55 protein-coding genes, 1 tRNA gene, 1 other RNA gene and 2 pseudogenes (1 of these 59 running past the window's edge) are annotated in these 56,477 nt (G+C 68.0%); 27 read left to right on the forward strand and 32 right to left on the reverse strand.

Annotated elements, in window-relative coordinates:
• Positions 1–106, forward strand: a 106-nt coding sequence (locus ACH34W_RS51845) for an integrase core domain-containing protein (RefSeq protein ID WP_395968555.1), incomplete at its 5' end; no start/stop codon positions are given.
• Positions 107–128: 22 nt separating this feature from the next.
• Here ACH34W_RS51845 and ACH34W_RS51850 read toward each other — a convergent pair.
• Positions 129–968 (reverse strand): helix-turn-helix domain-containing protein, encoded by an 840-nt coding sequence (locus ACH34W_RS51850; RefSeq protein ID WP_395968685.1) that lies wholly within the window; start codon positions 966–968, stop codon positions 129–131.
• A 65-nt stretch (positions 969–1,033) separates the two neighbouring features.
• On the opposite strand from ACH34W_RS51850, the gene ACH34W_RS51855 reads away from it, so the two are divergent.
• From ACH34W_RS51855 to ACH34W_RS51875, 5 genes are all read left to right on the forward strand, one after another.
• Complete coding sequence (locus ACH34W_RS51855; protein ID WP_395968686.1) at positions 1,034–1,792, forward strand: phytanoyl-CoA dioxygenase family protein; 759 nt, start codon at positions 1,034–1,036, stop codon at positions 1,790–1,792.
• 179 nt (positions 1,793–1,971) lie between these two features.
• Positions 1,972–3,096, forward strand: coding sequence for an extracellular solute-binding protein (locus ACH34W_RS51860; RefSeq protein WP_395968687.1), 1,125 nt, complete (start codon positions 1,972–1,974; stop codon positions 3,094–3,096).
• 109 nt (positions 3,097–3,205) lie between these two features.
• Complete coding sequence (locus ACH34W_RS51865; RefSeq protein ID WP_395968688.1) at positions 3,206–4,168, forward strand: carbohydrate ABC transporter permease; 963 nt, start codon at positions 3,206–3,208, stop codon at positions 4,166–4,168.
• Between the two features lies 1 nt (position 4,169).
• Entirely contained in the window at positions 4,170–4,985 is an 816-nt protein-coding gene (locus ACH34W_RS51870; RefSeq protein ID WP_395968689.1) for a carbohydrate ABC transporter permease, read from the forward strand.
• Between the two features lie 11 nt (positions 4,986–4,996).
• Complete coding sequence (locus ACH34W_RS51875) at positions 4,997–6,205, forward strand: mandelate racemase/muconate lactonizing enzyme family protein (protein ID WP_395968690.1); 1,209 nt, start codon at positions 4,997–4,999, stop codon at positions 6,203–6,205.
• A 45-nt stretch (positions 6,206–6,250) separates the two neighbouring features.
• On the opposite strand, the pseudogene ACH34W_RS51880 reads toward ACH34W_RS51875, so the two are convergent.
• The 3 genes and pseudogenes from ACH34W_RS51880 to ACH34W_RS51890 all read right to left on the reverse strand — a co-directional run.
• Positions 6,251–6,697: pseudogene (locus ACH34W_RS51880) on the reverse strand (hypothetical protein); the annotation flags it as partial.
• A gap of 199 nt (positions 6,698–6,896) precedes the next feature.
• Entirely contained in the window at positions 6,897–7,436 is a 540-nt protein-coding gene (locus ACH34W_RS51885; protein WP_395968691.1) for a hypothetical protein, read from the reverse strand.
• Positions 7,437–7,856: 420 nt separating this feature from the next.
• Positions 7,857–8,093, reverse strand: coding sequence for a hypothetical protein (locus ACH34W_RS51890; RefSeq protein WP_395968692.1), 237 nt, complete (start codon positions 8,091–8,093; stop codon positions 7,857–7,859).
• 171 nt (positions 8,094–8,264) lie between these two features.
• On the opposite strand from ACH34W_RS51890, the gene ACH34W_RS51895 reads away from it, so the two are divergent.
• A complete protein-coding gene (locus ACH34W_RS51895) occupies positions 8,265–8,831 on the forward strand; it encodes a flavoprotein (RefSeq protein WP_395968693.1) in 567 nt (188 codons plus the stop codon).
• Between the two features lie 52 nt (positions 8,832–8,883).
• On the opposite strand, the gene ACH34W_RS51900 is transcribed toward ACH34W_RS51895, so the two are convergent.
• Positions 8,884–9,063 (reverse strand): hypothetical protein, encoded by a 180-nt coding sequence (locus ACH34W_RS51900; RefSeq protein ID WP_395968694.1) that lies wholly within the window; start codon positions 9,061–9,063, stop codon positions 8,884–8,886.
• 59 nt (positions 9,064–9,122) lie between these two features.
• Here ACH34W_RS51900 and ACH34W_RS51905 point away from each other — a divergent pair, with 59 nt between their 5' ends.
• Together ACH34W_RS51905 and ACH34W_RS51910 are read left to right on the forward strand one after the other, a co-directional pair.
• Positions 9,123–9,899 (forward strand): hypothetical protein, encoded by a 777-nt coding sequence (locus ACH34W_RS51905; protein ID WP_395968695.1) that lies wholly within the window; start codon positions 9,123–9,125, stop codon positions 9,897–9,899.
• Positions 9,896–10,261, forward strand: coding sequence for a GntR family transcriptional regulator (locus ACH34W_RS51910; RefSeq protein ID WP_395968696.1), 366 nt, complete (start codon positions 9,896–9,898; stop codon positions 10,259–10,261). Before ACH34W_RS51905 ends, ACH34W_RS51910 begins: the two co-directional genes overlap by 4 nt.
• A gap of 7 nt (positions 10,262–10,268) precedes the next feature.
• Here ACH34W_RS51910 and ACH34W_RS51915 read toward each other — a convergent pair whose 3' ends face one another.
• The 8 genes from ACH34W_RS51915 to ACH34W_RS51950 form a co-directional block, all read right to left on the reverse strand.
• Positions 10,269–10,721, reverse strand: coding sequence for a S26 family signal peptidase (locus tag ACH34W_RS51915; protein ID WP_395968697.1), 453 nt, complete (start codon positions 10,719–10,721; stop codon positions 10,269–10,271).
• A complete protein-coding gene (locus ACH34W_RS51920; protein WP_395968698.1) occupies positions 10,718–12,535 on the reverse strand; it encodes an ABC transporter ATP-binding protein in 1,818 nt (605 codons plus the stop codon). The genes ACH34W_RS51915 and ACH34W_RS51920 overlap by 4 nt, the downstream gene beginning before the upstream one ends.
• 1 nt (position 12,536) lies before the next feature.
• Entirely contained in the window at positions 12,537–12,932 is a 396-nt protein-coding gene (locus ACH34W_RS51925; protein WP_395968699.1) for a TlpA disulfide reductase family protein, read from the reverse strand.
• A gap of 10 nt (positions 12,933–12,942) precedes the next feature.
• Positions 12,943–13,662, reverse strand: a complete 720-nt coding sequence (locus ACH34W_RS51930) for a MauE/DoxX family redox-associated membrane protein (protein ID WP_395968700.1) — start codon at positions 13,660–13,662, stop codon at positions 12,943–12,945.
• Between the two features lie 104 nt (positions 13,663–13,766).
• Complete coding sequence (locus ACH34W_RS51935; RefSeq protein ID WP_395968701.1) at positions 13,767–13,970, reverse strand: hypothetical protein; 204 nt, start codon at positions 13,968–13,970, stop codon at positions 13,767–13,769.
• 282 nt (positions 13,971–14,252) lie between these two features.
• Complete coding sequence (locus ACH34W_RS51940; protein ID WP_395968702.1) at positions 14,253–15,635, reverse strand: hypothetical protein; 1,383 nt, start codon at positions 15,633–15,635, stop codon at positions 14,253–14,255.
• 151 nt (positions 15,636–15,786) lie between these two features.
• On the reverse strand, positions 15,787–17,097 hold the full coding sequence (locus ACH34W_RS51945) for a hypothetical protein (protein WP_395968703.1): 1,311 nt from the start codon (positions 17,095–17,097) through the stop codon (positions 15,787–15,789).
• 599 nt (positions 17,098–17,696) lie between these two features.
• Positions 17,697–19,007, reverse strand: a complete 1,311-nt coding sequence (locus ACH34W_RS51950) for a DNA-3-methyladenine glycosylase 2 family protein (protein ID WP_395968704.1) — start codon at positions 19,005–19,007, stop codon at positions 17,697–17,699.
• A gap of 190 nt (positions 19,008–19,197) precedes the next feature.
• Between ACH34W_RS51950 and ACH34W_RS51955 the strand changes: the two genes are divergently transcribed.
• From ACH34W_RS51955 to ACH34W_RS51965, 3 genes are all read left to right on the forward strand, one after another.
• Entirely contained in the window at positions 19,198–20,448 is a 1,251-nt protein-coding gene (locus tag ACH34W_RS51955) for an MFS transporter (RefSeq protein ID WP_395968705.1), read from the forward strand.
• Between the two features lie 72 nt (positions 20,449–20,520).
• Complete coding sequence (locus tag ACH34W_RS51960; protein ID WP_395968706.1) at positions 20,521–21,780, forward strand: amidohydrolase family protein; 1,260 nt, start codon at positions 20,521–20,523, stop codon at positions 21,778–21,780.
• Between the two features lie 181 nt (positions 21,781–21,961).
• Positions 21,962–22,774 (forward strand): SAM-dependent methyltransferase, encoded by an 813-nt coding sequence (locus tag ACH34W_RS51965; protein WP_395968707.1) that lies wholly within the window; start codon positions 21,962–21,964, stop codon positions 22,772–22,774.
• A gap of 86 nt (positions 22,775–22,860) precedes the next feature.
• On the opposite strand, the pseudogene ACH34W_RS51970 reads toward ACH34W_RS51965, so the two are convergent.
• Positions 22,861–24,189, reverse strand: a pseudogene (locus tag ACH34W_RS51970) (DUF2079 domain-containing protein); the annotation flags it as partial.
• A gap of 115 nt (positions 24,190–24,304) precedes the next feature.
• Between ACH34W_RS51970 and ACH34W_RS51975 the strand changes: the two are divergent.
• Together ACH34W_RS51975 and ACH34W_RS51980 are read left to right on the forward strand one after the other, a co-directional pair.
• Positions 24,305–24,982: a response regulator transcription factor gene (locus tag ACH34W_RS51975; RefSeq protein ID WP_395968708.1), complete on the forward strand. Its 678-nt coding sequence runs from the start codon at positions 24,305–24,307 to the stop codon at positions 24,980–24,982.
• Entirely contained in the window at positions 24,975–26,510 is a 1,536-nt protein-coding gene (locus ACH34W_RS51980) for a sensor histidine kinase (RefSeq protein ID WP_395968709.1), read from the forward strand. Before ACH34W_RS51975 ends, ACH34W_RS51980 begins: the two co-directional genes overlap by 8 nt.
• On the opposite strand, the gene ACH34W_RS51985 is transcribed toward ACH34W_RS51980, so the two are convergent.
• Both ACH34W_RS51985 and ACH34W_RS51990 read right to left on the reverse strand, forming a co-directional pair.
• On the reverse strand, positions 26,464–27,831 hold the full coding sequence (locus tag ACH34W_RS51985; protein ID WP_395968710.1) for a serine hydrolase domain-containing protein: 1,368 nt from the start codon (positions 27,829–27,831) through the stop codon (positions 26,464–26,466). The two genes, ACH34W_RS51980 and ACH34W_RS51985, sit on opposite strands and share 47 nt — an antisense overlap.
• A 116-nt stretch (positions 27,832–27,947) precedes the next feature.
• Positions 27,948–29,081, reverse strand: a complete 1,134-nt coding sequence (locus ACH34W_RS51990) for a diaminopropionate ammonia-lyase (RefSeq protein ID WP_395968711.1) — start codon at positions 29,079–29,081, stop codon at positions 27,948–27,950.
• A 90-nt stretch (positions 29,082–29,171) separates the two neighbouring features.
• Here ACH34W_RS51990 and ACH34W_RS51995 point away from each other — a divergent pair, with 90 nt between their 5' ends.
• The 3 genes from ACH34W_RS51995 (at position 29,172) to ACH34W_RS52005 (ending at position 30,831) form a co-directional block, all read left to right on the forward strand.
• Positions 29,172–30,119, forward strand: coding sequence for a LysR substrate-binding domain-containing protein (locus tag ACH34W_RS51995; protein WP_395968712.1), 948 nt, complete (start codon positions 29,172–29,174; stop codon positions 30,117–30,119).
• 171 nt (positions 30,120–30,290) lie between these two features.
• On the forward strand, positions 30,291–30,563 hold the full coding sequence (locus tag ACH34W_RS52000) for a hypothetical protein (RefSeq protein ID WP_395968714.1): 273 nt from the start codon (positions 30,291–30,293) through the stop codon (positions 30,561–30,563).
• Between the two features lie 100 nt (positions 30,564–30,663).
• Positions 30,664–30,831, forward strand: a complete 168-nt coding sequence (locus tag ACH34W_RS52005; RefSeq protein WP_395968715.1) for a hypothetical protein — start codon at positions 30,664–30,666, stop codon at positions 30,829–30,831.
• A 52-nt stretch (positions 30,832–30,883) separates the two neighbouring features.
• Here ACH34W_RS52005 and ACH34W_RS52010 read toward each other — a convergent pair whose 3' ends face one another.
• Positions 30,884–31,087 carry a hypothetical protein gene (locus tag ACH34W_RS52010; protein ID WP_151569289.1) on the reverse strand — a complete coding sequence of 68 codons (204 nt, stop codon included), beginning with the start codon at positions 31,085–31,087 and terminating at the stop codon, positions 30,884–30,886.
• A gap of 148 nt (positions 31,088–31,235) precedes the next feature.
• On the opposite strand from ACH34W_RS52010, the gene ACH34W_RS52015 reads away from it, so the two are divergent.
• The 3 genes from ACH34W_RS52015 to ACH34W_RS52025 all read left to right on the forward strand — a co-directional run bounded on the left by ACH34W_RS52015 (position 31,236) and on the right by ACH34W_RS52025 (position 35,017).
• Positions 31,236–32,045, forward strand: a complete 810-nt coding sequence (locus ACH34W_RS52015; protein WP_395968716.1) for a MerR family transcriptional regulator — start codon at positions 31,236–31,238, stop codon at positions 32,043–32,045.
• 107 nt (positions 32,046–32,152) lie between these two features.
• Positions 32,153–33,109, forward strand: a complete 957-nt coding sequence (locus ACH34W_RS52020; protein WP_395968717.1) for a serine hydrolase — start codon at positions 32,153–32,155, stop codon at positions 33,107–33,109.
• A 141-nt stretch (positions 33,110–33,250) separates the two neighbouring features.
• Positions 33,251–35,017, forward strand: a complete 1,767-nt coding sequence (locus tag ACH34W_RS52025; RefSeq protein WP_395968718.1) for a prolyl oligopeptidase family serine peptidase — start codon at positions 33,251–33,253, stop codon at positions 35,015–35,017.
• A gap of 105 nt (positions 35,018–35,122) precedes the next feature.
• Here ACH34W_RS52025 and ACH34W_RS52030 read toward each other — a convergent pair whose 3' ends face one another.
• The 3 genes from ACH34W_RS52030 to ACH34W_RS52040 form a co-directional block, all read right to left on the reverse strand.
• Positions 35,123–35,791: a TetR/AcrR family transcriptional regulator gene (locus ACH34W_RS52030; protein ID WP_395968719.1), complete on the reverse strand. Its 669-nt coding sequence runs from the start codon at positions 35,789–35,791 to the stop codon at positions 35,123–35,125.
• A gap of 85 nt (positions 35,792–35,876) precedes the next feature.
• Entirely contained in the window at positions 35,877–36,953 is a 1,077-nt protein-coding gene (locus ACH34W_RS52035) for an aspartate-semialdehyde dehydrogenase (protein WP_395968720.1), read from the reverse strand.
• A 406-nt stretch (positions 36,954–37,359) separates the two neighbouring features.
• Complete coding sequence (locus ACH34W_RS52040) at positions 37,360–38,634, reverse strand: aspartate kinase (protein ID WP_395968721.1); 1,275 nt, start codon at positions 38,632–38,634, stop codon at positions 37,360–37,362.
• Positions 38,635–39,284: 650 nt separating this feature from the next.
• Here ACH34W_RS52040 and ACH34W_RS52045 point away from each other — a divergent pair.
• Positions 39,285–40,274 carry a hypothetical protein gene (locus ACH34W_RS52045; protein WP_395968722.1) on the forward strand — a complete coding sequence of 330 codons (990 nt, stop codon included), beginning with the start codon at positions 39,285–39,287 and terminating at the stop codon, positions 40,272–40,274.
• A 174-nt stretch (positions 40,275–40,448) separates the two neighbouring features.
• Here the strand turns inward: ACH34W_RS52045 and ACH34W_RS52050 are convergent, their stop codons facing one another.
• From ACH34W_RS52050 to ffs, 6 genes are all read right to left on the reverse strand, one after another.
• The gene (locus tag ACH34W_RS52050) at positions 40,449–40,973 is read right to left on the reverse strand and encodes a hypothetical protein (RefSeq protein WP_395968723.1); all 525 of its coding nucleotides are present in this window, start codon (positions 40,971–40,973) and stop codon (positions 40,449–40,451) included.
• A 421-nt stretch (positions 40,974–41,394) separates the two neighbouring features.
• Complete coding sequence (locus tag ACH34W_RS52055) at positions 41,395–41,943, reverse strand: DUF5063 domain-containing protein (RefSeq protein WP_395968724.1); 549 nt, start codon at positions 41,941–41,943, stop codon at positions 41,395–41,397.
• Entirely contained in the window at positions 41,936–42,535 is a 600-nt protein-coding gene (gene recR / locus ACH34W_RS52060) for a recombination mediator RecR (protein WP_151569274.1), read from the reverse strand. Before recR ends, ACH34W_RS52055 begins: the two co-directional genes overlap by 8 nt.
• 56 nt (positions 42,536–42,591) lie before the next feature.
• Positions 42,592–42,993, reverse strand: coding sequence for a YbaB/EbfC family nucleoid-associated protein (locus tag ACH34W_RS52065; protein WP_395968725.1), 402 nt, complete (start codon positions 42,991–42,993; stop codon positions 42,592–42,594).
• Positions 42,994–43,428: 435 nt separating this feature from the next.
• Positions 43,429–45,666 (reverse strand): DNA polymerase III subunit gamma and tau, encoded by a 2,238-nt coding sequence (locus ACH34W_RS52070; RefSeq protein WP_395968726.1) that lies wholly within the window; start codon positions 45,664–45,666, stop codon positions 43,429–43,431.
• A gap of 38 nt (positions 45,667–45,704) precedes the next feature.
• Positions 45,705–45,800, reverse strand: an RNA gene (ffs, locus tag ACH34W_RS52075) — signal recognition particle sRNA small type.
• Positions 45,801–45,860: 60 nt separating this feature from the next.
• On the opposite strand from ffs, the gene ACH34W_RS52080 reads away from it, so the two are divergent.
• The 4 genes from ACH34W_RS52080 (at position 45,861) to ACH34W_RS52095 (ending at position 48,431) form a co-directional block, all read left to right on the forward strand.
• On the forward strand, positions 45,861–46,217 hold the full coding sequence (locus tag ACH34W_RS52080) for a DUF952 domain-containing protein (protein WP_395968727.1): 357 nt from the start codon (positions 45,861–45,863) through the stop codon (positions 46,215–46,217).
• Positions 46,218–46,227: 10 nt separating this feature from the next.
• Positions 46,228–46,312: transfer RNA gene (locus ACH34W_RS52085), tRNA-Ser, on the forward strand.
• 820 nt (positions 46,313–47,132) lie between these two features.
• Positions 47,133–48,077, forward strand: coding sequence for a glycosyltransferase (locus tag ACH34W_RS52090; RefSeq protein ID WP_395968728.1), 945 nt, complete (start codon positions 47,133–47,135; stop codon positions 48,075–48,077).
• 78 nt (positions 48,078–48,155) lie between these two features.
• Entirely contained in the window at positions 48,156–48,431 is a 276-nt protein-coding gene (locus tag ACH34W_RS52095; protein ID WP_395968729.1) for a hypothetical protein, read from the forward strand.
• 429 nt (positions 48,432–48,860) lie between these two features.
• On the opposite strand, the gene ACH34W_RS52100 is transcribed toward ACH34W_RS52095, so the two are convergent.
• The gene (locus ACH34W_RS52100) at positions 48,861–49,172 is read right to left on the reverse strand and encodes an ArsR/SmtB family transcription factor (RefSeq protein WP_395968730.1); all 312 of its coding nucleotides are present in this window, start codon (positions 49,170–49,172) and stop codon (positions 48,861–48,863) included.
• Between the two features lie 106 nt (positions 49,173–49,278).
• Between ACH34W_RS52100 and ACH34W_RS52105 the strand changes: the two genes are divergently transcribed.
• On the forward strand, positions 49,279–50,274 hold the full coding sequence (locus tag ACH34W_RS52105; protein ID WP_395968731.1) for a zinc-dependent alcohol dehydrogenase family protein: 996 nt from the start codon (positions 49,279–49,281) through the stop codon (positions 50,272–50,274).
• Positions 50,275–50,276: 2 nt separating this feature from the next.
• Here the strand turns inward: ACH34W_RS52105 and ACH34W_RS52110 are convergent, their stop codons facing one another.
• Both ACH34W_RS52110 and ACH34W_RS52115 read right to left on the reverse strand, forming a co-directional pair.
• Positions 50,277–51,686: a DUF2079 domain-containing protein gene (locus tag ACH34W_RS52110; protein WP_395968732.1), complete on the reverse strand. Its 1,410-nt coding sequence runs from the start codon at positions 51,684–51,686 to the stop codon at positions 50,277–50,279.
• A gap of 498 nt (positions 51,687–52,184) precedes the next feature.
• Positions 52,185–52,697, reverse strand: coding sequence for a SigE family RNA polymerase sigma factor (locus ACH34W_RS52115; protein WP_395968733.1), 513 nt, complete (start codon positions 52,695–52,697; stop codon positions 52,185–52,187).
• 406 nt (positions 52,698–53,103) lie between these two features.
• On the opposite strand from ACH34W_RS52115, the gene ACH34W_RS52120 reads away from it, so the two are divergent.
• Positions 53,104–53,403 (forward strand): type II toxin-antitoxin system VapB family antitoxin, encoded by a 300-nt coding sequence (locus tag ACH34W_RS52120; protein ID WP_395968734.1) that lies wholly within the window; start codon positions 53,104–53,106, stop codon positions 53,401–53,403.
• Positions 53,404–53,710: 307 nt separating this feature from the next.
• Here the strand turns inward: ACH34W_RS52120 and ACH34W_RS52125 are convergent, their stop codons facing one another.
• From ACH34W_RS52125 to ACH34W_RS52135, 3 genes are all read right to left on the reverse strand, one after another.
• The gene (locus ACH34W_RS52125; RefSeq protein WP_395968735.1) at positions 53,711–55,036 is read right to left on the reverse strand and encodes a CynX/NimT family MFS transporter; all 1,326 of its coding nucleotides are present in this window, start codon (positions 55,034–55,036) and stop codon (positions 53,711–53,713) included.
• Positions 55,037–55,156: 120 nt separating this feature from the next.
• Complete coding sequence (locus tag ACH34W_RS52130) at positions 55,157–55,840, reverse strand: FadR/GntR family transcriptional regulator (protein WP_395968736.1); 684 nt, start codon at positions 55,838–55,840, stop codon at positions 55,157–55,159.
• A 399-nt stretch (positions 55,841–56,239) separates the two neighbouring features.
• Positions 56,240–56,477: the end of a helix-turn-helix domain-containing protein gene (locus tag ACH34W_RS52135; RefSeq protein WP_395968737.1), read on the reverse strand. 1,157 nt of this gene lie beyond the right edge of the window; 238 of the gene's 1,395 nt are visible here — the last part of the coding sequence; its start codon lies off the right edge, out of view — the gene reads right to left on this strand; the stop codon is at positions 56,240–56,242.

A 56,477-nucleotide genomic window follows, 5' to 3' on the forward strand; every position in this document is an offset into this window, starting at 1 on the left:
CAGCAACACCCAACGAGCAGACGCTCTTGCACCCTGGCTGGACTACTACAACAATCGACGCCGCCACAGCGCACTCGGTGGGCACCCCCCGGCCAGCCGACTGTGACCAACCTATTGGCCGGATACACCTAGGGCGACGCGTGCAGGCGTCGGTAGTCCCGGGGGGACATCCCGACACGTTCCCGGAAACGCTTGGCGAAGTGGCACTCGTCCGAGAAGCCGAGGCCGGCCGCGATCGCGGCGTGGGTCATCGTCGTCACGCGCAGGAGTGACTGCGCCGCCTCGATCCGGCGGTCCAGCCGGAACGCGGCAGGCGATCTGCCGGTCGCCGCGCGGAACCGCTTGCGGAAGGTCTCGTAGGGCAGACCGGCCGCGGCGGCGACGGCGCGCAGGTCATGTTCGGCGCTCAGGTCGACGGCGAGCAGGTCGCGGGCGCGCCGGAGCGGTTGCGGCAATGGATCGGGATCGCCGTGCGCACCGCGAAGCTCGGCCAGAAGGGTGGCGAGCTCGAGCAGCTCGATCCGGCGCTGGAGTTCTCCGGTTTCTCTGGGGCGGCTCGCGAAGGTGCGCAGGCGCTGCCGCCATGGCCCCGCGGGCCGGAGGCTGCGGATCGGGTCACGGGCGTCGAGGACGCCGCCGGCGGCGAGGGTGTCGAAGAGCGGACCATCGAAGATCAGGAAGATCTCGCTCCAGCCCTGGCCCGGGGGCGGGCCGTACCAGTGCGGTGTTCCGGGCGTGACGAGGATCGCGTCGCCCGGCCCGATCGGCCGCTCGGCGACGGTGTCGTCGAGATAGGTCCCGGTGCCTTCATGGACGAGGACGAGAGCGTAGGAGTCCAGGACGCGACGCGGCCGGGGAAGCACGGCGGGTCCGTTCTCGACGAAGGCGGTCATGCGGAGCCTGCCGAGCGCCGTGCCGATCTCGTCCTGTGAAGTGATCTGGACCGGGTTGCGCGGCGTGCTGACCATTTTGGACCACCCCCTCCCGTCTCGTCCCTCCCTTGCCGTGGCTCGTGAACCCTACTGTCCGGCATATGGAGAACACCAGGTCAGTCATATCGGAGGCCCAGCGACGGCAGTACCGGGACGAGGGCTGGTTCGTACTCGAACGCGTCCTCTCAAGCGACCAGTTGGAGCTACTGCGCGGCTTCGCCCAGAAGGCGATGAAGCAGATCGACTCCGAGATGGACACCGCCGGCACCGACGTGCTCGACCTCAACCACCGCGGGCGTCGCTACTTCGCCAACGGCATGGCCAAGAGCGAACCCGAACTGCGCAGTTTCCTCTTCAGCGACCTCATGGCCGACGTCTGCCGGGCGACGATCGGCCCCACCGCATTCCATTTCGTCGAGCAGTACGTCATCAAGTGCGGCGACCGTGAGAGCGCATTCTCCTGGCATCAGGACAGCGGATACGTTCACGAAGACCACGAGCCCTATCTCACCTGCTGGATAGCCCTCGACGACGTCACCGAAGAGAACGGCTGCGTCTATCTCCTGCCCTATTCGCGTTCCGGGATCCGGACCTATGTCAAACACGTCGACGACCCGGCCACCAACGACAAGGTGGGCTACGTCGGCACGGATCCCGGTATCCCGCTGGTCGTTCCCGCCGGGAGCATGGCCTGCTTCTCCAGCGTCGCCTTCCACCGCAGCGGCCCCAACCTCACCGACCGCCTCCGCCGGGTCTACATCACGCAGTACTCGCCCGAGATCATCCAGAACAAGGAGCGCTCGCGGCCATGGCAGGGGTTCGCTCCGTTCCTCCGCGACGGACAGATCATCGAGCCATGAGCCCCACGGCCGAGGAAGGTCAAGTTCACGTCGAGGAAATCGACCCGCGACGACCCCTTGACCAGCAACAAGATCGGTGGCACCTTTGCTGCCAGACCGGTCATACCGGTCATACCACGGCCTCGGCCGTCGCCCGAGCGGCGGCCCCGCCCCGAGCCGTGTTCCAGAAGGGGAAGCTCATGGGTACCTTCGCCTCATCACCTCCGGCGCGGTTGACGGCCGTCGCCTTCGCGCTCTCTCTGGCGCTCGCTGCCTGCGGCGGCAGCGGCGGCCAGGAGTCGGGCGGCAAGGAGACGATCGTCTTCGCAGAAGCCGGTCTGGGTACCGAGGGGAAGGCCACGCAGGACGCGATCAAAGCGTTCGAGCAGGCCAACCCGAACATCACCGTCAAGGTGCAGACGCTCTCCGCCGACTCGACGCAGTACCTGCAGCAGTTGCAGCAGCGTCTCGTCGCCGGCTCCAGCACACCCGATGTCATCAGGGTCGACGAGACCTATCCGGCCTCGCTCGCCAAGTCGGGCTGGCTCTACGACCTCAACAAGTTCAATCCTGACCTCAGCGGCTTCCTGCCCGCCGCGCTCGCCCCGGGCAAATACAACGGCCACACGTACGCCGTGCCCTGGTTCGTGGGCGCGGAGGGCCTGCTCTACCGCACCGACCTGGTCAAGGAGCCGCCGGCGACTCCGGCGGAGCTGGTCAGCGCCGCGCAGGCGGCGATGAAGAAGGACCCGAAGATCAAGTACGGGCTGGCCTTCGAGGGAGCGAAGTACGAGGGCGCGGTCACGTCGTTCATGGTCTTCGCCGGGGCGTTCGGCGGGAAGTTCGACCCGGCCAACCTCAACACGCCGCAGAACCAGCAGGCGCTGCAGTTCGCGTACGACGCCGTCAACACCAACCACATCGCGCCGAAGGCCGTGACGGGCTGGAAGGAGGGCGAGGTCCAGCAGGCGTTCACCTCCGGGCAGGCGGCCTTCTCCATCAACTGGCCGTTCGTGTTCGCCGCCTCGAAGGGCTCGCCGACCGAGGGCAAGATCGGGTTCGTGCCCCTCGCGGGCAAGGGCGCGACGCTCGGCATCCAGAACCTCGCGATCAACGCCAAGACCAAGCACGCCGAAGCGGCCTGGAAGTTCATCCAGTACCTCAACAGCGTCCCCGCCCAGGTCAAGCGGGCCGTGGACGCCGGCGACCCGCCGTCACTGACGGCCGCGTACAACGCCGACCTGTTCAAGCAGGCGCCGTACTACAAGCAGGTGCAGAAGGTCGCCGAGGTGGGCGCCGCGCGGCCGCCCGGTCCCAGTACCTGAAGATCTCCGCCGCGTTCCAGACAGCCGTGTCCTCGGTGCTGTCGAACCTGTCCAAACCCGACAGCGCTCTGCTGTCCGCGAGCAACGAGGTGAAGGGGCTCGCGGAGTAATGGCCGACACCGAGGTCAGGCCGGAGGTGCGCCGCCCGGGTGGCACCGCGCGAGTGCGCTTCCGGCCGCCCGGCGGCTCGCCGCGGAACTCCGACCGCAGGCTCGGCTACGTGCTCGTGGCACCCGCCGTGCTCGTCCTGCTCGCCCTGACGGCGTACCCGCTCGGCTACAACCTGTGGAACTCCGTCCACCATGTCGACCTCACTGACCCGTCCGACCGCGGGTTCGTGGGCATGAAGAACTACACGACGCTGCTCACCAGCGGCGAGTTCCTCACGGCGCTGACCCGGACCCTGGTCTACACGGTCGTGTCGGTGGCCATCCAGATGGTGATGGGCATGGTGCTGGCCCTGGTGCTGCACAAGCGGTTCCGCGGGCGCGGCTGGGTGCGCGCGGCCGTGCTCGTCCCGTGGGCGGTGCCGACCGTCGTCGCCGCCACGGTGTGGAAGACCATGTTCGACCCGCGCACGGGCTTCGTCGACTACGGGCTCAGGACCCTCCACCTGCCCGGCGCCGGCACGACATGGCTGGCGGGCGAGTGGACCTCCTGGCTGGCGATCCTCATCGCCGACGCGTGGAAGACGGTGCCGTTCGTCGCGATCATCCTGCTCGCCGGGCTCCAGGTGATCCCGACGGAGATCTATGAGGCGGCCCGCGTCGACGGGGCGAGCGCGTGGCAGAGCTTCTTCCGTCTGACCCTGCCGATGCTCAAGCCGGCGCTGTTGGTCGCCCTCGTCTTCCGCACGCTCTCGTCGCTGCTGATCTTCGACGTGATCTTCATCATGACCGGCGGCGGACCCGGCGACACCACCGAGACCCTCGCCTACCTGGACTGGAAGGCGTTCCTGGTGAACACCGACTTCGGCATGGGCGGCGCGATCTCCGTCACCCTGGTGGTGCTCGCGCTCGGCGTCGCCGCCATCTACACACGGGTCCTGGGACCCGATCGGCAGGGGAGCTGACATGCGCCGCTTCGGATTCACGGCCCTCGTCACGGTGATCATGGCGTCGGTGCTGGTCCCGTTCCTGTGGATCGTGCGGACGTCGCTGCAGAGCTCCGAGGAGTTCTCCGCGGGCGTCACCGGGCTGCTGCCCCGGGAGCCGACGTTCTCCAGCTACGTCGCGGTCTTCACCACCGATGACTTCCTGGGCCCGTTGCTCAACAGCGCGCTGATCTGCGCGGCGAGCACCGCGGTCACGGTCGTCTTCTCGGCGCTCGCCGGATACGCGCTGGCCCGGCTCGAGATCCGCGGCCGGGGCCTGATCCTCGGCTTCCTGCTCCTCGCCGGGTTCTTCCCGGTACTGGCGATGATCGGGCCGCTGTTCCTGCTGTACCGCTCGCTCGGGTTCCTCGACTCCGGCTACCCGCTCGTGCTCGCGTACATGATCTACACGCTGCCGATCACGACGTGGCTGCTGAAGGGGTTCTTCGAGCAGATCCCGCGGGGGCTGGAGGAGGCGGCGATGGTCGACGGCGCGAGCCGGCTGCAGGTGCTGTGGAAGATCGTCGTCCCGGTGGCCATGCCCGGGGTGTTCACCGCCGCGATCCTGTCGTTCATCCTGGCGTGGAACGACTTCGCCTTCGCCCTGTCGTTCCTGCAGACGCCGAACCGCTTCACCGCGCCGCTTGCCATCGTGAACCTCGGACAGAGCCAGTACCAGGTTTTCCACAACCGCATCGATGCGGCGGTCGTCGTCATCACGCTGCCCGTCGTCGTCCTCGTGCTGCTGGCCCAGCGCCGGATCGTCTCCGGCCTCACCGCCGGCGCGATCAAGTGAGGATCGAGGCGGTGGAGACCCTGCGGCCCGCCTTCCAGCCGAACGTCCTGATCCTCCGCCTGCACACCGAGGACGGCCTGACCGGCCTCGGCGAGAGCTTCTACGGCGCGACGGCCGTCGAGGCGTACCTGCACGACCACGTGGCGCCGGCGCTCCTGGCCTGCCGCGATCCGGCGCCCGAGTCCGTCGCGCGGCTGCTCGCCCCCTACACCGGGTACCAGGGCGGCGGCGTCGAGATCCGCGCGGCCGGGGCCGTCGACATTGCGATGTGGGACATCCTCGGCAAGCGCGCGGGGCTCCCCGTCGCCGAGCTCCTCGGCGGCCCGGTGCGCGACAGCATCCGCGTCTACAACACCTGCGCGGGACCCGGGTACGTCAACGCCACCTCGCGGCAGGAGCCGGCGAACTGGGGCCGCGGCCGCGGCGACTACGAGGACCTGGACGCCTTCCTCACCCGGCCGGGCGAGCTCGCGCGGGAACTCGCCGCCGAAGGCGTCACCGGCATGAAGATCTGGCCTTTCGACCAGGCCGCCGAGCGGACCGGCGGCACCGACATCTCGCCCGCCGAACTCGCCGCCGGCGTGCGCGTCGTCGAACGGATCCGCGAGGCCGTCGGGCTCGACATGGCGCTCATGATCGAGCTGCACGGCCTGTGGAACCAGCCGAGCGCCGTACGGATCTGCCGCGCCCTCGCACCGTTCGAGCCGTACTGGGTCGAGGACCCGATCCGCGCCGACGCGCCCGCCGCGCTCGCCGCGCTGTCCGCCGAGACGGGTGTGCCGATCGCGGCCGGCGAGACGGTCGTCGGCCGGCGCGGCTTCCTGCCGCTGCTCACCGCCGGCGCGGTCGACGTCGCGACAGTCGACGTGCAGTGGACGGGAGGGCTCACCGAGGCCCGGAAGACGGCGTCGCTCGCGGACGCGTTCGGCATCCCGGTCGCGCCGCACGACTGCACCGGCCCGATCAGTTTCGCCGCCTGCGTCCACCTGGTGCTGAGCCAGCCGAACGGCCTGATCCAGGAGACGGTCCGCGCGTTCCTGCGTACCTGGTACGGGCGTCTGGTGACCGGCCTGCCGGCCGTCACCGACGGCACGATAGCGGCCGGCGGCGAACCCGGGCTCGGCCTCGAACTGAACCCGGACCTGACCGGCGACCCCGCGACCGTCCGCCGCGTGACCCGCCGCGAGCGGTCCCAGCCGGCACCGGACGCGGTTTCCTGATCCGGCGCCGAGCGTCATCGGCACGATGTGCAGCCACAACTCGTCGATCAGGTCTGCGGCGAGGTACTGGTTGATGGTGGTCGCTCCGCCATGGATGGAGACGTCGCAGTCCCCGGCCGCTTCGCGCGCGCCAGTGCGGATTCGATTCCGTCGGTGACGAAGTTGAACGTGGTGCCGCCGTCCATCGGCTGCGGATCGCGCGGGTGGTGGGTGAGCACGAAGACCTGGGTGTGGTACGGCGGATTGTCGCCCCCCAGCCCTTCCGCTGCCGATCCCACTCGCCACGCACTGGGCCGAACATGTTGCGGCCCATGATGAATGCCTTGGCCGCCATACCCCGGTCGAGCTCAGCCCGGTTCTCCTCGCGATTTTCCGTCCAAGCGTGGAGCTCGTCGCCCCAACCGTCGCCGCCATCGTCGCCGAACGGGCGCCGCCCGGTCTGGTTGAGCCCGGCCGAGTACCCGTCGGCACCTTCCGGATCTCGAAGCCCATCGCAACTCCCAAGCTGGGACGTTGCAACGACCATTAGAACCCAAGGTCACTGGATCAGGCCGCTGCGTCCGCACCTCGAGCGAACGTCACTGCGGCCGACGGGCCTTGTACCCCAGGAGGCGTGTAGGCCCCTGGTCGGTGTGATGAGGCCATCCCGGCCCGGCGCGCGTTTGTGTGCCGGGCCGGGGTGGCGGTGCGGTCAGGTGTCGATGAAGGCGACGACGGCGGCGTGGGCGGTGAGTGCCTTGACGCCGCCGAGGCCGCACAGGCCGTTTTGGGAGATGATGACGGGTGCGGCGGTGACGCGGTCGCCCTTGAGGGGACCGCTGGTGATCGTGCCGCTTGCGCCGAGGTCACCGGTGGTGGGGTCGGTGCTGACGGTGAAGTCGACGCCGCTCTTCTGGCCGGTGTTCCACTTGAGGGTGGCGGTTCCGGCGATCTGCAGGGGAGCCGGGGAGCAGCCGGTGGCAGTGCCCTTGGCTATGACCGTGAACGAGGTGAGGTCGCGATACTTCCCGCTCGGCGAGGTACACGCCTTGCCGGTGGCGTTGCCGGTGGCGTCGACGGTGTTGTTGTCCAGTGGCGGGTCGAAGGTGAAGCCGAACTGGACCTCGCAGACCAGGTCGGCGAGGGTGGCTTGGGCGGGTGCGACGGCTCCGGTCAGGGGTGCTGCGGCGGTGGTGAGCAGGAGCGCGGCAAGGGCGGTACGGCGGACCGCCGAGCTGAGGGCGTGGGTCACGGTGTGATTCCTTCGATCGACCGAGCGTAATCGGACGTAGGCAGGACACACCCCGCGCGGGAGCCGTGAGAAGCCTTTGGGACGGGGTCGTTCGCAGGGCTGGAGGACCACTGGCAATCTACCTGCGCAAATATAGTTCGTTACTATCTCATTACCTTCTGATTTTGGCTGCCGGGCATCATTCGCCACTATGAGCCGAAAATGACGCAATGGCCCCACCGGCCGCGTGACATCAGGGGACCAAGTCATGGCACCACCGCACAATTTGGGGGAATCGCGAAATCTGCGATCAGAGGTTTGAAAACAGCCAGTCGGCATCCGAGGTCGTCACGGTGGGACGGCATCTCCAACCCAGGCGGGCCCGGCTGACCGCCGGTGCAGGGACAGACCAGACAGCGCCGACCGTTGTGGGGTGGCAGGCTACAGCAGCTCAAGAACGGCATCGCGGTGCTGAGAGGCCAGAGACAGGCGCGCGGCACCACTTGGCGCGAACGGCTCAGAACTCAATAGCCGTTCAATCACCTCACCGTCGAACCACTCGCGATTCTTCCCGGCGCTGACGATAGAACCTTCGTCGTTTGATTCGACCATATCGCGGGAGCCGTCATCAAACACGTCGGCATCGAATACAGCGACGATAAGCATGTCGCCAATCATGTGAGGGCATCTATTCCAACCCCAAAACACAAAACCCACCGGCCGACCACACGGCCCACAACGACGATGACCCTGAACCCAAATGTGGGTTCAGGGTCATTCCGATGTCCTGAGACATCACACCTGTCGGGGTGGCTGGCGGCAACTCGCCGCTAACGCTGGACTGTCGCTGTGACTGGCACTGATCAACGCCGAACCCTGTACGTGATTGTCTGCGCTGCTGGTCCCGCATCGCAGGTCGACCAGCTTGTGACTCTGGCACACGGCCGAGGTTGGGAAGTCTGCGTCATACCCACGCCAGCGGCCGAAGGGTTCATCGACGTCCCTGCTCTCGTTGAACTCACCGGTCACCCGGTAAGAAGCCGCTACCGCAACCCGGGCGAGTCGGGACGGCTTCCACAGGCCGACGCGATCATCCTCGCGCCCGCCACGTACAACACGATCAACAAGTGGGCGCACGGCAACGCAGACAACTACCCCCTTGGCCTGCTTGCGGAGCTGGTCCCGCTCGGCGTGCCAACGGTCGTCTTGCCATTCGTGAACTCCGCACTTGCCGCAAACCCCGTGCTGAACCGCAGCATTGCGGAACTCCGCTCTCTTGGAGTTCGCGTCTTGTACGGACCGGGGGAGTTCGAACCGCATCCCCCCGGCACCGGAGGCACCCGTTTGAACACCTACCCGTGGGTCATGACGCTCGACGCTCTGGACGAGATTCGAGCCATCAGGCGGGATCTCTAGCGTCTCCTTTTAGGTCCCGGTCGTCCGGGAGTGTCTGTTCCGTCCGGGGCGGTCATGAGCGCATCCGGCGTACGACCAAGGCGATGAGGCGGTCTGCCGGGATGTAGCCGTAGTGGCGTTCGTAGGACTCCTTGGGGTTGTCGCCTAGGACGCCTAGACAGGCGGTGGGGACCGTGGCGTGCCGCACGCCCGCCGGGCCTGGTCTGGCCACGGCGCCCGGCCCGGTTGACATTGTCGCATGCTATGACTCATCTTGTTGAGACAAAGCTTGCGACAATCGGAGGTGGTGGCATGCGCGAGGCAGATCACACGGAGGCCAAGCGGTGGCTGGCCCGGAACGGTTTTGCCGACGCTGAGCCGACTCCGCTGCTCGCGGCGCGGCTGGCGGTGCGGCGGGAGGCCAAGGCCGTCGACAGCTTCCTGCTGGCCGCGTTCCTGATCGGCGCGGCGCTCACGCACGCGTTGGCGCTGCCCGCCGACGTCATGTCCTCCTGGCTGTCGCTGGTAGTGCTGGCGGTGTTGGTGGCCGGTCTGCTGGTGGGGCAGTGGCTGCTCGGCTGGTGGGTGCGGCGCGTCGACCGGAGGCTCGGCGCGCAGCTGTCCCGGCGGGTGGCCCACCCGGTCGAGCTCGGCTGGTCGGCGGTGCTGGGCCGGCCGTACGCTCTGTTCACGGTCGCCACCTTCACCGGCGCCTTGCTGCTCGCGGTGAGCGTGCTGCCGGTCTCGGACTCCGGCTTGCGGTACGGGGCGACCGTCGTGCTGATCGGCCTCGCCGCCGCCGGCGCCGGCACCATCATGCAGCTGCGCCAGGTGCTTGCGAGCCCGGCCGTGGCCGACGACGAGGCGTCGCTCACCGCCGATGTCATCATGCGGGTCGAGGACGCCCGCGCCCTCGTCACACCCAGCCTGGTGTGGTCGCTACCGGCCATCTCCCTGTACGGGGAATCGCTCGGCTGGTGGAACGCAGTCTCGGTGGCGCTCGTGGTGGCGGGCGTCATCGCGCTCTGGCTGATCCATACCCGGAGCGGCGATGTCGCAACGGCGGCACGGCGAGCCATGGCCCGATGATCGTCATCGACGCGGCCTCGCCGACGCCACCGTACGAGCAGCTCCGGGCCCAGCTCGCCAGGCAGATCCAGGACCGCTCGCTCGCCGTCGGCACGAGACTGCCGACGATCCGCCGGCTCGCGGCCGACCTCGGCCTCGCCGTGAACACCGTCGGCCGGGCCTACCGGGAACTGGAGGAGGCCGGGCTGATCGAGACCCGCGGGCGGGCCGGCTCGTTCGTCGCGGCCGCCGGCGAGCAAGCCCTCGAGCAGGCCCGCCGCGCCGCCCGCGACTACGCGGCGGTCATCGCCAGCGTCGGCATCGATCCCACCGAGGCCATCCGGATCGTCGAGGCCGCACTGGGCCACGCTTCGACGCCATAACCACCGGTTACTCGCTGCTGCCGTGCCCTTGCGCGGAAGTGCTCATTCGGCGTACCACCAGGGCGATTAGCCGGTCTGCCGGGATGTAGCCGTAGTGGCGTGAGTCGTAGGACTCCTTGGGGTTGTCGCCTAGGACGACTAGACAGGCGGTGGGAACTGTGGCGTTTGGCTGGGTGTCGGCCAGGTCGGCGGGCACTGGGTCGCCTGGGGTTGCGGCCACTCTCTTGATGACCCACTCCTGCTTGGTGTGGCTGGTCGACCAGGGGGGTGGGGGTTGCTCGACTACCACCACGTCGCCGGTCCGGATTCGGGTCAGCGGGACGCGGCGGACCAGCACCCGGTCGTCGGGGTGATAGGCGGGCGTCATGCTCAGGCCTCGCACGGTGATCACCATGAGCCGGCGGCGTGCCCACAGGAGGGCGCATGCGCCAGCGAGTGTCAGCGCCAGGAGCGTTTTCATGTTTCTCCCTGGAGCTGGTAGCCCGACGCCTGCAGTGTGAAGAGGCGCGCGTAGAGGCCGTTTGCGTCTAGCAGTTCGGCGTGGGTGCCCAGCTCGGCGACCACTCCGTCGCTGAGCACGGCGATGAGGTCGGCGTCGCGGACGGCTCCCAGCCGGTGTGAGATCAGGAGGCTGGTCGCCCCGGCCCGTAGCTGGCGTAGACGGGTGTGTACGTCGTGCTCGGCCTCGGCGTCCAGGCCGGCGCTGGGCTCGTCCAGGATCATCAAGTCCCGGTCCGCACGCAGGAAGGCTCTCGCTAGGGCAAGGCGTTGCCACTGGCCTCCGGAGAGCATCACTCCGGTGCCCGGCTCCTGTTTTTCCGACTCGCTGAGGAACATCCGGGTAAGCAGGGTGTCGTATCCGGCGGGGAGGGCGGTCAGGATTTCGTGGACACCGGCCCACTTGGCGGCGGTCACCAGGCGTTCCTGATCGGCGGTCAGGTCGCCTACGGCGATGTTGTCGGACGCGCTGAAGTCGTAGTTCATGAAGTCCTGGAACACAGCGCTCATACGTTCACGCAGCTCGTCGATGGGCACCTCGCGCAGGTCAACCCCATCCCAGAGGATCGCTCCGCGGGTGGGGTCGTAGAAGCGGCACAGGAGCTTGACGAGCGTGCTCTTGCCCGCGCCGTTGTGCCCGACCAGCGCCATGGATCCGCCGCTGGGGATGAAGAGGTTCACGCCTCGCAGCACCCACGGATGGTCGTCGCTGTAGCGGAACCAGACGTTGCGTAGCTCTATGCCGTGCTTTAGCGAGGGCAGTGCGCGCGGTTGCGCTGGAGGGGGCAGGTCCGGGTCGGCGTTCAGGACTGTCAGGTAGTGGCCGAACATGACCAGCTCATAGCTGGTGTTCGAGATCGCGCCGACCAGCCCGTTCAGCGCGAGCTGGACCCCGGCGATCGCGGCTACGAACATCGACACGTCGCCAACGGTGACCTGGCCGCGGCCGGCCGCTGTGATCGCCCAGATCAGCCCGCCCGCGGAGAGGACCGCTGACAAGATTGAGAGCACGGAGCGCAGCCAGAACTCGCGCCTGTCGAGCTGCCGCAGGGCCCGGTTGGCGGTCCGCTGTTCGGCGTTCATCCGGCCGCGCAGGAAGCCCGCCAGGCCGAACAATCTCACTTCTTTGGCCGCGTACGTGTTGCTGAGCAGATCGCTATAGAACTGCTCCCATCGTTCGATCGGGCCGAGCGTCCACTGCAGCGCCGCCCGCCGCCGCGCCAGCCGTAGCTCCACCACCAGCATCGGCGCCGCCGCCAGCAGCATGATCGCGGTGAACGGCAGGCTGATGACGGCGAGCGAGCCGAGGAACCCGGCCACTGTCAGCACTCCCCTGCCGACGCCGCAGACCGCGTCCACGATCCGAATCGGAGAGGTGGTGGTCCGCTGGGCCAGCCGCAGCTGGTCGTGGAACGTCGGCTCCTCGAACCGGCTCAGCCCAGTGAACCGCTCGACAGCCGTGAACAACTCGTTCTGCGCAGTCAGCGAGACCCGCCGGTCAAGCTCTGTGCTCAGGTATTCGCCGAGGTGCGGGCTCAGCGCGCCGACCAGGCCGACCACCCCGAGCGCCACCGCCAGCCAGACCAGGTCGGGATGCGGGCCCGGCCCGGCCAGCTCGTCCAGGACGTACTTCAGCAACCATGCCAGGACGACCGGCAGTACGGCGCTGAACACCGTGTTCGCCAGGTATCCCAGCAGATGCAGCGGGGCCGCTCGGCGGACCAGGCGGGCCGCTCCGCCGAGCCGCACCAGCGCGTCGGCCAGGCGCCGGGGCACCCTACGATCCGACGGTGACCGGAAGGCGAGCAAGTCTGATCTCACTGGCGAGGACCTTGCCGTCGGCGTCCACGAGGCAGAACACCGGGAACACCTTCGCCTTGAAGGCCTTGGACAGCTTCTCGTCGACGTCCACCACCACCGGGGCGACCGGCTGGAGCGCCCTCACGAACGTCGGGGCCTCCTCCCCTTCCCCGGTCACGACGGCGAGCACGTGCCGGGATCCGTCCTCCAACTCTCTGGCGTACTTGACGAATTCGGGCAGCGTGTCCAGGCAGGTGTCACAGCCAGGGCTGAAGAAGGCGACCAGCGTCTCGCCCGATAGCCGGTCACGCGAGACCGGCTTGCCGTCCACGGTCCGGGTATCGAACCTTCCGATGACCTCCCCGACAGGCACGGTGTCATGCTCAACGAAGAAGCCGGGGCCGGCTGCCAACAGACGCTCCAGGTGCTCCCCGTGTTCCCTCAGCCGCCGTACCACTCCCAGGGTCAGCAACAAGTCCAGCAGGCAGAACGCTGCTACCAGCACCACCGCCATGGTGAGTATGAACATTGTGGATCCCTTCCTGTGGCGTCAGGGTGGCGCTACCCGCCCATGGGGTGACGAGATAGATCAGATCGTCCATACGGGCCACCAGCACGGCGGCCACCAAACCCACGCCGCCCGCCAACACCAGGCCGCCGGAGTGTGCGGACCCGAGGTCGCCCGACCCGGCCATGCCCGCCAGTGCGGCGGCGACCAGCAGTGCGTTACGGACCAGATGATGTTTGCGCAGCGGCGCGGCGGACGAGGCGCCGAAGCAGCGGCATGAGGTGCGCACGCCACGTTTGAGCGCGGCGGCGATGAACAGTCCGAAAGCCAGCAGGAGGATGGCGGCGAGGCCTAGCCCCAGTCGCATGGTCGCCGCCGGAACGAGCGCCACCGGCACCGCGACCTCAGCGGCCAGCACGGTCACCGAGACCGGCTGGGCGGCTTTTCTGCTGACTTTCCGAGGCACCACTGCGGCCAGAAGGGTACGCGTTGCTCGGACGAAATCCCGGAATGCAGAGTTGCCGGTCTTTCCGGCCACCGACGCGATGAACACCACGCCGATGAGGCAGCGGCAGCCGAAATACACATATTCCATGGCACATGACTCCTGCCCGGTCAGCGTAACCGCCCGGCACCATCCAAAAATGCGCGGATGGCACCGGAACGGTCACCTACAGCAATGATGGGAGGAGGTTTGAATCAGCAGGAACGGCCTGTCGTGTTGCACGCACACTTGTGGCCGCTGATGCAGTCGTAGTAGCGGTAACCCTCAACGGCGCGCGCACCCATCGTCACGCAGCAACGCTCGCGTTCGCAGTTACAGCGTGGCGCTGCCGCGGCTACCGCGTTGGGTACCAGGCGGGCGAGCAGCTTGTCACTGAACCGGTTGACAGTCGAGATCATCGACGCCTCCTTTGCCGTGGTGTCGGCACCTGCGATTGCCACTCCATGGAGTGATAACCCCTAAAAGCTCGGCTCGTCGCCGGAGAAAGTCAATGCTGCCCCGGTGAGGCGTGATCACGTACAGTAACCGCTACTGGTAACGCACCGTGAGGCTCAGTGGAAGGGTCCAATCAATGACCGGATCCGGCCACCACCCTTACCACTTGCGATTAGCGAAACTAATTGCTTGCGCAAGTGGTCAAAAGTTTTCGCCAGAGCGCGGCCCCGTTCGGCGTCTGCGGCTCAGAAGAATACGAGCAGGGTGGCGGCCAGGACCAAACCCAGGTACCCCGGCCAGTAGACCAGTTTCGGCAGCAGGTTGGCGCCCCAGGTGAGAGCACGGATCCGGATATTGGCGGTCACCATCATCGCGTTCAGCGACACAAAAAGGATCATGAGGTACAGCGCGTAGGAGAAGTACTCCAGATACACCGTGCCCTTTGCCTCCGTCGCCTCACGGATCGCGTTCTGGTCGAACACGATCACCAGCAGCATGCCGACCGCGAAGCTCATCACCTGGAAGGTGCTGAAGCCGACGAGCTCCCGGCGCTCCTCATCGATGGTGATCAGGAACATCGCGAAGAACACGACCAGGGCGATGAACGACCAGCGGATGAGCGAACCGTAGAGCGGTCCTTGCGGGTCGCGCTTGAGCCCGAGGTTGAAATACAGCTCCGGCGTATTGCTGTTACTGATGCCCGCCGGTCTGGCGAAGCCGAAGTTGGTCGTGTACGGATTGCTGAGATAGCTGTAGGCGGTGAAGTCCGGGTTCCACTCGCCGTAGACCATCTTCGCGTCCATCGCCGTCATGTTGCGGATCTTCCACGGCGGGTATCCCGCGAAGTCGGGGGTGAGGACGACCCGCTGCTGGAAGTCCACGCCCCACATCCGCAGCCAGACATTCTGCTTGTCGAGCGGGTAGCTGCCATAGTCGAACAGCTGCCGGAACTCGGCGTAGAAATACCACCCCATGAGCCTGTGGTCGCCCTCATCGTGCTGGTAGACGAGCTTCTCTGTGGCGGCATAGGCGTCGCCGGCCTCAGGGAAGATCACCCCCGGCTTGACACGCGCCTCACGGGGAATCCGCTGCCAGACATACCCGGAGAGCGTGACGTTGCTGGCGCCTTTGAACTCCACCGACTGGATGAAGACCCCGGTCGGCACCTTGGTGTATCCGGCGCCATGCTGCGGCAGGTGCTCAGTGAGGTAGCGCTGGGTGGCCTGGTCGTTCGTCACGATGCTGCCTACCGCGCTCTGTTCGGACGCTTTGCCGTAGACCATCGTCCAGGCGAAGGCGATGCCCGCCAGACACAGCAGCGAGGTGAACGCGCTCACAAAGCCGAGCCGCATGCGGACGCTGCGGCTGTCCGTGCGATCCAAGGGCTTCAGGATCTCCAGGGCCAGCAGCGTCAGGAAGATGATGGTGGCGAACGTGAGTGAGGAGAAGTAGTGGGGGTCGTCGTAGTTCAGCTTCAGCCCGCCGTGGGACAGGTACTCGTGCAGTGACCACGCCATCCAGGCCGTGACCGGCACCAGGAGGATGCGCACTGAAATCTTGAAACGGCGGGACCAGCGCTCACCGGTCACAGCGTTCAGCGAGTCTCCATCCCAGTCACCCTCGACCACGACACCTCCTATACGTTCTGTTGTCGTATCAATACCCAAAGTAGTGAACGATAGACCGCATGTTGGGCATCCCGTTACGCCTCCCAGTACTGGAAGAACGCAGGAAGAGAGGCTGACCCCGGCGCGAACCGGCTCTGATGTTCGTGGTGCGCTAGTTCGGCGCTGGTGCGCTGTGTGTGGCCGCGTTCCGCTGGGCGATAAGGAATCGCGCGGCGGCCAGGAACGCGACGAGCAGGGCCACCACGAACAACAGTGCGGACGACGAACCCAGGTGGTGTGCAGCGTTGAGGTAACTCGGCTCGGGTTGGCCATCGTCGAGCTGGGTCAGCGTGAGCGCTTCGCGGCCACCGACTGCCAGGCCGCCGACGATCGGGCCGAGGACGGCCGGAAGTGCGCCGGACCGCGTCGCGAACGGTGCTGCGGCGGCCACCGTGCAGGTCACCGTGGCCACCAGCAGCGCCAACAGCAGGCCCGCCGGGATCCAGCGTGCCTGCGTGACCACCTTTTCGGGGACGCCGCCAGTCGCCGCTAGGAGCACAAGGAAGCCGAGGCCGCTGACCACCGTTCCGGCGATGGCAAAGACTGACCGCCAACGTGTCATCCCGGTGGCGATACCGATGGCCAATCCCGCCAGAGCCGCCGCCACCGCGAAGGTCCGATGCGACGCCACCCCCGACAACCCCAGGAGCATCGGCGCCGCCACACCCGCCTGCACTATCGCCGCTGTGAGTGCGGCGACTCCGGCCCACACCCCCGCCAACGCCGCAGCGAGGGCCGCAACGATCAGGGTGACGAGGCCGAGGATTCCGACCATGACGTACGAACGGCGCGCCAGAGAGCCGCCGGAGACCTCCAGAAGCTTCGCCACCCGGTCGAGTGTCACCACCGAGGGCAGAAAGGCGACCAGGGTCGCCAGGGCCCCCGCCAGCGTGACCCGGATGCCTATCCGCCGTCCGGGCTCACCGCGCAGTCGCGCCACAGCGACGATCCCCCCGGCCACGGCTGCCGCGGTGAGGACCAGTTGCAGGCTGTCAGGCCGCCATGGGCGACTGAGCCAGCCGGCGCCGACGAAGGTCGCGCCGACCAGCCCCGCTCCGACCGCGCAGCCGGCCAACGCGGCACCGGCACCCAGCGGGCCACCGGCACCCCGCGCGCCACCGGTATCCGGCGCGCCACCGGCATTCGGCGCGCCGGTGTCCATGAGCTCTTGGGCCGCAGCCAGAACGGCCACGAGCACCAAAGCCGCACCGGCCAGCCCAAGGTGCGCCACCGACGGACGGGACTGCAGCACGTCCAGATACGGCGTCGCCGCGGCGGGCGCCGTCAACACCGAGCCGACCAACAGCAACCACGGCCACCAACGGATCAACATGAGCCCGGCGATGACCGCAACCACCGGCAACCCGGCGGCCAGGTAGGCATCACCGTTCCACGACGTGCCCACCTCCCGAGTGGCGATCACACGGGGCACCACCCCGTTCCCCGCAGCAGCACTGGCCAGCACACCAAGTCCAGGCGCCGTCGCTGCCAGGAGCAACCAGTGCCGCCTCGACGATGCCGTCCGCTCACGCACGTCCTGACTGATCATGCAGGCGAGGGTCGCACGGTCGCCACCGCTCAAACTTGAGCGAAAGTACTCATTTCGAGCCCCAAGTCTTGCTGTGCCTAAGACGGCTTAGACCGGCTTAGGAGCCTTAGGCCGGCTTGGCCCTGGCTAAGGCGTTCTAAGGCACCTAGATAGGGCGTCGTCCCGATGTGTGAGGTGGGGCCTTAGCGCGAATCTCTAGATGTCGGGCCGAACGGGTCGGCCGGACGGAACCAAGGAGATCGCGATGATGCACTACGAGGTCACCAAGGCCATCGCCGCCGACCGCGTACGCCGGCTGCGCGCCGAGGCCAAGGCCGACCGCCGGGCCGCCAAGGTCCGCAAGCGGTGACCGCCCAGGACCGGCGGCCGTCGACCGAGCCGCCGCCTGGTTGCCGCACCATCCAGAGACCCCCGTCACGCGTGACGGGGGTCTTCGCTTTGTGCACGGACCTCTCGCTTTGTGCACGGGCGTCTCAATGCACGGGCCTCTCATGCACGGGTTTCTGCCAGAGGTATTGCTGGGCGTACGAGCGCCACGGGCGCCAGCGCTCAGGGGCTGTTCCCGAGAGGAAGATGTCGGGGTCGCCGAGCACCCGCATGCGGATCAGCGAGACCACCAGCTTGTCGATACCGGGCAGGTGTTCGCCGAGGTCCCTCCGGTCGATGGCGTCCTCGGTCAACGCTTGCAGCTTGTGAATGAGTGAAGGCTTCAGGTCGGTCGAGGCTAGTGCGTCGAGGTCCGGGAACGTGTGGGTGATGGTGCCGGAGGGGACCAGGAGCGGGCGGCCGTGCGTGGCGATCAGCGTGGTGAGGTGACGTTCGTCGAGGACGGTTCGTACGGCCAGCTCGGCCGCATCGGGGTGGCCGGGAATGCGGCGCCCGGGCGCCTTGGCTATGAGGGGGCCGAGGAACGGGTCGCCGCCGAGGGCCTTCTCGATGGCATGCTGATCGGCGTCCAGGTCCAGCATCCGGCGGCAGCGCTGGACGGCCGCCGTCAGGTCGCGAAGGTCGGTCAGGCGGAGTTCGCAGCGGATGTGACCGGCGGCGGGTGTAAGGGCGACGATCCCGGGACCTCTGGGCAGCGAGAGTGACCGCCGGTACGTTTCGCCGTCGTACTCCTCGATGCCCGCGATCGTATGGCCGCCGAGGAACGCCAGGAGCGTGACGGCGTCGAACGGCGGCCGGTAGTCCAGACGAAGCGTGATCGCGCCAGGAGCAGCGGTGGGCGTGCGTCTCGCACGCAACGCGGTCGGCGTGGTGGCGAACAGATCACTGATCGTGGCGTTGAACTGGCGGATGCTGGCGAATCCGGCGGCGAACGCGACGTCGCTTACGGGGAGGTCCGTCGACTCGAGCAGGGTCCGGGCGGTCTGGGCACGCTGAGCGCGGGCCAATGCTTGCGGGCCGACGCCGACGTCGGCAAGGAGCCGTCGGCTGAGCTGCCGCTCGCTGTAGCCGAGGCGGTCGGCCAGGCCGGACACGCCTTCCCGGTCGATGATCCCGTCCGTGATCAGGCGCATCGCGCGGGCGACGAGATCGGAGCGGGTGTTCCACTCGGGTGAGCCCGGAGCGGCGTCCGGGCGGCACCTCTTGCAGGCACGAAAGCCGCCCGCCTGCGCGGCCGCGGCGGTGCGGTAGATGCGGACGTTCTCCCGTTTGGGCATGACGGCCGGGCAGCTCGGACGGCAGTAGATGCCGGTCGTCACGACGGCGACGAAGAACCAGCCGTCGAATCGCTGGTCACGGCTCTCCATCGCCGCGTACACGTCCTCGTCAGCGATCACGATCACCAATGTGACATGGCCCGGCGACCTCGAACTGGCGGCCATCGGACAGGCACGTCGCACAGGCAGCGACACTGGCGGCCGTCGGACGCTGGCCGGAAGGCGGTCGGGCGGCGGTCGGACAGGCACCTCGATGACGACGGCCGATCACCGCCAGCGGTGGGACGGGTGTCAGGCCACGGTGGTCCGCATGGCTGTTCGTGATGCGGTGACGGGTTATCGAGGTGCGCTGGCTGACCGGGACTTCCGGCTCTTGTGGCTCGGCTCCTCGGTGTCTCTCGTCGGCGACGGGATGACGTTCGTCGCCTTGACCTGGCTGGTGCTCTCCCAGCCTGGCGGTATCCAGCGACTGGGGTTGCTGACCGTGTGCTTCACGCTCCCGGTCATCGCGGGCGGTCTGCTGGTCGGGCCGCTGCTGGACCGGTTCGACAAGCGGTACGTGCTGGCGACGGACAGCCTGCTCCGGGGTCTCGCGGTGGCCTCGGTCCCGGCGGTCGCCGGCGTCTTCGGGTCGGTTCCCGTCGTGTTGCCGTTCTTCGTCGCGGCGTTCTACGGGCTGCTGAAGATGGTGCCGCTCGCGGGTTTTCCCGCCGCGATCCCGGAGCTCGTGGACGAAGGACACCGCGATGCCGCCAACGCCCTGGAGATGCTCGGTTTCGGCATCACGGGCATGGTCGGGCCCGCGTTGGGCGGGTTGCTGGTCGCGCAAATCGGGGCGGAAGGCGTGCTGGCGTTCGATGCAGCGACCTATCTGGTGTTCGCCGTGACCGCTCTGGCCGTTCGACGACCACTGAGGCCGGGACGGAGGCCGCGACTGAGACCGGGACGTTCAGCTGCGGCGCCTCAGGTCAGACGGAGGTGGGGGCGCACGCTGCTGCGCGATCGGGTGCTGGTGACGACGACCGTGGCGTTCATGGCGTTCAACATCGCAGAAGGGATGTTGCTGGTCGTAGGGCCTTGGCTGGCCAAGACCCAGCTGCCAGGCGGGCCGCAGACGCTCGGCCTGCTCTTCGCGGCGCTGTCAGTCGGCGAACTCCTCGGCGCCCTGGCAGCGGGCGCGATTCGTCCGCGCGTCGATCTCTTGACGGCGATCGGGACCGTGCAGATCGTCGCCGCCTTGGGCTTCCTCGGGATCCTGGCCGCTCCCGCCTCGTTCGGCGTGGGTGCCGGGTTCCTGGTCATCGGTCTGTTCAGCGCGCCGATGACGGTGTGGGCACAGACACTGCGCATGGAACGTGTCCCCGCCCATGAACGCGGCCGGGCGTTCGCGGCGCTCCGTACCTTGATGCAGGCGACCCCACCCATCGGTGCCGTCCTGGCGGCGCCGCTGCTGAACGCGGAGCTCGTAGGCCTGTCCGCGTTCAGCATGGCCCTGCTCGCGGGAACGCCTGCCCTCGCGCTCTTCCTTCCCTTCAGCCGCAGACCCCGACAAGCCACCTAGCGCTTGCTTCTGTTGCTCGGTAGCCTCCTTGGAGTCCGGCTTGGGAAGTCTCCGGCTGCGAAAGCAGGTCTCATGAGCCGTTTGGTACTCACCGGCGCAAACCTGATCGACGGGCTGAACCCACCTCGTCCCGGCAGCACCGTCGTGGTCGAGAACGGTCGTTTCAGCGAGGTCGTCCAAGGCCCGGCGGCCGCGAAGGCGGTGACCACGGCGGCCGGTGACGAGGTCGTCGACCTGGGCGGGCGTACGGTCATGCCGGGGATGGTCCTCTGCCACTACCACTCCACGTACGACAACCTCGGCCCCTCGCCCGTCCCCATCGGCCTCGACCACGCCCCGCCCTACCAGGCGCTGATCGCCGCGCGAAACCTGCGTACGGCGCTGGAGTGCGGCTTCACCAGCGTGGTCAGCGCCGGGGCGGCCAACGACGTCGACGCCTCTCTCCACCGTGCCATCCGTGACGGCCTGGTCGAGGGCCCGCGCTTCCTGCCGGGCAGCCGGGAGATCAGCACGACCGGGTTCGGCAACGACATGACGCCGTACCACTGGGACCTCCGGGCGCTGGGCGGCATGCGCATGTGCGACGGGGCCGATGAGTTCCGTAAGGGCATCCGCGAGGAGATCAAGCGCGGCGCGAAGGTCATCAAGCTGTTCGTCACCGGTGGGCACGGGGTCGTACGGTCCAAGGACTTCGAGGAGATGAGCCGCGAGGAGCTCGCCGCCGCCATCGAGACCGGCCACGGACGCGGGGTGCTGGTGCGCGGGCACATCGTCGGCAAGCGGGCCATCCTCGCGGCGGCCCGGCTGGGCATCGACATCGTCGACCACGGCGACGACATGGACGAGGAGTGCGTCGAGCTGCTGGCCGAGAGGGGCACGTCGGTCGCGCCGAGCATCCACTTCACGGAGGTGATGCGCGACGTCGTGCCCGGGTGGGGTTCGATCGCCTCGCGCGTCCATCTTGGTGAGGGACGGCCGTACGAGATGCTCACCCACGCCGACAAAGCCGGGGTCAACCTGGTGATCGGCGACGACTACGGCGCCCAGGGCCTGCCGCACGGCTCGTACGCCAAGGAGCTCGAGACCTACGTGACCAAGGCCGGCATCGCGCCGATCGACGTGCTGCGCTGGGCGACCGTCAACGGCGCCAAGCTGATGCGCAGGGAACACGACCTCGGCACGATCGAGCCCGGCAAGATCGCCGACCTCCTCGTGGTCGACGGCGACCCGGCGGCCGACATCACGGTCCTCCAGGACCCGTCCGCGATCACCGTCATGACCGGCGGACGACTCCGCTCCGGCGCGCTTCCACACCCCGCCGACACGCTCTGAGCCCTTACAGGCAAAGGGGTCTGGTGCCTCCCCGGAACCCCGCGATCGCGTTTAGTAAAAAGCAGACAATATTTGTTACAGATCGTCAATTAATGCCACGATGGTCCGGCGCGAGACGTACGATCACCCCCAAATCCCCGGACCGTGACTCTTCCCCAGCCGACAGGACGGTGCCCCGCCCATGAACACCGGCGACCCCTCGGCGGCCTCCTCCCGCATCGACATGACCCGCCCGCACTCAGCGCGGGTGTGGGACTACTGGCTCGGCGGCAAGGACAACTTCGAGGTCGACCGTGAGCTCGGCGAGCAGATCGCCGGGATGTTCCCGCACGTGGTGGGGACCGCGCGCGGTGACCGCGAGTTCATGCACCGCACCACGCGGCACTTGGCGACCGAGCTGGGCATCGACCAGTTCCTCGACATCGGCACCGGGCTGCCGACGCCGCCGAACCTGCACCAGGTCGCGCAGGAGATCAACCCGAAGGCCCGGATCGTGTACGTGGACAACGACCCGATCGTGCTCGTCCACGCCCGCGCATTGCTCAACTCGACACCCGAGGGCTCCTGCGACTACCTGGACGCGGACCTGCGCGAGCCGAGCCGCATCCTGCGGGAGGCAGGCAAGACGCTCGACCTCGACCGCCCGGTCGCCATCATGCTGATGAGCGTCCTGCATTTCGTGGCCGACCTTGAGGACGTCGTGTCGATCCTCCGGCGCCTGCTGAACGCCGTGCCCTCCGGCAGTTACCTGGCGCTGACGCACAGCACCGACGAGATCGGCGGCCCGGCCGTCAAGAAGGCCTTCGAGATGTGGAACGCGACGGCGCACCCCAAGGCTCAGCCGCGCACCAAGCCGCAGGTCACCGGTCTCTTCGACGGTCTGGAGCTCCTCGACCCCGGTGTGGTCTCACCGCCGCTCTGGCGACCGCCGCTGGACCTCGAGACCGAACCCGAGCCCGTACCCCTGTGGGCTGGGATCGCCCGCAAGCCCTGAGGCTCGGCCGGAGTCGCCCGCAGGCCTGAGGCCCGGCTGAAGTTGCCCGCAAACCCTGAGGCTCGCCGGTAGATGACGACGCCGCCGCCTCGTTCGACGACGGTATAGCCCAGCCGCGGCAACCTTGTGATCGTCGCGTGATCCTCCGGCGACGGGCTGGGGAACGGACGGGAAGACGCGACGGCGACCCACTCGGGCAGCGGCCAGGACGGGCTCGGGAGAATCAGCCGGAACACCCTGCAGCGACGGGTGAGCTGAGGCGCCAGACGATTCGACGTGGCAACGTGCGCTCCGTCGGGGATGACCTCGAGGGTGTCGCGCGTGGGGCCGAAACGTTCTCTTCCCTGCCAGTCACCGGCATCCAAAAGCCGCACCAGGGGCTGGCCTCCGATCATGGTGATGGCGAGAGCGAACGCGAGAATCGCCGTGGGCGCCGCTTTCCGTACAGTGCGGGTCACGGCCGCCTCGGAGTCGTGCAGTCTCCGCAGGCCGTCGACGGCGGCGATGAAGACAATGGGCATGAGCACCGCGCTGTAGTGGAATTCCGTTCCCCAGTACGCCGGATTGCTCGTCCAGAAGCGCGCGGCGAGATACGGAACCCCGATGAGGACCAACGGAGACCTCAGGGCCAGCAGCCACGTCGGAGCGACGAGCGCCAGCAACGTCCATCCCTTCACGTCCATCGGGGTGAAGAGCGCGGCCACGCCCGAGCCGGCGGCCGTCTTGGCGTACGGGTAGACGTCCCCTGGGCTGAGCGCGGGAATGATGACGAAGACGGTCAGGAACCCCGTGACCACCGCCACGGCGACGATCACCGCACCGAGTCGGCGACGGCCTGCGCAGAGGACGTATCCGCCGACCGCCGCGACGAGAAGCGGCTGGTCCTCCTTCACGAGGAGCAGAGGCAAGGCCCAGCACGCAGCCGCCGACCAGCGCCGATACGCCAGGTGCTCCATGCTGTACGCGATCAAGGGCACCGCGAACGCGATCTCGTGGAAGTCGAACGCCGCGGCCTGCTGGATCCCCCACGACAGGCCGTACCCAAGGCCGAAACAGACCCCCGCGCGGTGGCCAAGGAATCCCGTGGCGAGCCGTGTCACCGGTACCGCTGACAATGCCAGCAGAAATCCCTGCGCGACCAGCAACGTGACAGGCCCCGGAAACAGCCGGTAGAACGGCGCGAGCAGCACGAGAACGGGGTGGAAATGGTCACCGAGCACATTGAATTCAGGACCCTTGAGCTCGGCAACAGGCACCTGTAGCTGCGCGTACGCACGCACCGCCTGCTCAAAGATGCCGAGGTCGAACCCGGCCGTCCGCATCGTATTGTGCCGGTTGACCGCCATTGCCGAATAGGCGGCGAAGAGCATCGCCGCCACCACCCATGCGGCGCGGTCGTGCCGTCGAAAAAGCATGGTGCACAGATTTGTGACCACGCCCTGAACTCACGCTTAAGCCTCCTGAATCCCCGCTTAAGCCACCTGAAGCCGGTTTCAGGAACGAACGACGCGGCGCCGACATAATGGCGTGATGCGCCTGCTGCTGATCGAGGACGAGGAACGCTTCGCGGCCACGCTGAGCCATGGCCTCCGCGCCGACGGCTACGCGGTTGACGTCGCCCACGACGGCAGGCACGGTCTCGACCTCGCCCGGACGCACCCGTACGCGGCGGTGATCCTGGACATCATGCTGCCGGGGCTGAACGGCTACGCCGTCTGCGCCGAGCTTCGCCGTGGCGGATCGACTGTGCCGATCCTCATGCTTACGGCGAAGAACGGCGAGTACGACGAGGCCGAGGCACTGGACACCGGCGCCGACGACTACATCTCCAAACCGTTCTCGTACGTCGTGCTCATTGCGCGCCTGCGCGCGCTGCTCCGGCGTGGCGGTGCGACCAGGCCGGTCACGCTCACGGTCGGCGACCTGTGGCTGGACCCGGCGGCTCGCAGATGTCGTCGCGGCGCCACGGACGTGACGTTGACGGCCAAGCAGTTCGCCGTCCTCGAATGCCTCGCGCGACGGCCGAACGAGGTGGTCGCCAAGACCGAGATTCTCGACGAGGTCTGGGATCAGCAGTTCGACGGAGACGTCAACATCGTCGAGGTGTACGTACGCGCGCTGCGCCGCAAGCTCGACCTCCCGTTCGGCCGTGCCTCGATCCAGACCGTGCGCGGCGCGGGATACCGGCTGGTGGCGACCGATGCCTAGACCGCTCAACCGGCTCCGCTCTGTACGCGCGAGGGCCGCGTTCGCGGCGGCGCTGGCGACGCTCCTCGTCTTCGGCGCCGGGGGATGGTGGCTACGCGACGTGATCCGCGAACAGTGGGCGGACGAGGCACTGAAGCAGGCGACTAACGACGCCTTCGCATTCACGTCCACCGCGGAGACCGGAAAACACACGGACGTGCTTCACGATGCCGTCCTCATCGTGGTGCTGGAAAACGGGCAGTGGTTTGTTCAGTGGGGCGGCCCTCTCGGTGAACAGGTCGCGGAGCCGGCGGACGTTCAACCGCCGGACGAGGGCCTGCTCCCCGACACGAGGTGGCACACCCAGACAATCTCCCTCCCAGAGGCGCTCACGGAGAGCGTCACCTCGTCGATGCCCGTGGACGGCGACGAAGACGTCTCCGTCGAAGCGACTCCGCTGGGGAAACCTACACTCACGTTCGCGGTCGGAGTCACCGACCCGCTCCCGGCTGACCGCGTCCGTACGTTGACCGGGCAGAAGGACGCGTCCGGGCAGCGACTGACCGTCTACTCGCCTGTCCCGACCGAGCGCACCGAGACGGCCGTCGCCACCGTCGACCAGTTCTTCAAGTGGGCGCTGCCGGTGGCGGTGGTGTTCGTGGGGATGGTCGCCTGGGTGGTCACCGGACGGGCGCTGCGTCCCGTCGAGGCGATCCGTTCGAAGATGAACGAGATCGGCGCCCGCGCCACCGACCAGCGGGTGCCCGTACCGGCCGGCAGCACCGAGATCGCACGGCTCGCCCAGGCCACCAACGAGACCCTCGACCGGCTCGAACGTGCGCTGATCCAGCAACGGCGGTTCGTCGCCGACGCGTCGCACGAACTGCGGTCGCCACTGGCCGGGCTCCGCAGCGCGCTGGAGATCACGCTCGTTCACCCTGACGAGGCGGACTGGCAGGCCGTGGTCTCGAACGCGCTGACCGACACCGTCCGCCTGCAGAAACTGACGGACGACCTCCTGCTGCTGGCCTCGGGCGCCCGGCCGCCGTCCGAGGACGGTGAACGCACCGACCTGGCGGATCTCCTCGAAGAACACGCGGCCGAACGCACGGCAGTCACGGATGGCGGACCGATGTTCGCAGTGACCACCGCCGGCCCCGCCTTCGTCGCGGGGAGCGAGGTCCGGCTCGGCCGGGTCATCCGCAACCTCATCGAGAACGCCGCCCGATACGCCCGTACGCAGGTCGTCGCGACGGTCACAGCGGACGCCGGGACGGTCACGTTGACGGTCGCGGACGACGGGCCCGGGATCCCCGAGCCCGACCGAGAGCGGATCTTCGACCGCTTCGTCCGGCTCGACGCCGCGCGGGCACGGGCGACGGGCGGCACTGGGCTCGGCCTGACCATCGTCCGTGAAATCGTCGAGGGCCTCGGCGGCACTGTGCATGCCGCCGAGGCCACCGAAGGTGCACGTTTTGTCGTCCGCCTGCCCGTCGCCGAGGTCAGCGGCAGAACGCCGTCTCCGCAGCCTTGTCCAGATCGGCCTTGAACTTCGGATCGGCTTCGAGCGCGGCGCTGCTGTCGTTGTAGGTGATCACGGCTTGGCGCTGGCCTTCAGCGCTGGTGTACGTCCAGGTGCGGTAGCCGGGGAAGCCGCCGTCGTGCCCCCACGCGATGCCGCACGAGAACCGGGTCTTCACAACGCCGAGGCCGTAGTCCTGCATGACGCTGCCGTCCGCGACCGGCCGCGTGGTCGTCATCTCGCGCTGCAAACGCCTGGGAAGCAGCCGTCCGGTGAAGAGCGCACGGTGGAACTTCGCGACATCGTCCACGGTCGAGATCACACCGCCGGACGCCCACGCGCTCGACAGGCTGACCTCGGTGCTGACGTCGCCGTACCCGTCCATGTAGCCGTGCACGTAGGGCCCCGGGAATGAACGGTCGACGGCCAGCGAGGTGTGGCGCATTCCCAGTGGCCGGATGATCCGCCGCTCGAACTCACGGCCGAGCGAACGACCCGCCGCCTTCTCAATGATCATTCCGGCGAGGATGTAGTTGGTGTTGGAGTAGGTGCCCTTGGCGATCGGCGGGGTCTCCTGCGCCATGTCGACCAGTTCCTGCGGCTTCCACTCGCGCCGCGGATCGCTCCAGATCCGGGGATCCAGCGAGTAGTCCTTCAACCCGCTGGTGTGCCCGAGCAGCTGGCGGATGGTGATCTCCGAGCCGTCGTGGCCGTTGCGGGTCACCGAGCCGGGCAGCCACGTGTCCACTGTGTCGTCGAGGGAGACGCGGCGTTCGGCGGCCATTTGCAGCAGGACCGTGCTGGTGAACGTCTTGGTGACGCTGGCGATCCGGAACCTCAGCCGCGCGTCCATCCGCTGCCCGGTCGCCTTGTCCGCAACACCTGCAGTGACGTGCGTGACATGCCGGCCACGGCGGCTGAGAACGATGGCCCCCGGCTGCCCGTCAGCCACAAGCCGTTCCACCGCCGCCCGAAGCCGTCGAGCCGAGCCTGCCGCAGCACCCCCAGCGCCAGCAGTCGCGCTATCGGCAGTGGACGCGCTGGCGGCAGTGGCTGCACCAGCGGCGGCACCGCCCGTGGCATCGGCAGTGGTGGCCGCCCTTGTGGAAGCCGCGGCGGCGGTAGACCCAGTGGCGGCAGCGCCGTCGGCGGCGGACGCGCCGGTGGTGTTGGCAGCGCCCGTGGTGATCGCGTCGGCGGCGGCGCCCGCGTCGGCGGCGGTCGCGGGTGTGGTGTCGGATGCGGCGGCAGGGGTGGTGTTCAGGGCTGGGACGAGGGCGGCGGTGAGCGCTCCGGTCAGGGTGAGGGTCAGTAGGGCCCGGCGGGTACGGGTGGGGTTGTACGACACGGAGGCTCCTCGTTGATCAGCGTGTTCGTGGGTCTTGCGTGATCAACTTTGGCCGGGGGCGTTGTCGCTATGAATGGCCCTGGACACCCGGGTGCAGGTGTACCTACGTACACCCGTCAGTCGGCGAGGGCGGGGTTGGCGGCGGCGCCTTCGGTGCTCAGGAGGACGATCGTTCCGGCGTGGCCGCGCGCCAGCTCGGAACGGCGTTCGGGTGTGAGGGCGGCCCGTATGCCCGCGAGGGCCGCCGCACCACAGGGACCCGCAGGGACGCCGAGCGAGGCGAGGTCGCGCGTGGCCTGGGAGGCGGCGGCGTCGGTCACCGCCACGGACGCGTCCAGGCCTCCGACCAGATACGGCCACGCGAGGCTGGACGGGGTCGCGCAGTTGAGCCCGGCCATGATCGTCGAGCCGGTCTCGATGCTGGTGAGGCGGCCGAGGGCGAGGCTGGCCAGCACCGAGGCGGCCGTCTCGGGCTCGACGGACAGGAGCGTGGGGCCGTCCGGCTTGCTCCGGTAGTGGGCCACGGCGGCCTGGGCCAGGGAGCCGACCCCGACAGGTACGGCGACCAGCCCGGCAGGCCCGGCACCGGCAGCGCTCAGCTGGGCATCCACCTCGGCGAAGAGGGTCGCGTACCCCTCGACCACCCACTCGGGCACCTCCTCGTAGCCCGGCCAAGCGGTGTCCTGGATGAGCAAGGCGGCGGGCTCGTCGGCCGAGGCGGCCGCCTCCCGTACCGCGTCGTCGTACGGGCTGGCGACATCGACGACCGTCGCGCCCTCGGCCTTGATCGCGGCCCGGGCCGCCGGGTGCACGCCGTCCGGAACGAACACCTCGGCGGCCAACCCCAGCAAGCTTGCCATGCGGGCGACGGCGCGGCCGTGGTTGCCGTCGGTGGCGGCGACGAGGCGCACGGGCGGCAGGTCTGCGATCCGTTCACGCAGGTCGGCGAACGAGAGGCGGCCGAGACCGTGGTGGTCGGTGAGGGCTCGGTGGATCGCCCAGGACGCGCCGAGAATCTTGAACGCGGAGAGCCCGAAGCGCGCCGACTCGTCCTTTACGAACACCCGGCCGACCTTGAGTTCCTCGGCGAGAGCCGGAATCTCAACGAGCGGCGTCGGCGCGTAGTCGGGCAGACCCGCGTGGAAGTCGGCCACATCCGGCGAAGGGGCCGGGCTGGTCCAGGAGCGCGCCGCCGGTCGCGCCAACCACGTCGTCCGTTCAGGTGCGGGGGGGAGTGTCTGAGCCGTCATATCGCTCACGGTGCCGCAGTCTGGTTCAATCAGTCCAGCGAAACTTTCTTAGCGATAACGTTCAGAAAATCCGAAAGGTATGGTGCGGGCATGCTTGATCTTCACCGTCTGCGGCTTCTGCGCGAGCTCAAGCACCGGGGCACCCTCACCGCCGTCGCCGAAGCCCTCTCCTACAGCCCGTCCTCGATCTCGCAACAGCTCGCCGTGCTGGAGAAGGAGGTCGGCGTTCCCCTCCTCGAACCTGTCGGCCGGCGCGTCCGCCTCACCGAGCAGGCCGAGATCCTCGTCGTGCACACCGAGGCCGTTCTGGAGCAGCTCGAACGGGCGGAGGCGGAGCTCGCCGCCTCCATGGCGGGGCTCACCGGGGTGATCCGGATCGCCACGTTCCAGACCGCCGCCATGGCCCTGGTCCCGACCGCGCTCACGCTCCTGCGCGAAGCACATCCCGGGCTGCGCGTCCACGTGACGCAGACCGAGCCGGAGACCGCGCTACCGGCGTTGCTCGCGCGGGACTTCGACCTCGTGATGGCCGAGGAGTACCCCGGCAACCCGAGTCCGCAATATGAGGAGATCGAGCTGGCGGGCCTCTGCGAGGACGAGATCCGGCTAGCGACCCCCAAGGTCGGCACTATGGCCGACTCGCTGGAGGGCACAGAGGCGCTGGCGACGCTGGCGGAGCGGCCATGGGTCATGGAGCCGACGGGTACGGAGCCGCGGCAGTGGGCGACGACGCTGTGCCGTACCGCGGGCTTCGAGCCCGATGTGCGCTTCGAGTCCAGCGACCTCCTCCTCCATGCGCGTCTGGTCGAGGAGGGACATGCCGTGGCCCTGCTGCCGGACCTGGTCTGGTCGGGACGGACGGCGGACGGCGTCGTACTGCGGTCGTTGCCCTCTGACCAGCGACGCCGGCGCCTGACGACGGCGGTCCGCCGCGGCGGCGGGCACCATCCGGCCATCCGCGCGTGCCGTGACGCTCTCCGGAGGACGGTGGAGGCGAACTCGCTGGCGAACCCCCTGGCCGAGGACTCGAACCCCTGAGGGGGTGGAGCAGGCCCCTGAGGGGGTGGGGCAGGGCCTAAGGGTGCTTTGGGGGGTTGGCTCCACCATGGTTGGGGGTTTTCCCCGATGGTGCAGGGAACACAGGGTTGTCATCGTTGTCAGTAAGCGAAACGGGGCCGTAGGACCCCGGCTTAAGGAAGAAGGCACACGATGTCGACCACGCCATCTACAACCGCGTTGACCATCTGTGATCTGGCCCGGCTTCTCTTCACCAGCCGGCTGCAGGCCTCCGACCACCCCACTCCCGAGCAGGTGCGCGCCGCCATCGACGAGCGCCTCTGTGCCTGGGGCGCCGACTGTGGCACTTGCCTGGCGTCCGTTGCACAGGAGGCCGGCGACCACCCCGAGGCGTACGCCGCCCGCATGCGCTGGGCCCTGGACACGGTGAGCCGCAGTTATCCGCACGGCCTGGCCGTCGTCTGAATGCGCACCCCGGAAGTTGCCTGAGCGCGCGCCCCGGAACGCCTGAGTGCGCACCTCGGAATCTGCAGCCGACACATCGACACAGAGGAGATGGATCCAGATGACGTCACGTTCACGCTCACGCTTCGCAGACCGGCCGGAAGAGATCGCCCCGCAGAACCTCAGCGACCTGATGGCGACCGAGGAGGTCCAGGACGGTCCGTTCGGTGCCAACAGGGGTCGCCGCGGCAAGAAACGCCGGGCCATGACCTTGCGACGAGTCACCTGAGCATGTGACGAATCACATGAGCTTGTGAACGGGTCACCTCAAACCACGAACGTCAGGACTTCTTCTTTTTCTTTTTCTTCTTCTTGTCGCTGTCCGGTTCCCACTCATACCCGGGCGTGCCGTCCTCGCAGTATTTGTTGGCCACCTTGGTGTCGGTGGCGTCCTGCTCGCACCAGCGTTTCTCGGAGCACGCGCCCAGCCCGAGTCCGGCGACCAGAACGGTCCCGGCGAGCATGGCGGAACGGGCCTTGGACATGTCGGCCTCTTTCGGGGTTGGAGGACACCCTGTGAACCGGCAGAGGGTAGCGCATACTGCCTGATCGATGGGGTCGGGAGTGACGTCAGGGGCTTGAGTGGTACGGACTGTGCCCTTGGCCATTGAGAGTGAAACTATGCTGGCGACCGTGAGGGATGAGCCCGCGCGGGACGCCGCCGCAGATGTCCGCCCAACGGAGGCCGCCCGGGAATACCGGATCAGCGAGCTTGCGCAAGCCGCTGATGTCCCCGTACGAACGCTGCGCTACTACCAGGAGCGCAAGCTGCTCCCCCCGCCACGCCGCGAGGGCCGGATCGGCCTCTACTCCGAGGATCACCTCGCCCGGCTGCGCGTGATCGGCGACCTGCTCGAACGCGGGCACACCCTGGAGGGGATCCGCGAGCTGCTGTCCGCCTGGGAGCAAGGCCACGACGTCGCCGCGGTCCTGGGCCTGGAGAAGACCGTCACCGCCGCCTGGTCCAGGGAGACTCCGGTCACGATGTCGCTGGCCGAACTGGCGGAGTTGTTCCCGGGCGAGGTCGATCCCGCGTCCGTCGAGCAGGCCGTCGCGCTCGGGCACATCGAGATCCACGGCGACCAGGTCACGCACTGGAGCCGCCGCCAGCTCGAAGCGACGGTGGCGCTCGTACGAGCCGGGGTGCCGCTGACCGAGGTGCTCGCCACGAGCCGGCGGCTGCAGCACAGCGTCGACGAACTGGCGGACATGTTCGTTGAAATGATCATGAAGCATGTGGTCGGCCCGCTGGACACCGCGGAGCTGGCCGACCGGGACCTCACCGACCTGACCGACACGCTCGCCCGGCTCCGTCCCGGCGCCGAGGTCGCGGTCGAGGCCGGGTTCGCCAAGGCCATGGAACGCCGCGTTCGCGCGGAGATCGACCGCGTCTTCGGCCGCCTGGCCGGCACGCAGCGGGATCCCGAAGAGTCACAAGCCTGACAGCACTCGTCCGCGGTCATTCATTCGGTACGCAGTCGTTCAGTCGGTACGCAGTCGTTACCCGGCCCCACCTGCCTCTCAAGCACCACGTCGCTACCGTGACTCAAATGCCACGAGGTGTCCGCCGGACTCTGTCCGCCACGCTGCTCGCCGGGGCCGTCCTCTTCTCTTCGGCCGGTCTCACCGCGATCCCCGCGATCCCCGCGAACGCCGCTTCGACGAGCTCGCCCGCGACCGCAGCGGCCAATCCCTGCAGGTCGACCAAGAGCCCGCGGCTCGCCAAGAACCTCGGCACCGCGATACGTACCGCCCTGCGCGGCCGCACCGGGATCGAGTCGGTCGGTGTCTACGACCGCAAGCGGAAGATCGTGTGCACGGTGGACTCCGCGCGCCGCTTCGACTCGGCCAGCGTGGTCAAGGCCACCATCCTCGGCGCGGTCCTGCGCCGGGCCATCGAGCAGAAGCGGCTGCTGAACTCGACCGAGAAGTCGCTCGCCCACAAGATGATCACGCGTTCGGACAACGACGCGGCATCGGCGCTGTGGCGCTCCGTCGGCCGGACCCGCATGCAGCGGTTCCTCAAGATGGCCGGGATGACGCAGACCAAGCTCGGTCCGGGCGGGTACTGGGGTCTGACCCAGATCACCGCCCGCGACCAGATCAAGTTCCTGAGCATCCTGACCGCGCGCAACAGGGTCCTGACCGACCGGGCGCGGCGGTACGAGCTGAGCCTGATGAACCGGGTGGTCTCGTCGCAGCGCTGGGGCACCCCGACCGGCCGCCCGTCCGGCGTGAAGTGGCATGTGAAGAACGGATGGTTGCCGCGGCACGGCCGCTACTGGCGTGTCCACAGCATCGGCAGCTTCTCCGGCCGGGGCGAGGACTACATGATCGTCGTGCTCACCCGCGACACCCCGTCCATGACGTACGGCATCCGCACGATCGAACGCGTCGCACGCGCGGTCCACAGCCGTCTCAACACGAACCAGCGCACCATGACGGTCGAAAGCATCCCCGACCCGACATGGGAGACCTCCGACGGCTCGGTCCCACCCAACCGCTGACGAACTGAGCAACCGAACGGGGCGAATCCAGCAGATGGATTCGCCCCGTTCGCCATCCCAACCCGAGCCCCAACCCCAGGCCCAGGCTCAGGCCCGCTGTTGTGGACGTTCCGATATGCGGGCTGCTCCATACTTGGTCGCATGGTCGACGATGAGCGTTGGAAGGCCCGGTTTCGGGCAGCCCGAGTCAGCCTGCCTGGTTGGGCGCGGAACGCACCGCACCGGTCCACATACCGGTCGAACGTGACGGGGACGTGGGAGATCTACGCCTGGGATCGCGCGACCGACGAGCGGCGGCAGGTTACGGACCGTCCTAACGGGACGTGGATGGGTGGCGTCGACCCGTCGGGCGAATGGATCTGGTGGTTCGCCGACACCGACGGCGACGAGTTCGGCGTTTGGCAGCGGACGCCGTTCGGCGGTGGCGACAGTTTGCCTGCGGTGCCGGGACTGGAGCCGTCTTATCCCTCCGGGCTGGCGCTCGGGGCCAGCGGACTCGCTGTCATTGGGCGTACCACCGAGTCCGGCAACACCGTGCACCTTTGCCAGCCAGACACGGCTCCCGAGACGTTGTACGAGCACGCCGAAGACGCGCACGTCGCGGCCCTGTCACGCGACGAGAGCCTCATCGTGATCGGGCACAGCGAGCACGGCGACAGCCGCCACATGGCACTGCGCGTCGTACGACCGGACGGCACCACGGTCGCCGACCTGTGGGACGGGCCGGGCAAGGGTCTCTACGGCGACTCGTTCGCGCCCGTCGCAGGCGACTCGCGGCTGCTGGTCAACCACGAGCGGCGCGGCAAGGACGAACTGCTCATCTGGGACCCGGTCGCCGGCACCGAACACGAGATCATCCTCGACCTGCCGGGTGAGGTCGGCGCGAGCTGGTACACCGACGGGACGGCGCTGCTCATCTCGCATTCGTACGAGGCGCGGGACGAGCTCTACCGCTACGACCTGGCGGACGAGTCGCTGACGCGGATCGAGACCCCGCGCGGAGTCATCGGCGGGGCGACCCCGCGCCCCGATGGGACCGTGGAGTTCTCGTGGTCGTCGGCAGCCGAGCCGCCGGTGATCCGTTCGACCTCGGGCGCGGTCGTGCTCACGCCCCCCGGCCCGACCGCGCCGCCGTCCGTACCGGTGGAGGACGCCTGGGTGGACGGCCCCGGTGGACGCATCCACGCGCTCATCAGCCGCCCCGTAACCGGATCCGCGCCGTACCCGATGGTCTTCGACATCCACGGCGGCCCGACCGCGCAGGACGAAGACTCCTTCGCTCCGGCCGCCGCGGCCTGGGTCGACCACGGTTTCGCCGTCGTCCACGTCAACTACCGGGGCTCGACCGGCTACGGCTCGAAGTGGCGCGACGCCATCGAGGGCCGCGTGGGGCTGACCGAGCTCGAAGACATCAAGGCCGTACGCGACTGGGCGGTGGAGACGGGCCTCGCCGATCCGAGCAGGCTCGTGCTCACCGGGGGCTCGTGGGGCGGTTACCTGACGCTTCTCGGCATCGGTACCCAGCCCGGGGACTGGTCGGTCGCGGTGTCGGCGGTTCCGGTCGCCGACTACGTGGCGGCGTACGAGGACGAGATGGAGGGGCTCCAGGCGTTCGACCGGTCGCTGTTCGGCGGCTCACCGGCCGAGGTGCCGGACCGCTACCGCGAGTCGTCGCCGCTGACGTACGTCGAGCAGGTCAAGGCCCCGGTGCTGATCCTCGCGGGCGAGAACGACCCGCGCTGCCCGATCCGGCAGATCGACAACTACCTCGGCCGGCTGGCGGAACTCGGGCGTCCGCACGAGGTCTACCGGTACGACGCCGGGCACGGATCGCTGGTCGTCGAAGAACGCATCAAGCAGATGGACGCCGAGATGACCTTCGCCCGGAAACATCTCGGCATGTCCTGATCTGGTTGTGGCAAGGCGCCATCTGGTTGGGGGGAGGCGCCGCCACTCCCCGAACGTGGGGACGTGGCGGCCCTCTCCCTTGAGCGACGCGTGAACGTCGCCCGGTCAGGCTCGGACGTCGCGGATGACGTTGACCAGTTCGCGGGTGACGGACTTGAAGCCGGGGATGCGGGACATCGAGACCATCTTGTTGACCAGCGGGACGGTACGTTCCACAAGCAGATAGGTCTTGCGGCAGCCGGGTGAACTGTCGTGCACCCAGTAGAGGACGATGCCCATCGAGTAGAGCCAGAGCAGCTCCGGCAGTTCCTTCTGAAACTCTTCGTCGATCTTCAGATTGGAGCCGTCGACGACCTCGCGGTAGATCGAGACGGCGGCGGCGCGGGCCGGGCCGGACTCGGCGCTGAACGGGTTGAGCGGGCTGGTCGGCTCGGCGGCGAACTTGAAGAACTTCCCCGCGAACTCGTGGTAGGGCACCATCGTGTCGACACGGGCCTTGAGAACGCCGAGGAGCCGGGGCGCGAAGTCGCGTTCGGCGTCCAGGACCGCACGGCAGGCTGCGACATGCTCATCTTGGAGCTCGTCGTAGTACGCCTGGATCAGCTCTTCCTTGGAGCCGAAGTAGTAGTAGGCGTTGCCGACCGAGACTCCCGCCTCCTTGGCGATCGCCCGCATCGTCGTCGCTTCGTACCCGCGCTCGCGGAACAGCCGGAGCGCCGTCTCCACGATCAGCGCCCGGGTCTGCTCCGACTTCACGGCCTTGGTCTCGGTCACGTACGCCACCCTAAAGCGCGGATGCGCGAACTTGCGGAGTGCCAACTCTACGTGCGTGGCAGGTGATAACGGCACGCCGCAGCGATCAGGACACCTGCGCTTCGGCCGCCACGAGCTCAGCGATCTGGGCGGTGTTCAGAGCCGCACCCTTGCGCAGGTTGTCGCCGCAGAGGAAGAGATCGAGGGCGTTCGGGTCGTCGAGGGACCTGCGCACCCGTCCCACCCAGGTCGGGTCGGTGCCGACGACGTCCGTCGGCGTGGGGAACTCGTACCTTTCCGGATCATCGACCAGCACCACGCCCGGCGAGCCCGCCAGGATCGCCTGTGCCTCCCGCTGGTCCACGGGCGCATCGAAGATCGCGTGCACGGCCAGCGAGTGGGTCGTGACGACCGGAACACGGACGCACGTCGCCGCGACGCGCAGGTCCGGCAGCCCAAGGATCTTGCGGGATTCGTTGCGGACCTTGAGCTCCTCCGAGCTCCAGCCGCCGTCCTTGAGGGATCCCGCCCACGGGACCACGTTCAACGCCAGCGGCGCCGGGAACGGCCCGAACTCCCCCACCGCGCTGCGCACGTCGCCCGGGCGATTGCCGAGCTCGCGATCACCGCCGACCCGTTCGAGCTGGTCGTACAGCGCGTCGATGCCCTCCTGGCCTGCTCCCGATGCCGCCTGGTAGGAGGCGACGACGAGCTCGTTCAGGCCGTACTGGCTGTGGAGGGCGCCGATCGCCACGATCATCGAGAGCGTCGTGCAGTTGGGGTTGGCGATGATCCCACGGGGGCGGTCACGGACCGCGTCCGCGTTCACCTCGGGCACGACCAGCGGCACGTCCGGTTCCATCCGGAACGCCCCGGAGTTGTCCACGACGACCGCGCCCCGCGCCGCCGCGACCGGCGCCCACGAGGCGGAGACAGCGTCCGGCACGTCGAACATCGCGATGTCGACCCCGTCGAAGACCTCCGGCGCCAGCGCGTGCACCTCGGTCTGCTCGCCCCGGACGGTGAGCTTGCGCCCCGCCGAACGAGCCGACGCAACGAGCCGGATCTCCCCGTACACATCCGCCCGGGTGGACAGGATGTCCAGCATCACGGTGCCCACGGCACCGGTGGCGCCGACAACGGCGAGAGTCGGCTTGCGTCCGGATGAGTCCGTGGCGGTCATTGCCGGCGTTCTCCTTCGCGCTCGTCTATCGCGTACCCGGCACCGCCGCCCCGGTCCCGATGGCCGGGACCGCGCGGCCGGTGTCTCAACTGGCTAGGCGGTCCCCGGAGACTCAACGCCCCCCGCGCCTCCCCAGTTCCGGGGTTCAGCAGATTCCCAGGTTCGCACCCCCGTTGTCCCGCAAAGACCCGGATCCCCAGCCACACTCCGTAACCGCCACCCACCCGTCACTGATCCTGAGATGCAGACCGGGAAGGCCGGCGCGATCGGCCTCCGCGCCGAAAGCCAGAGTCCCGGCGGAACGGCAGCCGCAGCGGGACGACAGGAGGTCCGGGTCGGGCGAGATGGGCGGCAGAAGGCCCCGCGAACGGCGATCATGCTTCGTTCGCGGGGCCTCTGGCGTTGATCAGCGGCCGGTGCCGCCGTAGACGACGGCCTCGACCTGGTCGGCCTCGAGGTCGAAAGCGCGGTGGGCACTGGCGACGGCGGTGTCGATATCGTCCTGCGCGACGACCACTGAGATGCGGATCTCCGAGGTGGAGATCATCTCGATGTTGACCCCGGCGTCGGCGATCGCGGAGAAGAACGTGGCGGTGACGCCCGGGTGGGAACGCATGCCCGCACCGATCAGCGAGACCTTGCCGATCCGGTCGTCGTAGCGCAGCGACTCGAAGCCGATCCGCTCCTTGACCTTGTTGAGCGTGGTCATCGCCGTCTGCCCGTCGCTCGCGGGCAGGGTGAACGAGATGTCGGTACGCCCGGTCGAGGCGGCCGACACGTTCTGCACGATCATGTCGATGTTGATCTCGGCCTCGGAGAGGACCGTGAAGATCGTGGCGGCCTCGCCGACCTTGTCCGGCACGCCGACGACGGTGATCTTGGCTTCGCTCCGGTCATGCGCGACCCCGGAGATGATCGCCTGCTCCATGTCCTGTCCTTCGATGTCACTCGCGTCGACCACCCATGTGCCCTCCTTGGTGCTGAAGGAGGAGCGCACATGGATCGGGATGTTGTAGCGGCGTGCGTACTCCACGCAGCGCAGGTGCAGGATCTTGGCCCCGCTGGCGGCCATTTCCAGCATCTCCTCGTACGAGATGCGCGGGATCCGGCGGGCGGTCGGGACGATCCGCGGATCGGCGGTGAACACGCCGTCCACATCACTGTAGATCTCACAGACGTCCGCGCCCAGCGCGGCGGCCAGCGCGACCGCCGTGGTGTCGGAACCACCGCGGCCGAGCGTGGTGATGTCCTTGGTGTTCTGGGAGACACCCTGGAATCCGGCCACGATGCAGATCGAGCCCTCGTCCAGGGCGGTACGGAGCCGGCCCGGCGTGACGTCGATGATCCGTGCTTTCCCATGCGAACCGTCGGTGATCACGCCGGCTTGTGAACCGGTGAACGATCGCGCTTCGTGGCCGAGGTTGGCGATCGCCATGGCCAGCAGCGCCATCGAGATCCGCTCTCCGGCCGTCAGCAGCATGTCCAGCTCACGCGCCGGGGGCAGCGGACTGACCTGCTCGGCCAGATCGATCAGCTCATCCGTTGTGTCACCCATCGCTGAAACCACGACGACGACGTCGTTCCCCGCCTTCTTCGTCGTGACGATTCGCTGGGCAACCCGCTTGACGCCCTCGGCGTCAGCGACGGAGGAGCCACCGTACTTCTGCACGACAAGGGCCACGACTCGGTGCTCCTCGGATCGGGTTCAGGCGTATCGGCGAAGAGTCTACCGAGGCCAGGCGAATGCATCACGGCCAGGTAACTCCAACATTCGGAACGCCCGTCCGAAATACAAGATCCTCCTAGGTGCCAGAACGAGCCCGACGCCCTCCCAGACTCCAGGTCAGCAGCGGATATTCGAGGCTCAAGCAACGACCACGGGGGCAGGGCCGTCGGATCAGCCTGGGCGAACGAGGCCGGCCGGACGAGGGCCAGCGGACGGGGCCCAGCAGACAAGGCCAGGCGGACAAGGCCAGGCGGACAAGGCCAGGCGGACGAGACGCCAGTCGGACGAGACGCCAGTCGGACGAGACGCCAGTCGGACGAGACGCCAGTCGGATGGGGACTGGGCGGATATGGGAGACCAGGCGGATGGGGCATGGAGCGCAGATCTGGGCGGGCGCAAGGGGAACACAGGCGGGCCGATGCCAGGCCGGGCGGCCTATGAGCGGCGGCTCGGGCGCCTGGGATGAGGATGGGCCTTCGGTGACCTGCACGGGATCACAGGCCTGAACTGGCGTGCTCACACCATCCAGACGTGTCACGGCATGGGTCTTTGGGGTGTGCCGAGGTCGTGGCACTCCTCTCCGGAGTCCAGCGGATGATCGCGAGTTGATCGGCGATGGCTGGCGGCCGATTTCAGCGCGACGCCCGCGGCAAGCCGCCAGTTCATCCGCCCAGAAAGCCGCAGCCAGGACGGTGAGCGGTTGCGGATCGGGAGGCATCGGCCGCGGCGAAATGCACGATTCGCAAATACGACACGAATTCTACGGCAGCAATTTCGTGCGGGGCGTGCGTCTATCCAACCCCGCTCCAACCGCCCTCCAACCTCATTCCGAAATTGTGAATCCCATGAAATCCCTCCACGCACGCCGCCTGCTGGTTCCTGGTCTCGCCGTAGCGTTCCTCGCCACCGGAATGTCATCCGCCGCCGCTGCCGCACCCGTCAGCGCCTCCGCCCCATCCGCGCCGACCACACTGGCAGCACCGGCCGCGCCGACAGCCGAAGCCACGGCACAGAAGAGCTCGACGTACATCGTCTACCGCACCTTCATCAAGGAAAGTCGGGTCAACGCCTTCCCGTGCGCGGGCGCCGCCTACCAGTTCAATGGCAACGGGCGGTCCTACTCCACCAAGGACAACGCCGGCTTCAAGACGAACATGGCGTTCGGCGTGAACTGGAAGACGAGCAAGGTTCACACCTCCAAGAAGGTCAGTGAGACCAAGCTGTACCTGGGTAAAAAGCTCATCTCCAGGAAGACCGCCACCTCCAAGAACATGAAGTTCACCGGGGGCAAGTTCTCCGGCAAGGGATCCTCGCGGGCGTACACGGTCACCCTCAAGCACTCGGCGACCAACCCCTTCTGCACGAAAATCGGCGGTGCGATCGACTACCAGGTCAAGATCACCGTCTACCGATCCGGCAAGGTCGTGCTGGCCGGCTCACGCCGGAAGGCGCCGCACCACGAATCCTACGTTTTCCACAACAGCCTCTCCGGAAAGCGGACGTTCTTGCTGACGAAGAAGAGCCACGGGCTCAAGTGCCTTCAGGCTCCCCTCTGCAAGCGTGAAAGCCTCAAGGTCACTCTCAAGAAGTCCTGACCGCGCTCCGTAGCGAATCGTGACAGGAGGGCAGGGTCTCCCTGCCCTCCTGTCACGCTTTAGCATCCGAAAAGCGCAGGGATCACGGCAGGGTCCGCAAGCCGATCTACATCTACTTACCCGTACGCCTGACCGTTTATCGTACGAATACGCCCATGGCGCCGAGACGGACGATCAGGCCCTGGATGCGTCCACGTACACCTCGAAGACCTGGTCTATGTCGAAGCGCTGTCCGGTGACGTCCTCGAACACACCCCAGAGGAAGTCCTCGTCCGGTCCCCACGAGGGCATCTCGATCCGAGACTCATAAGGCAGCGGGTCCCCGGACTCTTGGACGATCTCGCCATTGTGGTAGACGACATTTCTCGTCAGCGCTCTGTCGTCGTGGAGCCACAATCCGTATGTGGACGACACACTGGAGAAGAGGAGCGCCAGCGCGCGTGTCCCCTTGAGCGCCCCAAGGGAGCCGAGGTCGAGAAGCCGGTCAACGTCCAGGACCAACCGCTGGTCGGGATCCCAGAGATGGCACCAGCCACCGCCCTCGGAGAGGTAGAGGCGGCCGCCTGGAGACTGCGACGAGGCCGCATCGGCGGACACCCGTTCCCCAGTCGCCTGCCAGTTGCCCGCGTCGGGCAGGCCATCCACGACTTCGGCCACCGAACGCCCACGCACGAACAACGCCGATGTGTTCCATCCCATGAGCGGCGATGCTGGAGCCTGTCCGCCGCCCCCGTCAACCCGATCACCCGAAATGATCTGCCGGAACGACCCGCCAGCCCAGCCAGCCGTCCAGCCGTCGATCCTGGCTCACAGATACGTGCGGCGTCGGAGCCAGAAGCGCCGTCTGCGGACAACTGTGGGTGGCTGCGGTGGCCGACGCCGTCCGTAGGGCAGGAAGATGCGGGGGCCTCGAACTCCGGGAGCGATGGATGGTTGCGAGCAAAGGGCATCGGGGCCGGTGGTAGCCGTACGCAGACAGGGGATCCGATCCGCAGGCACCCCGTACGCGGACAGCGGGTCGTACGCGGGTAGCGGGTAGTACGCGAGCAGGAGGGTCAGATTCTGCTGGTAGCCGTACGCGGGCAGGGGCCGTTGTCGGCCCCCTGCCCGCGGGACTTGGCTACTGAACGGCGGCCACCTCTTCGGCGACGTCCAGGCGGGCTCCGGCGATAACCGCGTGGAGGGCACGGAGGGCGGCGCCCGCGTGGTTGCCCCAGTGGTTGAAGTAGGAGTACTGCCACCACCAGAGCGCCTCGAGCGGGCGCTCTTGCTGGTAGTGACGCAGGCCGTGCACCAGGTCGCTGGCGACGTCGACGAGGTCGTCTGAGAGCCGGTAGGAGGTCGGCTCGGTGTCCTTGTACGGGTCGAAGACCTCGACGTACTCGTCCACGGCGAGGAGCCGTTCGGACAGCCCCTGCCGTACCGCGTCCAGGTCTGGATCCTCGCCGACCTCGGGCTCCCAGTTGCCCGGGAGGATCACGTCCGCGCTGGCGCCCAGCTGCGCACCGGCCAGGATGACCTGCGACACCTCCAGGAGCAGCATCGGCACGGTGTGGGCGCCGGCTTCCCCCCGCGCAACCGCCTCCAGTCCGCTCAGATAGTTCTCCACATGACATGCCACACGCTCGGCGAGCGCGTTCCAGTCCTGCGGGCTGTTGGTGTCAGACATCGAGCAGCCTCCGTCCTTCGAATGCGCGGCCCAACGTCACCTCGTCGGCATATTCGAGGTCGCCACCCACCGGCAGGCCGCTGGCGAGGCGGGTGACGGTCAGGCCCATGGGTTTCACAAGCCGGGCGAGATAGGTCGCGGTGGCCTCACCCTCCAGATTGGGGTCGGTGGCGAGGATGAGCTCGGTGACCGTGCCGTCCGCAAGGCGTTGCATCAGCTCGCGGATGCGCAGGTCCTCGGGGCCGACACCCTCGATGGGGCTGATCGCCCCACCGAGCACGTGGTAACGGCCGCGGAATTCCCGAGTCTTCTCGATCGCGACGACGTCCTTGGACTCCTCGACCACACAGATCACCTGCGGGTCGCGGCGTGCGTCACGGCAGATCCGGCATTCCTCTTCTTCGGCGACGTTCCCACAGGTCTTGCAGAAACGGACCTTGTCCTTGACCTCTTTGAGCGCCTTGGTCAGCCGTTCCACATCGGCGGGATCGGCGGCCAGCAGGTGGAAAGCGATCCGCTGCGCGCTCTTGGGGCCGACGCCTGGCAGTCTTCCCAGCTCGTCGATGAGGTTCTGGACCACCCCTTCGTACAACGGACCCTTCCTTCCAAGCTCGATCGGTCAATGGAACGAGACGTTCGTCGGTTCGTTCAGAATCCGGGCAATCCGCCGGGACCGCCGGGAGCGCCAGGAAGGCCGCCGCCACCGGGCAGGCCCGGGAAGCCGCCACCGCCGAGGCCCTCGGCGAGCGGACCCATCTTCTCCTGCTGCAGCTCCTGGGCGGCACGACCCGCGTCACGGATCGCGGCCAGCACCAGGTCGGCGACCGTCTCAGCGGTGTCCGCCGGGTCGTCGACGTCGATGGCCTTCGGGTCGATGATGATCCCCGTGACCTCACCCTGGCCGTTGACCGTCGCCTTGACGAGGCCGCCGCCCGCGGTGCCCTCCACCTCGGTCTCCGCGAGCTCCTGCTGCGCGGCGAAGAGCTGCTCCTGCATCTTCTGCGCCTGCTGCAGCAGCTCCTGGATGTTCAGCTGACCACCGGGTTCCACGGTTTCTCCGTTCCTTCCGGCCCTGGAGGGCCTTCTTCTCGGCGACCCGTCGACCACGGACGTCTGTCGTCTCCCCGAGACTACGGGTTTCGGGCGTCGTGCGGTACGTACCGGCGCCGGTGTCTGGTCTGACGTCGGCATTGTTCGGTTATTGATGCCTTTCAGGCCGGAAAACGCACAACGTCCACAACTCGGTTCCGTCTGCCCGCGATGTGAGCTCAAAGACACACCCGCACGGTTCTGCCGGAAACAAACACGAACCCCCACAGCGGTGGTCACCCGGCCAGGCCAGCCCGGGGGCCCAGGGTCCGGGGCCAGGGTCCGGGGCCATGGGCCGGGGCCATGGGCCGGGGCCATAGGCCGGGGCCATAGGCCGAGCCCGGAACCAGGCCAGCCCAGGGCCCGGGGCCTGGGGGCCCGCCGCTCTCGTCCGGATCAGGAGTTGTCGATCTCGCGGATGATCTGGCCGCCCAGCTCGCGCTGGATCAGAGCCATGCCGCTGGCCTCGGCCTCGGTCCCGTCGGCGTCGGCGTCACCCTCAGGATCCACCTCGTCGCTCTCGTCGATGGGCGGCTCAGGAGGAGGCGGAGCTTCGTCCCTGGACGGACCCGGCTGCGGTACGGAACGTGACGTGGCCGGAGCCGAGTGAGCCGGTGCCGATGGGCCGGACAGTGGAGTCGGCTCCGCGGGGGGCGCGGAGGGCAACGGTCCCGATCCTGAACGTGGCGGAGCAGTTGTCGCGGCGTTCGAGAAACCAGACTGGGGCTGCGGCGGGGGTCCCTGCCCGGGCGAGTTGGACGAGCGTCCCGCCGGCCCGCCCGGACGCCCTCCAGCGGGCGCGGCGCCTCCGACCACGGTGTCGATCCGCCAGTCGACGCCCATACGTTCCTTGAGAACCTCGCGGAGCACCGCGTCGCGGCCGCCGTTCGCGAAGTTCGTACGAGCGCCCTCGGCCTCGAACGACAGCGTGAGCAGGTTCCCGTCAAGCGAGAGCGGCCGCACCCCGTTCATGATCACCATCCAGGCGACCCGGCTCTTCTGCTTGACGGCCTCGACGATGTCCGGCCACAGCCGCTGAACGGCGGCGATGTCCATGCCTCCACCCGCTGCCGGAGCAGCCACCGCGGAACCAGCGCCGGCGGCCGAAGCAGCGGCCACAGGCGCAGCAGATCCGCCGGACCCCGCAGGGCCAGCAGAACCACCAGGACCAGCCTGCGCGGCAGGACGAGCAGAGGCCGCCGCAGGCGGAGCAGGACGAGCGGAGGCAGCGGTACGAGCGGAGGACCCCGAGGACCCCGATGCGGCAGGACGCGCAGAGGCGGCAGGTGCAGGAGCGGGCGCAGCAGGAGCAGAGGAGGCGGGCTCAGCAGAGGTCACCGCAGACGCTGCGGCAGCCGGTCCTGCGGAGTTATCCACAGAACCCCGTTCCACTTCTGCCGCCCCACCTTGGTGGTTGACGATAGGACCGGGGGTGCCGCCCTGGAAGCCTCCCGGCATGGCCTGGAAGCCGCCTTGCGACACCTGACGCTCCAAGCGGTCCAGCCGCGCAAACATCGAGGCCTCGTCCTCATAGGCCGCCGGAAGGAGGATGCGCGCACACACCAGCTCCAGCAGCAGCCTCGGAGAGGTCGCCCCACGCATCTCGGTCAGTCCCGTGTGCAGGAGATCCGCCGCACGGGCGAGCTCACCGGGCCCCAGCGAGCCGGCCTGGCGCCGCATGTGCTCCAGCTCGTCCGCCGGCACGTTCAGCAGCCCCGAGCCGCCCGCCTCGGGCACGTTCGACAGGATCACCAGATCACGAACGCGTTCGAGCAGGTCGGCGGTGAACCGGCGCGGATCCTGGCCGCTCTCGATCACCCGGTCGATGGCGGCGAACACCTGGCCGCCGTCGCGGGCGGCGAACGCAGCCACCACCTCGTCCAGCAGAGAGGAATCGGTATAGCCGAGCAGCGAAACCGCCCTGGCGTACGTGATGCCCGCCTCGTCCGAGCCCGCCAGCAGCTGGTCCAGGATCGACAGCGTGTCGCGGGCCGAGCCGGCGCCCGCCCGTACGGCCAACGGCAGCGCGTTCGCCTCGTACGGCACGCCCTCGGACTTCAGGATCTCCTCGACGAGCTCCTGGAGCACGCTGGGCGGGATCAGCCGGAACGGGTAGTGGTGCGTCCGGGACCTGATCGTCCCGATGACCTTCTCCGGCTCGGTGGTCGCGAAGACGAACTTCAGGTGCGGCGGCGGCTCCTCGACGAGCTTCAGCAGCGCGTTGAAGCCCTCGCGGGTGACCATGTGCGCCTCGTCGATGATGTACACCTTGAAGCGCGCCGAAACCGGGGCGAAGAAGGCACGTTCCCGCAGATCACGGGCATCGTCCACGCCACCGTGCGAGGCCGCGTCGATCTCGATGACGTCGATGTGCCCCGAACCCGTAGGGCCGAGGGCGACGCACGAGTCGCACTTGCCACAGGGGTCCGGCGTCGGGCCTTGCTCGCAGTTCAGCGAACGGGCCAAGATCCGCGCACTGGAGGTCTTGCCACACCCTCGCGGTCCGCTGAAGAGATATGCGTGATTGATCCGGCCGTTGCGCAGCGCCTGCTGCAACGGCTCTGCGACGTGCTCCTGCCCTTTGAGCTCGGCGAACGTCGCTGGCCGGTACTTGCGGTACAGAGCCAGACTCACGAGGTCCGCCCTCCCTCGAGAAGCAGAGCGTCAGAAGCGAAAGGGACCCCCCGCACACCCGCCAGAGCCTGCTTATCCTTGCTGCCTTCCGGCCCTGGGGAGGTTCACAGGGTGACGCCGTGCGAGGGGTCTGCAGAGAGTCTATGGCATCTCCGCCCCCTGATATGCACGCTTCCCGCGTAGGCTCCGGCCCCATGCCCGACCAACCCGCCGCGATCCCGCAGGAGACACTCCTCCACATCGCCGAACGCCGCCATTGGGAGCCGGCCCGGACGGCGGGAGTGTCGTACGCCATGTCGACTCTCGGCCGAACTCTCGCCGAGGAGGGCTTCATCCACTGCAGCTCCGACCTGTCCCAAGTCGAGGGCGTTCTGGGCCGCTTCTACACCGCCGTAGACCACAAGGACCTGCTCCTTCTCACGATCGACGTCTCCCGCCTGGACGCCGAGGTGCGGTACGAGCCGGCCGACGGGCAACTCTTCCCCCACATCTACGGCCCGATCCCGCTCACGGCCGTTATTGATGTCCGACCAGTGCCTGAAACCCGGTAGTCTCTACGGCGGAGGATTCGCCTAGTGGCCTAGGGCGCACGCTTGGAAAGCGTGTTGGGTGCAAGCCCTCACGAGTTCGAATCTCGTATCCTCCGCGTCGCTAAGCAGGCAAAACGTAGGGCCGGTACCGCAGAGGTACCGGCCCTACGTCTCTCTGGACTCAGTTCTAGTCTCAGTTGCGGGCGTTCCGCGCAACCACTGAGATTGCCTGGCTCGCCAGCTGTGCCTGGTGGGCCGCCATCTCCCCGATGAACTTCCGCATGGCAGGCGAGACCACCAGGGCCGCCACGTTCCCGGCCTGCGCCTGCTGAGCAGCAGCCCGCAGGGCGGGCCGGAGGAGTGAGGGCAGCCCGCTCGCCCTGGCCTGCCCGCGGGGCGACCCGCCGCAGGCCCAGCGCGAACGCCGTTGCCCACCGCTGCCGATCCCGGGCGACCGCCTCGGCGAACTTCCGCGCGGCGGGCGAAACCGCCAGGTCCGCCATCCGCCGGCCCTGCCGGGCCATCCCCTCGGCGAACTCCCGCACGGCGTGCGAAACCGCCAGGTCCGCCCTCCCCTGGCGCGTGATCTCCGTGGCGCCCTGAGAGGCTTTCGCTGCCCTGTCGGATGATCGTCGGCCGAAATCGTACGCGGCGCGCGTGTAGCTGATGCCCTTAGCTGCCATGAGCTTCCGGATCTCGCGCTTACGCACCTTGGCTACGACTCGTGATCGATCTCTACCACGCCGCACAGTCACTGACGAATTCCAGGGAGCCCCCGACCTCTCCCGGATGGCTCGCTCAGTTGCTGATGGCACGTGACCATCCCATGATCGTAGGCGTCCGCGTCGCGGAGGAAGCCCCATCCGACGCCGTTGCGCCCTTGTCCCCCAGCGACCTGAGGAAACGCATGACTCAATCGTCCCGGTCGACCAATCCATGCTGCCTTTCGAGACAATCGCCCTCACTGGAGAAGAAATGACAACAAGACCATTGATCGATCCGGCGCTGGGACTTATCGACGTCGACTCGCCGCGCTCGCTTGTGAGCCTAGAGGATGGAACCGTCTCCATAGTCATTCCGGCCCACAACGAAGAGGAAACAATAGGCGAGATCACGCGAGAGGCCTTCCGCGCAATCGAATTGCTTGGAGTGAACGGCGAGGTCATCGTCTCTGCCAGTGCCTGCACTGATGCCACCGCAGACCTCGCAGCCAAGGCCGGCGCGCATGTCGTGGAGTCCCTGGCGGGCAAGGGCAACGCCATGACGGCGGGCATCAAGGCCAGCGGCTCGGACATCGTCTGCCTGATCGATGGCGATTTCCGGTACCTGGGCGACGAGCCGTTGGCCGTGGGGCTGGTCAAGCCAATACTTCAGGGCATAGCGCATGCCACGATCGCGGATTTGTATTGGCGCCCCATCTATCCACAGCTCTGGTTGTTCGGATTCTTCGCGCCGTTGGCTGGAAGAGTTTTTCCGGAGCTCCTCCCAGCCCTGGGATCCACTCCTTGGTCGGGACAGCGCGCAGCGCTCAGCGAACTCTGGCCGGCCGAGCTGCCAGACGACTTCACTTCTGATCTCGCGATCCTGCTGCACTGGCACGATCTGAATATCAGGCTCCGCCCGGTCGCAACAGACGACTGGGTCAACCCTCAGCGACCCAAGCCCGATCTCCTGCACAAGGAATTCACACTCTTCGCGGACTATGCGCTGTCCCACGAACGCATCGATTCAACTCAACGGGAGCACCTCGAAACCTGGTTCGCCTCGGTGCACGCGCACATGGCCGAGTACCGGCCCGATCAAGATGATCCTCAACAGTTCGAGCGATCCCTTCTGCGGCACGCGCTCGCAGAACTCGATCGAGTGGCGCAACCACTCTGATCCCCTCCAGCACGGAGGCCGTTGACAGGCCTCGCTGCCTCGCAGAAGGTGATCGTCAGGATCACCAAGGAGGTACTCGTGACTGTCAGGCTCTACAGCGAGCGCGGCGGCCAAGGGGAAGTCCTGGCAGAGCTCGAGGAGACCGGCATACCGCCGGCCGCGCTCGCCTGGGCGGCCTCGATGACCAACGACGACGACACCAAGAGCGTCTTTCTCACGACTCAATATGAGGGCGCCGCCGGCTTCCGTGACTTCCACGGCGCGGGCACGTTCGACCTCCCTGATCTTCAGCCGATCACGCACGTCACAGTCAAGGACAAGGCGCTATATCAACCTTCCGACCAGCCCGGGTGACCCGCGAGCGATATCCGGCTCACCATCTCGCCCGCCGTTGACGGACGGCGCCAAACAGGGCGAGGCCCCGATCAGGCCACCAGCAAGAGCGCGCATCTCGCGGCGACCACCTTGGACTTAATAAGGCAGCACCCCAACAGCGTGGTCGGCAGTGCCTCACGTAATCCAGGCCCGAGAAGCCTGACGGCGCGTGAGGGGCCGCGATCTCCTTGAAAGCGGCACGTTCCGCTGCCGGAAAGCACACACGCGAGGCAAGCAAGAGGCATGATCCGTGCGCACTGGTCCTCATCAGCGGACGAGCATCGGGACTGTCGGGCGAGGGCCGTTGCAGGTGGTGGGCGCCACGGCAGGTGAGCGAGCGCCGTAGCCGGCGAGCGAGCGCTGCGGGGTGGTAGGTGGGCGCTGCGAGGGGTGGTGTTGGCGTTGGGATTAGCGGGGGGTGAGGTCGGCTTTTTTGTCTGCGGTTACTAGGAGGTCGAGCAGACCGGGGAAGGCCTTGTCGATCTCGGCGCGTCTCAGGGTGTTCATTCGGGAGGTGCCTACGTAGTACTGGTGGATCAGGCCTGCCTCGCGGAGCACACGAAAGTGATGCGTGGCCGTGGACTTGCTCACGGGCAGGTCGAACGAGCCGCACTTGAGGTCCACGGAGGTCTCGCAGAGCTGCGTCACGATGCTCCGCCGCACGGGGTCGACGAGGGCCTCCAGCACCCGTTGAAGCGTGATCGTCTGCACGTCGTCCATGGCCCTATAGTACGACAGCGGTCAAAGTACGATGGCCATCGAAGTTTGACAACCATCGTACTTTGGGGTTCGAATTGATCTCCTACGGCGGAAGGGAAGATGCGTGATGACCAGGACGGTGTTGTTCCACGAGCTCGGCGGGCCTGAGGTGTTGCGGCTTGAGGACGTGGAGATCGGCGAGCCAGGGCCGGGCGAGGTGCGCGTACGCGTGGACGCGATCGGTCTTAACCGGGCCGAGGTGTTGTTCCGGAGCGGCCACTACATCGAGACAGTGAGGCGGTTCCCGGCCATGCTGGGCACCGAGGCCGCCGGCGAGATCGAGGCTGTCGGTGAGGGCGTCTCCGGATTCGAGCCCGGGCAGCCGGTGAGCGTCGTACCCGCGTTCTCGCAGAACGACTACGGCGTCTACGCCGAGCGGGCGATCGTACCTGCGGCGGCGGTCGTCCACCGGCCCGAGGGGATCGACGCGGTCGAGGGAGCGGCCGTTTGGATGCCCTACCTGACGGCCTACGGCGCGCTGGTCGAGGTCAGCGGGATGCGCGCCGGGGACACGGTCGTGCTGAACGCGGCGTCCAGCAGCGTGGGGCTGGCCGCCATCCACGTCGCCAACCGCGTCGGCGCGACGCCGATCGCGCTCACGCGGACCGCCGCCAAGAAGGACGCGCTGCTCAAGGAGGGCGCGGCCGAGGTGATCGTGACTGACGAGGAGGACGTGGTCGAACGGGTTCCGGCGCTCACCGGGGGCCGGGGCGCCGAGTTCGTCTTCGATGCCGTCGCGGGGCCCGGCGTTCTGGACTTGGCAAGGGTCGTGGCCCCTGGCGGCACGCTCCTGGAGTACGGGGCCCTAAGCGGCGAGGCGACTCCCTATCCGGGGTTCGAGCTCGGCATGCCCGCGCTGAACGTGCGTACCTACACGGTCTACGAGACGACAACCGATCCAGCGCGGCTGCGCCGTGCCGAGGCGTTCGTGGCCTCCGGACTCCGTACGGCCGCGTTCCGCCCGGTGGTGGACCGCACCTTCGACCTCGCTGACATCGTCGAGGCCCACCGGCACATGGAGTCCAACACCCAGGTAGGCAAGATCGTCATCACCACCGCCTGACATCAGCGGGTTCGCTGGAGAACCCAGTAGCCGTTGTCGTGGGTCTTGAGCCTGTACGTCGCGGAGGGGTGCATCTGCTTCGCCCATTCGATCAAGATGTCGCCCGTCAGGGCCCGGTCGTAGTAGGCGATGTAGTCGGGTACGAGCCCGGCGGTGTTCCCGAACCACAAGACCCTGCATCGCCTCGTGAGCTGCGAGATCGGGCGGACGTTGACCTCGACGGTGGCGCCGTCCGGTACCGCGGACAGGGCGCGGGCACCGGCCTTGCCGGCGGGGGTCGGCTTGTACGTGGCCACCTCGAAGATCGAGGCGAGAGGCCGCGTGGTGGTGAGAGCGAGCGCGGCGGCGAGAACGGCGGCGGGCAGGTGGAAGGCGTACGCGCGCAGCCAAGCCCGGGCGGAAACGCGCGTACGGACGATCGCGTCCACAAGCGCCAGAAAGACGATGGGCATCAGGATCGCGTCGTAGTGCCAGAACGTGCTCCAGTGGCTCTCGTCCTGCGACGCGAACCGCCAGGCCAACGTGGGCACGATGGCGATCAGGAGAGGTGAACGTGGCGCGAGCAGGCCCGTCGTCGGGACCAAGAGCCACAGGAGAGTCCGCAGTTTGTCGCCCGCGCCGTTCAGGAGGGCGCTGCCAGGGGCGCTCTCCTCAGGAGCGAGCTTGACCCAGTAGTCATAGCCGCCGCCGTCGTTGAACGACGGGATGATCACACCGACGGTGACGAAGAACGTCAGTAGGCCGGTGATAACCACGGCGAAGGCGATTTGCGCTGTGGCTTGGTGCTCGCGCCACGTTCGGATCACGACGATCAGGCCGATGGCGGCGACGGTCAGGCCGAGATCCTCCTTGACCAGCAGCAGCGGCAGGGCCCAGAGCAGCGCCGGGCGCCAGCGTTGGGCCAGCACGGCTTCGAAGGACAGCGCGATCAGCGGGACGGCGAAGCAGATCTCGTGAAAGTCAAAGTCGATCGCGCCCTGGATGCCCCACGACAGCCCGTAGGCCCCGCCGATCGCCACTCCACGGGCGCGCCCCAGCAGGCGCGCGGCTGCACGCGTGACCGGAACCACGGACAGCGCGACGAGCAGGGACTGCGCCACGAGCAAGGTCACCGGGGTCGGGAAGAGCCGGTAGAACGGGGCGAGCAGCAGCAGTACGGGGCTGAAGTGGTCGCCGAGGATCACGAACCCCGGCCCCTTGAGGTCAGAGACCGGCGCCTGCAGATGCGCGTACGAACGAACGACCTGCTCGAAGATCCCCAGGTCCCACGAACGCGATTCCGCGTGCAGATAGCGCGAGATCGACACGATCGCGTACGCGACGAAGAAGACAGCGGCAAGCAGATACGGATCAAGGCGAGCCGAAACCCTCAGCGTCCGCTTGCCGAACACCCGCCGTTTAGGGCCGAACATCCGCAGCTTAGGTGCGCCAGTCTCAAGCGGGACGTTTCCCTGGGAAGCTTCGCCGGTACGGTCTCCGACCGCAGAGCCGTATGTCATCGGCGGCCCGCCGCGTTCCGCGAAGACTTCACAGAGCCGCTCGAATGAGGTGTCATCGCTTTGCTCGGAGTCGCTGACGGCGACCCGGATCCGGAGGGCAGGACAATCCCTGGCGGTGTACGGGTGGGCGTAGGCGTGACCAAACGGCTGGGCGACGGCGTCGGCTTGGATGCCGGAGAGACCGGAGATACCGGGACAGCGGGCCGAGGACGTTCGCCATCACCCATGAGGCTCCCCGCCAGCGCGACCATCCCGGCACACACGATCACGGCGGTCGCAGAGACCAGTTGCAGCCGCTTGCGGCGCCTTCCGAGGGTCTTGATCCGCCGGTGTTCGACAGGCTGCGCGGCCTGGGCACCCTCCTCGGCGACCACCCGGAGCCTCCGCCGTAGCCGCTCGTCCATCTCGTGCTCAGACATCGTGCTCCTCCGGCTCAAGGGAGTCGTCGAGGAGCGGAGCCAGCGCCCGGCGGCCCCGCGACAAGTGCGTCTTCACCGTTCCCGCGGACATCCCGGCCTCAGCCGCCACCTGCTCCACAGGCAGATCACAGACGTAGAACAGGACCACCGCGAGTCGCCGGCGGGCGGGCAGGCTGCGCAGAGCCCGCGCGACGGCGACGGCATCGGGACCGGGTTCCGAGGCCGCGGTCGCGGCCGAGGACAAGGACGAGCCGACGCGCAGCCACGCCTCGACGCTACGCGTTCGACGGCGCCAGCGGCTGATCGCCAAACGGGTGGCCGTGAGGCGCACCCACGCTTCCGGCGAGCCCTCCCGATCCAGCTTCCGCCGAGCGCCCCAGGCGCGGACGAACGCCTCCTGAACGACGTCTTCGGCCTCCCTCAGATCGCCCGTGACCAGGAACAACTGTCCGATCAAGCGCCTGACCGCATGCGCGTAGAACTCCTCGAATTCCTCTACGGTCAAACGCCTGCTCCAAGGACGGTGGACATCGCAAGACATACGCTCCGGAGCCGCAACCGGTTGACAGCACGAGCGGGAATATCACGTTATTCCAGAACACCAAGTCTTTTGTGCGACGCCGCCGCACGAATCACTGCCGCAAGCCGTCCCTGAACGCCTGCCATAAGCCACACCGGCCCCCCAGCACAAAAGCCACACCGAACCACCAGTACCAACCCTCCGGACCACCGAGGCCGGCCGCGCTCAGCCCCCTCGTCTGCGCCGCGCCCGGGGTCACGTCCAGCCCGACGCGTTCGCCTACGGAAACCTCTGAGCAGCGGCGTCGATGGTTGACGGCCGGCGCCGAGGCGGAGGTCCACGCCGGTGCGACACCTTCTCGGGTGGCATCCGACCCCGTAGACTCTGAGGCGTGATCTTCAAGGCGGTTGGCGAAGGGCGGCCCTATCCCGAGCACGGACTCTCGTCCCGGGACTGGGCCAAGATTCCTCCACGCCAGGTCCGCCTGGACCAGCTCGTCAGCACCAAACGCGAGCTGGACCTGCAGTCTCTCCTGGCCAAGGACTCCACGTTCTACGGAGATCTCTTCCCGCACGTGGTCCAGTGGCACGGGGAGCTCTATCTGGAAGACGGCCTCCACCGCGCCCTCCGCGCCGCGCTCCACCAGCGCCTCGTCCTCCACGCCCGAGTCCTGGACATGGACGCAGGCTGACCCCCACACCCGAGCCCTAGGCCTGGACGCCGTCCTTGCGTACCCCAAGCGCGGCCAGACCTCCGCGCGGGCCGAGCCCGCGCACGACGGGCCATGCCAACGCCCATGAGCCAGGACAGGAGCGGGGCTGGGTCCGCCCGGGCAGGTCTAGGTGGTCTAGCTGGTCTGGCCGACCTGGTCCCGCCCTGGCCGGTCTGGCCCGCCTGGCCGGTCTAGCCGATCTAGCGGTCTGGCCGGCCTACCGGTCTAGTCGGCCTACCGGTCTAGTCGGCCTAGCGGTCTGGCCGGTCTAGCCGGTCTGGGGAGGTCAGCGGGCGTTGGCGGGCACGCGAGCCGGTGCGGGCATGTCCTTGGGCTCGATGAGCTGCTCGAACGCGCCCTCGGGGCGCATCATGCTCGGGCGGACGAAGCCGGGACGGGCTGCCATGAGGCCGAAGACGGTCTCGGGGACGACCAGCGCCAGCAGAAGCGCCAGGGAGACCTCCCAGCCGCCGGTCACGCTGTGGAGGACGCCCACGGCCAGCGGGCCAAAGCCTGCGAGCAGATAGCCGCCTGTCTGGGCCATGCCCGAGAGGCGCGCCGCCACGGCAGGGTTGGGCGAACGCAGGGTGAGCAGCGTGAAGGCGAGCGGGAACGCGCTGCCCGTCCCGAGGCCGAGCACGGTCACCCAGAGCCATCCGGCGTCGGGGGCGAGCAGCATGCCGATCAGGCCCACGACCATGGCGGTGGAGACGCCGACGACCAGGAAACGCTGATCGCGGACACGTGCGGCCAGCACCGGGACCACGAAGCCGAGCGGGATACCAATGATCATCATGGACGAGACCATCATCCCGGCCTCGGCGGCGGCGAATCCGTGGTCCCGCATGATCTCGGGCAGCCACGACATCAGTACGTAGAACATCAGCGACGCCATGCCCATGAACACGGCCACCGACCAGGCCAGCGGCGAGCGCAGCAGCGAGCCGGTCTCGGCGGCCACCGTGCCGGGAGCCGAGGTTGCCACCGCGGCGGGAGCCGAGGTTGCCACCGCGGCGGGAGCCGACGGCTCACGTCCGGGACGGCTGCGCAGAGCGATCGGTCCCCACACGATTGCGGCGATCAGCGACGGGACGGCCCACACCGCCAAGGCCAGACGCCAGCCGCCGGCGTTGTCCAGCGGCACCGCCAGACCGGCGGCGACGGCGCCACTGGCCGCCATGAGCATCATCGCCAGCCCGGTGAGAGAGCCCACCCGGTCGGCGAAGTGCCGCTTGATGACCGCGGGCATGAGCACGTTCCCCATCGCGATGCCGGCACCCGCCAGGACCGTTCCAGCGAACAGCGCCGGCGACGACGGCACCACCCGCAGCACGATCCCACCTGTGATCATGACCAGCGCGCCGGCGATGACCACCTCCGTGCCGAACCAGCGGGCGAACGACGGCGCCACCGACGCGAAGATGCCGAGGCAAAAGACCGGCAGTGTGGTGAGGAGGCTCACCTCGACGCCGGAGAGCGCGAACTTGTCCTGCAGGTCGCCGAGCACCGGCGAGATACCGGTGATGGCGGCCCGCAGATTGGTCGTGAGCAGGATCAGGCCGACGAGCATCCAGATCGTGGTCGGACGGGGGATACGTGCAGAGGAACTCATGTCGCCTTCGTCGTACGCGGTGCGTGCAGGTGGAAAGGAGGGCGCGCTCGCAGGGGCGGTGCCGTAAACCGGAAGACACGCTCGCAGGGGCGGTGCGGTAAACCGGAAGAAGGGACGAGGTCAAGCCGGGGCTGGCCGCTCCGTCGAACGGAGAATCTCGTCCAGGCAGGAATGGGTGGCCAGAGCCGCGGCCGCCGCGTCGCCCGCCTTGATCGCGTCGGCGATGGGCTCGTGGGGGATGTCCACATGCTGGAGCAGGTTGCCCGCGGCCCCGATGCTCACCCTCAGCACCGCGCTGAAGTCGCGGTAGAGGTCGGTGAGCACTTTGTTGTGAGTCGCTTCGACGACCGCCATGTGGAACGCCAGGTCGGCCTCGACGAACGCCGCGTGATCACCGGCCTCCCACTGGGCGGCCCGGCGTGCCAGCGCGTCGTTGATCGCCGCGATGTCGGCACCGGTACGGCGCGCGGCGGCCAGCCGGGCGGCCTCGACCTCCAGGCCACGCCGCACCTCGAGGATCTCGATGAGCTCGGCGGTCTCCAGCCTGCGGCGCACCGCACCGGAAAGCTCGCTGGTGGCGCGAACGTACGTACCGTCCCCCTGACGGCACTCCAGCAGGCCCGCATGGGTCAGCGCCCGCACCGCCTCCCGGACGGTGTTGCGCCCCACGCCGAGGCTCTCGGAGAGCACCGGCTCCGGCGGAATCTTGGCGCCGATGACCCACACCCCGGTCGCGATCTCGTCCCGCAGCTGGTCGATCACCTGCTCGACCAACGACGAACGCCGGGCTGTGCGCAGCGTCATGATTCCCCCCTCAGCTCTCCCCTGGAGACGTGGCCGACTCACCTCCGGTCAGCCAATCATCCCATGTCTCCATGTTAGAGCCGAAACACACCCGCATCAATTCCAGTCCCGCAATCCTCCAGCTCACCGCCGCATCCCTGTGAGCAATCCCACCTCCTGACCGAAACCACACCCCCAAACTCCAAACTGATGTGCGGACGGGCGGCGAGGACGGGCGGATGGCTGCGGGCGGGGGCGCGGACCACGGCGTCGGGGCGGGGTGGCCTTGCCGACGTCCGTGGCCCGGCGGGACGTCCGTAGCCCGTCGTGACGAGCGTGGGCCCATCGTGACGAGCGTGGGCCCATCGTGACGAGCGTGGCCCGTCGGGACGTCCGTACCCCGACGTGACGGGCGTGAGGTCAGACGCGGCCTAGGTCGCGGGCGGCGGCTTGGGGGCGTGAGGGGCGTAGGCCCACGGCCTCCAGTGCTTGGCGGTAGGCGTTGGCGGCGCCGTCCGTTTCGCCTGCGGCTTCGAAGAGCTCTCCCAGCTCCCGGTAGATGTGGGCCGCGGGGCGGCTTGGGGGGAGGTCCTTCATCTGGCCGCCGGCCGAGTTCAGCACCACGAGGGCGGCCGTACGGTCTTCCTGGGCGATGCGG

It is taken from the genome of Actinomadura sp. 6N118 (assembly GCF_044326415.1).
Classification (GTDB): Bacteria; Actinomycetota; Actinomycetes; order Streptosporangiales; family Streptosporangiaceae; genus Spirillospora.

Bases quoted from the DNA above. Each gene is read 5' to 3' on its own strand.
- ACH34W_RS52005 (WP_395968715.1), top strand. From the start codon at position 30,664: ATGACGTCACGTTCACGCTCACGCTTCGCAGACCGGCCGGAAGAGATC.
- ACH34W_RS52035 (WP_395968720.1), bottom strand. From the start codon at position 36,953: ATGACCGCCACGGACTCATCCGGACGCAAGCCGACTCTCGCCGTTGTC.
- ACH34W_RS52130 (WP_395968736.1), bottom strand. From the start codon at position 55,840: ATGACGCTGCGCACAGCCCGGCGTTCGTCGTTGGTCGAGCAGGTGATC.
- ACH34W_RS52100 (WP_395968730.1), bottom strand. From the start codon at position 49,172: ATGGACGACGTGCAGACGATCACGCTTCAACGGGTGCTGGAGGCCCTC.
- ACH34W_RS51850 (WP_395968685.1), bottom strand. From the start codon at position 968: ATGGTCAGCACGCCGCGCAACCCGGTCCAGATCACTTCACAGGACGAG.
- ACH34W_RS51910 (WP_395968696.1), top strand. From the start codon at position 9,896: ATGATCGTCATCGACGCGGCCTCGCCGACGCCACCGTACGAGCAGCTC.
- ACH34W_RS51915 (WP_395968697.1), bottom strand. From the start codon at position 10,721: ATGAAAACGCTCCTGGCGCTGACACTCGCTGGCGCATGCGCCCTCCTG.
- ACH34W_RS52125 (WP_395968735.1), bottom strand. From the start codon at position 55,036: ATGAGTTCCTCTGCACGTATCCCCCGTCCGACCACGATCTGGATGCTC.
- ACH34W_RS51995 (WP_395968712.1), top strand. From the start codon at position 29,172: ATGCTTGATCTTCACCGTCTGCGGCTTCTGCGCGAGCTCAAGCACCGG.
- ACH34W_RS51865 (WP_395968688.1), top strand. From the start codon at position 3,206: ATGGCCGACACCGAGGTCAGGCCGGAGGTGCGCCGCCCGGGTGGCACC.
- ACH34W_RS51890 (WP_395968692.1), bottom strand. From the start codon at position 8,093: ATGATTGGCGACATGCTTATCGTCGCTGTATTCGATGCCGACGTGTTT.
- ACH34W_RS51975 (WP_395968708.1), top strand. From the start codon at position 24,305: ATGCGCCTGCTGCTGATCGAGGACGAGGAACGCTTCGCGGCCACGCTG.
- ACH34W_RS52010 (WP_151569289.1), bottom strand. From the start codon at position 31,087: ATGTCCAAGGCCCGTTCCGCCATGCTCGCCGGGACCGTTCTGGTCGCC.
- ACH34W_RS51955 (WP_395968705.1), top strand. From the start codon at position 19,198: ATGGCTGTTCGTGATGCGGTGACGGGTTATCGAGGTGCGCTGGCTGAC.
- ACH34W_RS51935 (WP_395968701.1), bottom strand. From the start codon at position 13,970: ATGATCTCGACTGTCAACCGGTTCAGTGACAAGCTGCTCGCCCGCCTG.
- ACH34W_RS51930 (WP_395968700.1), bottom strand. From the start codon at position 13,662: ATGGAATATGTGTATTTCGGCTGCCGCTGCCTCATCGGCGTGGTGTTC.
- ACH34W_RS51905 (WP_395968695.1), top strand. From the start codon at position 9,123: ATGCGCGAGGCAGATCACACGGAGGCCAAGCGGTGGCTGGCCCGGAAC.
- ACH34W_RS52080 (WP_395968727.1), top strand. From the start codon at position 45,861: ATGCCCGACCAACCCGCCGCGATCCCGCAGGAGACACTCCTCCACATC.
- ACH34W_RS51860 (WP_395968687.1), top strand. From the start codon at position 1,972: ATGGGTACCTTCGCCTCATCACCTCCGGCGCGGTTGACGGCCGTCGCC.
- ACH34W_RS51870 (WP_395968689.1), top strand. From the start codon at position 4,170: ATGCGCCGCTTCGGATTCACGGCCCTCGTCACGGTGATCATGGCGTCG.
- ACH34W_RS52025 (WP_395968718.1), top strand. From the start codon at position 33,251: ATGGTCGACGATGAGCGTTGGAAGGCCCGGTTTCGGGCAGCCCGAGTC.
- ACH34W_RS52050 (WP_395968723.1), bottom strand. From the start codon at position 40,973: ATGGGATGGAACACATCGGCGTTGTTCGTGCGTGGGCGTTCGGTGGCC.
- ACH34W_RS52000 (WP_395968714.1), top strand. From the start codon at position 30,291: ATGTCGACCACGCCATCTACAACCGCGTTGACCATCTGTGATCTGGCC.
- ACH34W_RS51990 (WP_395968711.1), bottom strand. From the start codon at position 29,081: ATGACGGCTCAGACACTCCCCCCCGCACCTGAACGGACGACGTGGTTG.
- ACH34W_RS51855 (WP_395968686.1), top strand. From the start codon at position 1,034: ATGGAGAACACCAGGTCAGTCATATCGGAGGCCCAGCGACGGCAGTAC.
- ACH34W_RS51965 (WP_395968707.1), top strand. From the start codon at position 21,962: ATGAACACCGGCGACCCCTCGGCGGCCTCCTCCCGCATCGACATGACC.
- ACH34W_RS52090 (WP_395968728.1), top strand. From the start codon at position 47,133: ATGCTGCCTTTCGAGACAATCGCCCTCACTGGAGAAGAAATGACAACA.
- ACH34W_RS51900 (WP_395968694.1), bottom strand. From the start codon at position 9,063: ATGTCAACCGGGCCGGGCGCCGTGGCCAGACCAGGCCCGGCGGGCGTG.
- ACH34W_RS52105 (WP_395968731.1), top strand. From the start codon at position 49,279: ATGACCAGGACGGTGTTGTTCCACGAGCTCGGCGGGCCTGAGGTGTTG.
- ACH34W_RS52020 (WP_395968717.1), top strand. From the start codon at position 32,153: ATGCCACGAGGTGTCCGCCGGACTCTGTCCGCCACGCTGCTCGCCGGG.
- ACH34W_RS51960 (WP_395968706.1), top strand. From the start codon at position 20,521: ATGAGCCGTTTGGTACTCACCGGCGCAAACCTGATCGACGGGCTGAAC.
- ACH34W_RS51980 (WP_395968709.1), top strand. From the start codon at position 24,975: ATGCCTAGACCGCTCAACCGGCTCCGCTCTGTACGCGCGAGGGCCGCG.
- ACH34W_RS52055 (WP_395968724.1), bottom strand. From the start codon at position 41,943: ATGTCTGACACCAACAGCCCGCAGGACTGGAACGCGCTCGCCGAGCGT.
- ACH34W_RS52110 (WP_395968732.1), bottom strand. From the start codon at position 51,686: ATGTTCGGCCCTAAACGGCGGGTGTTCGGCAAGCGGACGCTGAGGGTT.